Source organism: Kitasatospora sp. NPDC058063 (assembly GCF_042885395.1).
Taxonomy (GTDB): domain Bacteria; phylum Actinomycetota; class Actinomycetes; order Streptomycetales; family Streptomycetaceae; genus Kitasatospora; species Kitasatospora lactacystinica.
The window spans coordinates 222,620-280,290 of sequence record NZ_JBHVSD010000010.1 but is presented as its reverse complement, the minus strand read 5'-3'; the positions used below and the strand labels follow the sequence as shown (position 1 = coordinate 280,290).

The window sequence follows — 57,671 nt, the reverse complement described above, 5'->3', positions numbered from 1 at the left end:
AGGTCGGCGAGGCTGGAGATGACGGCGCCGGCCGCCCAGCCCCAGGACGGGTTCCAGTTGGTGGCGTCCTCGACCGCGCCGCTGGCCGTCTGGTTGGTGTAGCCGTGGGCGTGCGGGTCCGGGAAGGCCGCGTCGGTCGGCAGGCTGGTCCTGGGGAGCCCGGCCGGGGTGAACACCTGCTGGTTCAGGAAGTCCTGGAGCGGCTGCCCGCCGACCTTCTCGACCACCAGGCCGAGCAGGATCAGGTTGGTGTTGGAGTACTCGAACTGGGCGCCCGGGGCGAAGTTCGCCGGGTGCTTGAACGCGTACGCGAGCAACTGGTCCGGTGTGAAGGGCTGGTTGGGGTTGCCGAAGAACGCCTGCTGGAAGCCGGAGTCCAGGGTGTAGTTGAACAGGCCGCTGCGCATCTCGCCGAGCTGGCGCAGGGTGATGCCGTCGCCGCCGGGCACGGTCGGGACGTACTTGGAGATCGGGTCGTCCAGGCCCAGCTTGCCCTGGTCCACGAGGCGCAGGATGCCGGTGGCGGTGAAGGTCTTGGACACACTGCCGATGCGCATGTACATGTCGGCCGACATCGGCGCCCCGGAGTTCTTGTCCGCGACGCCGAAGGTGCGCTGGTAGCTGCCGTCGGGAGCGGTGTAACCGACGATCACCCCGGGGATGGAGACCTCGCTCATCACCTGCTTGATCGCGCTGTCCAGCTGGTTCATGACGTCCTGGGTGAGCGGCACCACCGCGCCGGTGGCGCTGCCGGTCGGCATGGCGGTCGGGCTCAGCGCGGCCGGTTCGGCGGTGGCAGCCGGCTCGGCCTGCCGCGCGGGCCCGGCGTCCCCGGAGCAGGCGGAGACGGCGAGCAGGCCGCTCAGCGCGAGGGCGGCGGAGGCCACCCGTACGGACCGGGGGACGGCCGGGCGCGGAGTGCGGGGGACCCGCACGGAGCGGGGAACGGCCGGTCGGGGCCATCGGGTGTCGGTCATCGGCGCAGGCGCCTCTCTGGGGCGGACGGCCCCTTGGCGAAGGGCCCCGGAGCGCTCCCGGGCAGGCCGGGGCGCTGCTCCACGGGGCCGCGGGGGAGCGTCGCCACCGTAAGCACCGCCGCCGTACGGCCGCGCGCGGGTCGGTGCGGGGCTGGACCGAACGGGAGCGCGGTCAGCCGAGTGCCCCGTCCGGCTGGCGGCCCGGTGCCAGCCGCCCCGGCCGGGCCGCGCACGTTGCGCCGAGCCGCCCCGGCCGGGCCGCGCACGTTGCGCCGGGCCGCCCACCCCGGCCGGCGTCCCGTCGGACGGCGGCACGGCGGCCGCCCCGCGCTCGGCCGGACGGGTGAGCACCGGCATGCCGCACCCGCCGTCGGCCGCCGCTCGGGCACGATCGTTCAGCCCAGCTGTGGCCGCCCTTAAGAATTCCTCGATGGACCGCACCCCCTCCGACCAGGCAGATTTCTGCCTGCCCGGAGCGCACCCGTCAGGGACGGCCGAACCGGGCTCCCTCGGCCTGCCCCCGCACCCGCAGGCCGTCCCACCCGCACGTCAGGAGCCGCCGTGAAGGCACTCGTCAAGCAGCAGGCCGAGCCCGGGCTCTGGCTGATGGACGTCCCCATGCCCGAGATCGGCCCCGGCGAGGTGCTGATCAAGGTGCTGCGGACCGGCATCTGCGGCACCGACCTGCACATCCGCAAGTGGGACGGCTGGGCCCAGCAGACCATCAGGACCCCGCTGGTGCTGGGCCACGAGTTCGTCGGCGAGGTCGCCGAGCTCGGCGCCGGCGTCGCGGACATCGCGGTCGGCGACCTGGTCAGCGGCGAGGGCCACCTGGTCTGCGGCAAGTGCCGCAACTGCCTGGCCGGCCGCCGCCACCTGTGCCGCAACACCGTCGGCCTGGGCGTCAACCGTGACGGTGCCTTCGCCGAGTACGTGGCCCTGCCCGCCTCCAACGTCTGGGTGCACCGGGTGCCGGTCGACCTGGACGTGGCCGCGATCTTCGACCCGTTCGGCAACGCCGTGCACACCGCGCTGTCCTTCCCGCTGGTCGGCGAGGACGTGCTGGTCACCGGCGCCGGCCCGATCGGCATCATGGCCGCCGCCGTCGCCAAGCACGCCGGCGCCCGCAGCGTGATGATCACCGACGTCTCCCCGTACCGCCTCGACCTGGCCCGCCAGGTCGGTGTGACGCTGGCGCTCGACGTCTCCGAGCACACCATCGAGGAGGGCCAGCAGAAGCTGGGCCTGCGCGAGGGCTTCGACGTCGGCCTGGAGATGTCCGGCCGTCCCGAGGCGATGCAGTCGATGATCGCCAACATGACCCACGGCGGGAAGATCGCCATGCTCGGCCTGCCCGCCGAGCAGTTCCCGGTGGACTGGGCCTCGATCGTCACCTCGATGATCACCATCAAGGGCATCTACGGCCGCGAGATGTTCGAGACCTGGTACGCGATGTCCGTGCTGCTGGAGGGCGGCCTGGACCTCAGCCCGGTGATCACCGGCCGCTACGCCGCCACCGACTTCGAGGCCGCCTTCGACGACGCCGCGGGCGGCAACTGCGGCAAGATCATCCTCGACTGGACCGCCTGAGCCCGCCCCAGCCCCGCCGAACTGCTCCCGCCGAACTGCTTAAGGAGACCGCAGTGTTCGACAACGTGCGTGCCGACGTCGCCGCCACCCTGGACGAGATCCGCGAGGCCGGCCTGTTCAAGCCCGAGCGGGTGATCGGAAGCCCGCAGAGTGCCGCCGTCACCGTGACCGGCGGCGGCCGCCCGGGCGAGGTGCTGAACTTCTGCGCCAACAACTACCTCGGCCTGGCCGACCACCCCGAGGTGCTCGCCGCGGCCAAGGACGCCCTGGACCGCTGGGGCTACGGCATGGCCTCGGTCCGCTTCATCTGCGGCACCCAGGACGTCCACAAGGAGCTGGAGGACCGCCTCTCGGCCTTCCTCGGCCAGGAGGACACGATCCTCTACTCCTCCTGCTTCGACGCCAACGGCGGTGTCTTCGAGACCCTGCTGGACGACCGCGACGCCGTCATCTCCGACGCACTGAACCACGCCAGCATCATCGACGGCATCCGGCTCAGCAAGGCCCGCCGCCACCGCTACGCCAACCGTGACCTGGCCGACCTGGAGAAGCAGCTCCAGGACACCCAGGACGCCCGCCGCCGCCTGATCGTCACCGACGGCGTGTTCTCGATGGACGGCTACGTCGCCCCGCTGCGCGAGATCTGCGACCTGGCCGACCGCTACGACGCCATGGTCATGGTGGACGACTCGCACGCCGTCGGCTTCGTCGGCGCGGGCGGCCGGGGCACCCCGGAGCTGCACGGCGTGATGGACCGCGTGGACATCATCACCGGCACCCTCGGCAAGGCGCTCGGCGGCGCCTCCGGCGGCTACGTCGCCGCCCGCCGGGAGATCGTCGCCCTGCTGCGCCAGCGCTCCCGCCCGTACCTGTTCTCCAACTCGCTGGCCCCGGTGATCGCGGCCGCCTCGCTCAAGGTGCTCGACCTGGTCGAGAAGTCCAACGAGCTGCGCGAGCGGCTCGCGGCCAACACCGCGCTGTTCCGGACGCGGATGACCGAGGCCGGGTTCGAGATCCTGCCCGGCGACCACCCGATCGCCCCGGTGATGATCGGCGACGCGGCCGAGGCCGGCCGGCTCGCCGAACTGCTGCTGGAGCGCGGCGTGTACGTGATCGGCTTCTCCTACCCGGTGGTGCCGCACGGCCAGGCCCGGATCCGGGTGCAGCTGTCCGCGGCGCACTCCACCGAGGACGTCGAGCGCGCCGTCGCGGCCTTCGTGGACGCGCGCGCCGCCCTGGAGGGCTGACCTCCACCCAGGCTGCCCGTGGGCCGGACCGCTCGGAACCGGACCGGCCCACGGGCTCACAACCGCCGCGCGGCGGAGGCGAATCGACGCGCCCCCGCCGCACGGCCCCAGGACCACCTGCCCCACCCTCCCGCAACGGGGGCGGGACGCCGGCCCCGCCGACGTCCCGCCCCCGTCGTGGTTACCGGAGGACGGCTGCCGGTCAGTCGTCCTCGTTCTCGCCCTGGTCGTCGCCGCCAACGCTGCGGTGGAACCCGGCGGGCTTGGCGAAGACCTGGCCGTTCTCGACCGCCGGGCCGGTGCCGCCGGTGACCAGGTTGCCGCTGGTCGAGTCGAACACCACGGTGTTGCCCGAGGCGGAGACGAACGGCTGCGTCGACGAGCCGTTGCCGAGCGAGCCGTCCGGCGCGGCGGCGACCCGCTCGGTGCGGCCGGTGCGCAGGTCCTGGCGGTAGACGTCCCAGCCCGGGTGCTGGGGGCCGGCCACCAGGTTGTCGGCGGCGGACTCGAAGTAGATCCAGCGGTTGTCGGCGCTGATCGAGCCGTGGTCGGAGGAGCCGACCGAGCTGGTGCCGGGCAGGCCGCCGCTGACCTTCGTCACGGTGCCGGTCCGCAGGTCCCGCACGTGGAGCACGGTGTGGTAGCGGTGGCCGCCGGTCGAGCCGCCGGGCTCGGACAGGGTGTAGATCGCGCGCCGCCCGTCGGGGCTGATCGTCGCCTCGAAGCTGGAGCTGCCGATCGTGCCGTCGAGGCCCGCGCTCACCGGTGTGAGCGTGCGGGAGCGGACGTCGTAGGTGTAGTAGGGGGCGGCGGTCGGGCGGGCCAGGCTCGGCTGCGCCGCGGACTGCGGGACGCTGCGGCGCGCGGCCTCGGCGGCGCTCGGGGTGAGCTCCACGTCGGCGGAGGCGTCGGAGGAGGCGGGGGCGGAGGCCGTGGCCGCCGCCGCGGCGGTCGCGGCGGCGAGGCCGGGGGCCTGCTCGTCCGGCAGCAGGCTGGAGATGGAGCCGAAGCCGATGGTGCGGCCGTCCGCGCTGATCGTCGGTCGGAACGACGTGCTCTCGCCCGGCTTGCCGTTCACGTCGTGGGAGACCAGCCGGGTGGTGTGGGTCCAGCGGTCGGTGAGGTAGACGTTGATCTTCCAGGTGTAGGGCCGGGCGAGCGAGGGCTCGGGGGTGGGCTCGGGCTCGGGGTCCACGACGGTCGGGTCCAGGTCGGTCCGGGAGGACACGTAGACCACGTACCGGCCGTTGCCGCTGACCTGCGCGTTGTACGAGGAGTGGTACTGGTCGGTGTCGGTGTTGGTGGGGCTGCTGCTGACCAGCTCGGTGCGGCCGGTCCTGCGGTCCCTGATGTACACCTCGGTGCGGTTCTTGACCTGCGCGCCGGGCGCCACGTTCTCGTCCTCGCTCTCGAAGACGACGTAGCGGCCGTCGGCGCTGATCCCGGCCTGGTCGGTCGAGCCGCTCAGCGCCCCGCCCGCGTCGGACAGGTTGACCTGTTCGAGGCGGCCGGTGCGCAGGTCCTTCACATAGGCGTTGCTCCAGCCCACCGAGGGTTGGGGCAGCAGGTTCGTGGCCCGGGAGGTGAACAGGGCGTAGCGGCCGTTCGCGCTGATGCCCTGGGCCGTCGACTGGTTGTCGGGCGCCGCGCCGTTCGGTCCGAGGCTGACCTGGGTGGTGCCGCGCGGCACCGGGCCGGCCTGGGCCGGGGCGGTGGCGACGGCGAGCAGCGCGGCCGCGACCAGGACGCTGCCACCGCCCGACAGCCAACGGTTGCGGGTCGTCCGGGTGGTTCGTGTCATGAAGGTGTTCCTCCCCAGCGATCGCCCGGCCGGGCTCCCTCCCGGCAACGGGCTTTCGGCAGAGCCAATCGTCGGGAGGGCCGGGGGGTCAACGCCCTCCGGTAATGTCGGCGTAAAATACGTCAACGGACGTATGCGGCAAGGGAATCAAGCCATTCGGACCGTCACGGGTGGCGTACGAAGACGTCCGCGGCGGCGTTGGTGTCGCCCGGCACCAGGTCGCCGTCGTCGGCGGTGAAAATCACCGTCCCGCCGGCGGCGTCCACGAACGGGTCCGAGGAGTCGGAGGTGCTCTGCCCGCCGTCCCGGGTGAGGCTGACCCGTTCGATCGCGCCGGTCCTCAGGTCGCGGCGGAAGACGTCGCTGACGCCGTTGGTGTCGCCGGGGACGAGGTTGTCGGCGGCGGAGTCGAAGTAGACCCAGTGGCCGTCGAAGGTCATGGCGGGGTTCTGGGCGCTCGCGGTGGTCGTGGTGCCGGGCAGGAAGGCGTTGAGCCGCGTCAGTCGGCCGGTGGCCAGTTCCCGGGCGTACAGGTCCATCCGGAAGTGGTTGGAGCCGGGCCCGCCGATGCGGAACGGCAGGCCGAACAGGGCGTAGCGGCCGTCGGGGCTGATCCGGGAGCCCCTGCTGACGCCGCGCAGGGTGCCCTCGTCGTCCACGCTGGCGCCGGAGACCTTCCCGGTGTCGGCCTTCCAGACGAAGTATGGGTAGAAGCGGGCCGGGGCCAGCCCGGGCGCACCGGCGTCGGTGCCGGGGCCGGTGCCGGGGTCGGTGTCGGCGGCGGGGTTGGCGGCCGGGGCCTGCGGGAGCAGGTTGGTCGCCCGGGAGGTGAAGCCGACGGTGGCGCCGTCCGCGCTGATCGTCACACCGTAGGAGGTGTTGTTGGCGGCCCCGCCGTCCGCGCCGGTGGTGACCACCCGGGTGGTGCCGGTCCAGCGGTCGGTGACCAGGACGTTGAAGTGGCGCGGGTCCGAGCCCGGGGCGAGGTCGGTGCGGTTGGAGGTGTAGGCGACGTAGCGGCCGTCCCGGCTCAGGGACGGACTGTCGGAGTAGCCCTCGTCGTCGCCGGACCCGCCCCCGGTGACCAGTTCGGTGCGGCCGGTCCAGCGGTCGCGGACGAAGACGTCGCTGAAGCGCCTCGGCTGGCCGGGCACCACGTTGGTGGCGCTGGTGCTGAAGGCCACGAACCGGCCGTCGGCGCTGATCGAGGCGTCCGCGGTGGGTGCGTCCAGCCGGGAGCCGTCGTCGGCGACGCTGACCCGTTCGACGTGTCCGTTGCGCAGGTCGCGGACGTAGACCTCCTCCGCGTTCGGGGTGCCGGGCCCGGGCAGCAGGTCGGGTGCGGTCGAGGTGAACAGCGCGGAGCGGCCGTCCTCGCTCAGCCCGATCGCGATCGAACGCCCGTTGATCTGCCCGCCCTTGGCGGTCTCGCTGACCCGGGCGGTGTCGCCCTTGGGCGGTTTGGCCTCGGCGGCGGGCAGCGCCGCTCCGGTGGCCACGGCGGTGGCGGCCAGCACGGCGGCGGCGCGGGCGAACCGGCGTCGAGTGGGTGCGTGCGTCATGGATCGTCCTCCCCTGATGGCGGTCCCGGGCCCACGGCCCCCGCGGCCCGGTCGGGGAGAGCCAAGCGTCGTGCGGACGGTTGGTCAACGACCGGTGGCGATTCCGTTCGGAAATACGCCACCGGTCGTATCCCGCAAGGGAGTCGGGGCATCGGACCGTCAGGGCCCCGGGGCCTCGGGGTGCGTCAGGCCGTCACAGGCGGCGCAGGAAGACGTCCAGCACCTGGTTGGTGTCGCCCGGCACCAGGTCGCCGTCGTCGGCGGTGAAGAGCACGGTGTCGCCGGTGGCGTCCACGAACGGACTGAAGGACGAGGAGGTGCTCTGCCCGCCGTCCCGGGTGAGGCTGACCCGTTCGATCCGGCCGGTCCACAGGTCGCGGCGGAAGATGTCGCCGGCGTCGTTGGTGTCGCCGGGGACCAGGGTCTCGGCGCCGGAGTCGAAGTAGACCCAGTGGCTGTCGGCCGTCATGACGCCGCCGGACGAGGACCACTTGGTGCTGGTGCCCGGCAGGTCGGTGTTGACCTTGGTGACCTTGCCGGTGGCCAGCTCGTGGACGTACAGGTCCAGCCGGATGCCGTGGGCCGGGCCGGGGAAGCCGCCGACGAACACCGGGACGCTGTAGATCGCGAAGCGGCCGTCCGGGCTGACCCTGGCGTCGTAGGAGACGCCGGTCAGCTCGCCGGTGCCGTCCAGGCTCGCACCGACGATCTTCCCGGTGCCGGCCTTCCAGACGTAGTACCGGTAGTAGTGGGGTCCGGCGAGCCGGGGCGAGTCGGTGGCGGCGTCGGTGGCGGGGTCGCCGGTGCCGGGGTCGGTGGCCGGGGGCTCCGGCAGCAGGTTCCCGGCGCGGGAGGTGAAGCCGACGGTGGCGCCGTCCGCGCTGATCGTCGGGGCGAAGGACGCGTTGTCGGCACCCGAGCCGTCCGCGCCGACGGTGACCAGCCGGCTGGTGCGGGTCCAGCGGTCGGTGACGTAGACGTTGTTCTTGCCGCGCCGCAGGGTGCCCGGGGCGAGGTCGCTGCGGTTGGAGACGTAGGCGACGTAGCGGCCGTCGCGGCTGATGCTGGGGCTGAGGGCCCCGAACCCGCTCTGGTCGTCGGTGCTCGGCACGGCGGCGGCGGTGACCAGCTCGGTGTGTCCGGTCCAGCGGTCGCGGACGAAGACGTCGCTGGGGTGGCTCGGCTGGCCGGGCACCACGTTGGTGGCGGTGGTGCTGAAGGCCACGAACCGGCCGTCGGCGCTGATCGAGGCGTCGGTGGTGGCGGCGTTCAGCGCGGAGCCGTCGTCGGCGACGCTGACCTTCTCGACGTGCCCGTTGCGCAGGTCGCGGACGTAGACCTCGTCCGTGTTCGGGGTGCCGGGCCCGGGCAGCAGATTGGTCGCGGCGGACGTGAAGAGCGCGGAGCGGCCGTCCTCGCTCAGCCCGAGCGGCGTCGAGTAGGCGTTGAGCTGCTCGCCCTTGGCGGTCTCGCTGACGCGGGCGGTGTCGCCCTTGGGCGGCCTGGCCTCGGCGGCGGGCATCGCGGCGCCGGCCACGGCGGTGGCGACCAGCACGGCGGCGGCGCGGCCCAGCCATCTGCGGGTGCGTGCGGTGGTCATGGAACGTCCTCCCCTGGGATCGGCCGGCCGCGCTCCCTCCCGGCGGCGGGCTCTCGCAGAGCCAACCGTCGGGAGGGCCGGTGGTCAACGGGCGGCGGTGATCTCGTCGGGAAATACGCCAACGGACGTATCCCGCAGGGGAGTCGGGTCCTTACAGTCGGCGGCGGAAGACGTCCGCGCAGCCGTTGGTGTCGCCCGGCACCAGGTTGCCGTCGTCGGCGGTGAACAGCAGCGTGGTGCCGAAGGCGTCGACGGCCGGGAAGGAGGACGCGGAGGTGCTCTGCGTGCCGTCCGCGGTGAGCGAGACCCGCTCGGTCCGGCCGGTCCACAGGTCGGTGCGGAAGATGTCGGTCTGTTCGTTGGTGTCGTCGGGCACCAGGTCGGCGGCCTCGGAGGCGAAGAAGACCCAGCGGTCGTCCAGGGTCATCTCGGCGTCGAAGGAGGAGTCGGTGCCGGTGGCGCCCGGAAGCGGGGTGCTGACCCTGGTGACCTTGCCGGTGGCGAGCTCGTGGACGAAGACGTCCTTGTGGACGCCGTGCGAGCCGGGCCGGCCGCCCGGCTGGAAGAGGGCGTAGACGGCGTAGCGGCCGGAGGGGCTGATCCGCCCGTCGGCGCCGCTGCCCTGGAGCTGCCCGGCCTCGTCGAGGCTGGCACCGGTGGTCCTCCCGGTGCGGGCGTCCCACACGTAGGACGGGTAGGGGCGGGTGCCGGAGGCGAGGGGCGACACGGCGGTCCCGGCGGCGGGCTGCGCCCCGTCGGGCGGGAGCAGGTTGCCGGCCCGTGAGCTGAAGCCGACGACGGTGCCGTCGGCGCTGATCGTGGGGCGGTAGGAGCTGTTGTCGGCGGGGGTGCCGTCCGCGCCGGTGCTGACCACCCGGGTGGTGCGGGTCCAGCGGTCGGTGACGAAGACGTTGAACTTGCCGCCGTGCACGCCCGGTGCGAGGTCGGTGCGGTCCGAGGAGTAGGCCACGTAGCGCCCGTCCCAGCTGACGGCCGGGTCGTGGGCGCTGCGGATGCTCTGGTCGTCGCCCGCGCCGGAGGTGCCGTCGCCGGCCGTGACCAGTTCGGTGCGGCCGGTCCACCGGTCCTGGACGAAGAGGTCGTTCTCGTGCTTCCGCTGTCCGGGCAGCACGTTGGTGGCGCGGGTGGTGAACGCCACGTACCGGCCGTCGCCGCTGATCGCCGCGTCGCCGGCGCCGTCGTTCAACGCGGAGCCGTCGGCGGCGACGCCGATCCGTTCGAGGTGGCCGTTGCGCAGGTCCCGGATGTAGACGTCCCCCGAGCTGCCGTGGCCGCCGGGCAGCAGGTTGGAGGCGGAGGACGAGAACAGGGCGTAGCGGCCGTCGCCGCTCAGCCCGCGCGCGAAGGACTCGCGGTCGGGCCCCTCGCCCGCCGGGCCCTCGCTGACGCGGGCGGTGTCGCCCTTGGGCGGCCTGGCCTCGGCGGCGGGCATCGCGGCGCCGGCCACGGCGGCGGCGGCCAGGACGGCGGCGGTACGGGCCGCCCAGCGGCGGGTGCGTGCGGTGGTCATCGATCGTCCTCCCCGGATGACGGTGCCGGGCCCACGGCCCCCGCGGCCCGGTTCGGCCACGAGCCAAACGCCGTCCGGGGCGGGCGGTCAACGGGCGGGGGCGATCTCGGCCGGAAATGTGCCACCGGCGGTGGGTCCGGCGGAAAACCCGCCGCGTCCGGGCAAGGCGCGCCGCGCTGGCAGAATTGGTCCGTGATCGACGCACGACGGCTGCGGACCCTTCGGGCCGTGGCGGACCACCGCACCGTGACCGCCGCGGCGGCCGCCCTCTACCTGACCCCCTCCGCGGTCTCCCAGCAGCTGGCCGCCCTGGAGCAGGAGACCGGCCACGACCTGCTCGCCCGGGAGGGCCGGGGCGTACGGCTGACCGCCGCCGGGGAGATCCTGCTCGGCCACGCCGACGTGGTGCTCGCCCAGCTGGAGCGCGCCGAGGCCGACCTCGCCGCGTACAGCGCGGGCGTCTCCGGGGAGGTCACCGTCGCCTCCTTCGCGACCGCCATCGCCTCGGTGCTCGCCCCCGCCGTCGGCCTGCTCGCCGAGCGCGCCCCCGGGGTGCGGCTCAAGGTGCTGGACGCCGAGGGCGACGCCAGCCTGCCGATGGTGCTGGACGGCCGGGCCGACCTCGCGGTGGCCGTCGAGTACCGGGGCGCCCCGCGCGCCGACGACGCCCGGCTGACCCGGGTGCCGCTGTACGCCGAGCCCTTCGAGGCCGTCCTGCCGCTCGGCCACCGGCTGGCCGACGAGTCCGGCCCGCTGGCCGTCGCCGCGCTGGCCGACGAGCCGTGGATCGGGCCGTACCCGGGCAACCCCTGCCACGACGTGGTGCTGCTGGCCTGCGAGCACGCCGGGTTCCAGCCCCGGCTGCTGCACTCCTCCGACGACTTCCGGGCCGTGGTGGCGCTCGCCGCGGCGGGCCTCGGGGTGGCGCTGGTGCCGCGCTCGGCACTGCGCGGCGTCGACCTCCGCGAGGTCGCGGTGCGGCCGGTGGACAGCGAGCTCGCCACCCGGCGGGTCTTCGCCGCCGTCCGGACCGGTGCCGACGGGCATCCGCTGGTCCGGCCGGTGCTGGACTCCCTCGCGCAGGCGGCCGCCGCGGGCGGGTGAGCCGACCGCGCGCGGGGCGGCTGCGGGTCGGGCGGCCCGCCGTGGTGCTTCCGGCGTGGCGTCCCGGCCCGGGCGGCCGTGCAGCCGCTGGTCCGTGCGGGCGGTCGAGGTTCGGCGCCCCCTCGGGACCGCCCCCGCTAAACGGTACCGACCGGTACCGACTGGAGGACGGTACCGACCGGTACCGTTTGGCGTCAAGAGTGGATAGGATCGGCCCCGTGGCAGTCAACGCACGGGCGCGCCTGCTGAGCACGGCCGAAACCCTCTTCTACGCGAACGGCATCCGCGCGGTCGGCGTGGAGCGCATCCTCTCCGAGTCCGGCGTGGGCCGGGCCTCCTTCTACCGGCACTTCACCGGCAAGGAGGAGCTGGTGACCGCGGTCCTGGAGGGCCGCGACGTCCGGTGGCGGGCATGGCTCTCCGAGCGGGTCGCGGCCCACGGCGGCCACCCGCTGCACGTCTTCGACGCGCTGGCCGAACGGTTCGCTACCCAGGACTTCCGCGGCTGCGTCGCGATCAACACGATGACCGAGATCGCCGACCCGGCCAGCCCGGCCCGCCGGATGGCGGCCCTGCACAAGACCCGCGTCATCGACCTGGTCGAGCGGCTGATGCGGGACGCCGGCGTCCCCGAGCCCGGGGAGCGCGCCCGGCAGTTCGCCCTCCTGATGGACGGCGCCATCGTCACCGCCCTGCGCGAGGGCACCCCGGAGGCCGCCTGGCGGGCCCGCGGCATCGCCGAGGCCCTGCTGGCCGTCTGACGCCTGACGCCTGACGCCCGAAGCCCGAAGCCCGACGCGGCGGCCCGGGCGCCCCGGGCGGTCCGGGCCGCCACGCCCCGGGCTCAGGCGTGGCGCGGCGCCGCCGGGGTGCCGTCGGGGCGGACTCCGGCGAACTCGTCCAGGACGGCGACCCGCAGCTCGTGGGCGCCGTCCGGCCGGCTCTGCTCGTAGTAGAGGTACCAGCGGCCGCGGGCCGGGACGAGGTCGGCGTACCGGATGTCCAGCCAGGGGCCGTCCGGGGTGAGCCGGTGCCAGTCGCGCAGGTCGGTGGAGGCGGCCAGGCCGCAGCGCTCCTCGTAGTTGCCGGCGGCGTCCGCCGAGCCGTCGTAGAGCGCGAGCCAGCCGCCCCGGCCGTCGGGCAGGACAGTGGTGATCCGGGACTCGTAGCCGTCCCAGGCGCCGGCCGGGCCGACGTCCAGCGCCTCGGCGGCGCGGCCCGGCGGGGCGGTGAAGAGCAGCCCGTCCGGGGACACCGCGAGCGCGGTGGGCTGGACGGTGAGGCCGGTGGTGTGGATGTCGGCGTCGGCGTGGGCGCGGTCCTGCTCCTCGGGGGTGAACGGCCGGGCGCGGGAGACGGTGGCGAACAGGTGGACGCCGGCGTCGGTTTCGAGCAGGTAGGGGTCCTTGACGCCCTCGGTGCCGGTGGTCGCGGCGGTGAGGACGGGGGTGCGGGTGGCGAGGTCGAAGGACTCGGGGGCGTCGGCGCGCAGGGCGTCGACGCGCCAGCGGTTGTCGGCCGGGTCGACGTGGCTGAGGTGGAGCAGGTAGCCGCCGTCGCGGGGCAGCAGGGCGAGGCGTTCCATCGAGGGGGAGTCCAGTTCGTCGCGCCGGACGGACCACAGGTCGCGGAAGGCGATGCCGTCGGTGCTCTCGGCGACGGCGCAGCGCCAGCCCCGGTCGGGCCCGTGCGTCGCGCCGCGCGGGCGGCGCTCGCGGTAGGTGAGCAGGAAGCGGTCGAGGTCCGGCTCGTACCGGACGCCCGGGCAGCCGGCCCAGTAGCCGGGTTCGGGGCGCTCGGGGGCGCGGACGAGGTGGGAGGCGCCGAGGTCGGGCGCGGCGGGCAGGGCGGGGTGCGGCATGGATCCGTCCTTCGGGGAGGGGTGTCGCGAAGTTTCTATCAGATCGATCAAAAGTCCGGGCCAGGCGCAGTGGGTCGTCGTCGACCGGCTGACCAGCGAGGTGGCCAGCTTCACCAGCAGGTCTTCTATGAAGACGATGTTTCGCCCGATGGCGATCGCACGACACCGAACGGCCGAGCCTTGACCGTCCCCCGGAGATCACGGCTACCTTCTTCTCAGAGTCGATCAAACATGGCCGACCAGGACCCGAGGAAGCCCAGCCCCGATGACCGCCCCCAGCACCGACGCACCCGGCTACGCCGGCCTGGGCCTGTACGTCGGCGACCTCCACAACCACTGCGGCATCAGCTACGGCCACGGGAGCATCGAGGACGCCTACGCCAACGCCCGGCTCCAACTCGACTTCGCCAGCGTCACCGGCCACGGCTGGTGGCCCGACCTGCCCGAGCGCACCCCCGAACTGGCGAGCCTGGTCGACTACCACACCGAGGGCTTCGCCCGGCTGGCCCGGCTCTGGGACCACGTCCAGGACGTCACCGCCGCCGCCCACGAGGACGGCCGCTTCGTCACCTTCCAGTCCTTCGAGTGGCACAGCCTCGCCCACGGCGACCACTGCGTGTACTTCGACGGCCCGCGCGGCGAGATCATCCGGGCGGCGGACCTGGACGAACTGCGCGCCCGGCTGCGGGTGCTCGCCGCCCAGGGCGTGCGCACCTGGGCGCTGCCGCACCACATCGGCTACGGGCCGGCCCGCCGCGGCATCGACTGGGCCTCCTACACCGAGGAGTTCGCCCCGGTGGTGGAGATGATGTCGATGCACGGCTGCGCCGAGTCCGACGAGGCGCCGCGCGGCTACCTGCACACCATGGGCCCGCGCGCCGGCGCCGCCACGGCCGTCCACGGCCTGCGCCTGGGCCACCGCTTCGGGCTGATCGGCTCCACCGACCACCACAGCGCCTTCCCCGGCAGCCACGGGCACGGCCGGGTGGCGGTCTGGGCCCCGGAACTGACCCGGGACGGCATCTGGAACGCCGTCCAGCAGCGCCGCACGTACGCGATCACCGGCGACCGCATCCTGCTCGCCACCTCCGTCAACGGCGCCCCGATGGGCGCCGAGGCCGCCTCCGCCGACCGACGCCGGATCCACGTCACCGTCCAGGGCCGGGACGCGCTCGACCACGTGGAACTGCTCCGCAACGGCATACCCGTCCACCGGGTCAGCCGGCCCGAACTCCTCGCTGGCGCCGGCGGATCGGACGCCTTCTCCGGCACCCTGGGCTTCGCCGTCGGCTGGGGCCGGCGCGGCGAACCCGTGCACTGGGACGTCGTGCTGCGGATCGAGGGCGGGCGGCTGCTGGACGTCCAGCCCCGGTTGCGCGGCCCGGAGACCGTCGCGCCGGCCGAGGCCGAGCCGGACACCTACCGGCCGTCCTGGTGGGAGCGCACCGGGCCGGGCGAGCTCCGGCTGCGGACGGTCACCGACGGCAACCCCAACACCGCCACCGACAGCACCCAGGGCTTCTCGCTGCGGATCGAGGGCGACACGCGCACCCGGCTGGTCGCCGTCGTCAACGGAGTGGAGAGCGCCCACGCCGTCGGCGAACTCCTCGCCGGCGCGCGGACCGGATTCACCGGCGGGTTCGTCTCCGGCGCCTACCGCTTCGACCGGGCCGTTCCCGACCGGGAGACGACCGCCGAATTCGAGCTGACCGACGAACGCCCCGGCGGCGACGGGGACTTCTACCACGTGCGGGTCCGGCAGCTGAACGACCAGTGGGCCTGGTCCAGCCCGACCTGGGTGGGACCGGCCGACTCCTGTCGGCGGGCCGGCTGACGCCATCCCCCGTCAGCCGGCCGCGCCCCCGGTCGATCAGCCCCGAACCTCCAGAAGGAGAAGAACCATGTCCCGCCTCCCCGGCCGCCTCGCCGGCGCCGTGCTCACCGCCGCCCTGGCCGTGACCGCCGCCGCCCCGGCCCACGCCGCCGTCCCCGCCCCTGCCGCTCCCGCTGCTCCCACCGCTCCCGCCCTGGTGTCCGGTACCGACGTCTTCGCCGACGACTTCGAATCCGGCACCGTCTCCGCCTGGACCCGCCAGCGCGTCGACGGCAACGGCAGCATCACCGTGGCCGGCGCCCCCGCCGGCGGCAGCGGCCGGGCCGCCCGCTTCGCCGTGCCGAACGACGGCGTCTCCTACCGCTCCGAGGTCGCCGTCAACTCCCTCGGCTGGGGCAGCTACCGCTTCGCCCTCGCCGACTACCTGCCCGCCGACTGGGTGCGGACCCCCACCGAGACGATCGTCGCCCAGTGGCACGGCTACCCGCTCGCGGACGGCAGCGACACCAAGCCGCCGATCGCCCTGACCGTCAAGGACGGCAGCTGGCGGCTCAAGGTGCACTGGCTGTCCGACCCCAGCACCGTCCAGGAGGCGGTGATCCCGCTCGGCGACGTGCAGTTCGGCCACTGGAACCAGTGGGCCTTCGACATCACCTGGTCCACCGACACCACCCCCGGCGCCGTCACCGTGTTCCGGGACGGCGCGCAGGTCGGCGCGTACAGCGGCCTCAACAACTACCACCAGAACCAGTCGCCGTACTTCAAGACCGGCATCTACCGGGCCAACTGGAACCCGGCCAAGAACATCCCCTACCCGACCGGCGGCCCCGACGTGGTGGCCTGGAGCGACAGCGTCGTCGTGACCAGGTACTGACCCGCGCGCACGGACCCCGGACCCCGAGAACCGAAGAGGTAGCACCACCATGAGCGACGCAGCCCGTCACCGCGGCCTGCCCCGAAGAGGCTTCCTCGGCCTGAGCGCCGGAGCGGCCCTGCTGGCGGCGGGCTGCCGCTCGGCCACCGAGGACGCCGCCGGCGGGGCCGCGGCCTCCGCCACCGCCTCCGCGCCGGACCTCCAGATCGTCTACGGCGCCGCCCCCGACCCCACCCAGCTGCTCCACCGCGGCCCGGACACCCCGGTGTTCGTCAACCTGGTGCTGGACCGGCTGGTCGACCTCGACCCGCAGACGCTGCAGCCCGTGCCCTGGCTCGCCACCTCCTGGGAGTGGAGCGCCGACCGCACCCGGCTGGTGCTCAAGCTGCGCGAGGACGTCACCTTCCACGACGGCCGCCCGCTCGACCCGGACGACGTCGTCTTCTCGCTCACCGGCGCCGCCAAGTCCTCCCAGGTCAAGCCGCTGCTGGAACGGCTCGCCGACATCAGGGCGAGCGCCCGCAACGAGGTCACGCTCACCCTCGCCAGGCCCACCAGCAACCTGTTCGACGCGCTCGCCTTCAACCCCGTGGTGGACGCCCGCAGTTACGTCGACGGCAAGGCCGCCGAGAAGGTCAACGGCACCGGGCCCTTCACCTGGCAGTCGTTCAAGGGCGGCAACCAGCTCGACCTGGCCCGCTACGACCACTACTGGCAGAGCGGGCGGCCCCGCTTCGAGCGGATCACCGTCCGGTCGGTGACCAGCAGCCAGGCCGCGCTGTCCGCCCTCCAGTCGGGGCAGTCCCACCTGATCGGCGCGGTGCCCGGACGCGACCTCAAGGTGCTGGGCGGGAACCCGGGCTTCGCCGTGCAGTCCGCCAAGTCCTCCTACCAGCAGGCGTTCCTCGGCGTGAACACCACCAGCAGGCCCTTCGACGACCGCCGGGTGCGCCAGGCCCTGCAGTACGCGGTGGACCGCGAGCGAATCGTCGCCCAGGTGTACGGCGGCCACGCCGAGGCGAGCAGCCTGCCCTGGCCGTCCAACACCCCCGGCGTCACCCCCGACCAGGTGACCCGCTACCCGCACGACCCGGAGAAGGCCCGCGGGCTGCTCCGGGAGGCCGGCGCCCAGGGCGCACGGGTGCCGCTCACCGCCGCCAACTCGCCGGTGTTCGCCTCCCTCGTGGAACTGGTCAAGTACGACCTGGAGCAGGCCGGCTTCGGCGTCGACGTCCAGCTGCTCGACAACGCCGCACTCCAGCCGAAGATCCAACAGGGCACGCTGGAGGGACTGTTCATCGCCAACCACGGCATGGTCAGCGTCTCCCCGCTGAGCGGGATCACCGTCTCCGGCCCGCTCCAGGTCGGCCGGAACACCTCGCACGTCACCGACCCCGCCTACGCCGAACTCCAGTCCCGCGCCTTCGCCGCCGCCGACGAGCGGGCCCGGGCCGACGTCAACCACGAACTGTCCGAGTACCTGCTCGCCGAGTCCTTCCACATCACCCTCGCGCATGCCTGGGAGACCTACGCCTTCGCCTCCTCGGTCCACGGCGTGGCCACCAGCGCGCTCGGCTACCTGCGGCTCGACGACACCCGCCGCACCGCCTGACGCGCCGCAACGCGACCGCCGTCCCAGGGCGACCCCCACCGTCCTGGGACGGCGGCCCCCGCCCGCCCGACCACCCGGAGTACCCCCGTGCCCTACTGGACCAGAAAGGCGGCCGGCGCGCTGGCCACGCTCTGGCTCGCCTCCGTCGCCGTCTTCCTGCTGCTCCGCCTCGCCCCCGGCGACCCGGTGTCCGCCGCGCTCGGCGCCGAGGCCGACCAGGAGCAGCGCGACCGGCTCGCCGACAGCCTCGGCGTGGACCGGCCGATGCCCGTCCAGTACCTGGGCTGGCTGCACGGGCTGCTCACCGGCGACCCCGGCAGCTCCTTCCACTACCGGGAACCGGTCACCCGCCTGATCGGCCAGAGCGTCGGCAGCACCGTCCAACTCGCCCTCGCCGCCGGCCTGCTGATGCTGGTCCTCGGCCTGCTGCTGGGCGTCGCCCTGGCCTCCGAGCGGCGCGGCCGGCTCGCCCGGGTGCTCGACCCGGTGGCCACCGCCCTGCTGGCACTGCCCGTGTACGTCACCGCCGTGCTGTTCGTCTTCGTCTTCGCGGTGCTGCTGCGCCTGCTGCCCGCCGGCGGCGAGCGGGACCTGTTCGCCGCGCCGGACCTCGCCGTCCAGTACCTCGCGCTGCCCGCGGTGGCGCTCGCGCTGCCGGGCTCGGCGGTGCTGGCCCGGCTGCTCGCCACCGAGCTGCGCCGCACCCGCCAGGAGGAGTTCGTGCTGACCGCCGTCGCCAAGGGGGCCTCGCCCCGGCGGGTCCTGGCCCGCCATGTGCTGCCCAACAGCCTGGCGCCGTTCTTCGTCGAGTTCGGCCTGCACCTGGGCGAGCTGCTCGGCGGCGCGGTGGTCGCCGAACAGCTCTTCGCCCGGCACGGCCTCGGCCAGCTGCTGCTGGACGCCATCAACCAGCGGGACTACCCGGTCGCCCAGACCCTGATCATGCTCGCCGTCGCCGTCGCCGTGCTCGTCCAGCTCGGCTCGGAGCTGCTGGTCGGCCGGCTCGACCCGCGGATCGCCCGCGCCGGCACCGGGGAGGACCGGTGACCGCCACGACCACCCCCGCAGTGCGCCGCCGGCGGCTCGCCCCGCCCGCGCTCCCGGCCGCGCTGCGCACCCGGCGCGGCCGCACCGGCGCGCTCCTCGTCCTCCTGGTGGTGCTGCTGGGGCTGCTCGGCCCGCTGCTGGCCGCGGACCCCTACCGGCAGGGCCCGGACGCCCTGGCCGGGCCGTCGGCGGCCCATCTGCTGGGCACCGACGAGGTCGGGCGCGACCTGCTCGCCCGCGCGCTGGCCGGGATCCGCACCGAGCTGCTGGTCTGCCTGCTGGCCGTCCCGGCGGCCGCCGTGCTCGGCACCGCGCTGGGACTGCTCGGCGGGCTGAACCGGCTGCTGGGCGAGGCCGTCCAGCGGCTGTTCGACCTGCTGCTGGGCCTGCACGGCGTCCTGCTCGGGCTCGCGCTCGCCCTGCTGGTGCGCCCCGGAACCGGCACGGTGGTGGCCACCATCGTGCTCAGCGCGCTGCCCTCCTTCGGCCGCCAGGCACGGGCCGCGCTGCTCGGCCAGCTGGCCCGCGACCACGTGGTGGCGGCCCGGGTGCTCGGCGTGCCGCGCGGCCGGATCCTGCGCCGCCACGTGCTGCCGAACGTCGTCGACGCCACCACCGCGCTGCTGGCCGTGGCGATGGCGCACGCCGTCAAGACCGAGGGCGGACTGAGCGTGCTGGGCCTCGGCATCCAGCCGCCCGCCCCCTCGCTCGGCACGATGATCAACACGGGCTCCAAGTACCTCTTCCTCCACCCGGGTTACGCCCTGGCGCCGGTCCTCCTGCTCGGCCTGCTGGTGTTCGGCCTGACCCTGCTCGCCGACTCGTTCAACCGGGAGAGACTGCGGTGACCACGACTGATCCGGTGACCACGACCGATGCGGTGGCCACGACCGGGACCGACCGGGCCCCGACCGCCGCCGCGGTGCCGGGCCCGCCGCTGCTGGAGGTGCGCGGCCTGCGCGTCACGGCGGGCGGCGGCGAGGCGGTGCGCGGGGTGGACTTCACCGTGCGGCCGGGCGAGATCCTCGGCCTGGTCGGCGAGTCCGGCTCGGGCAAGACCCTCACCGCGCTGGCCGTCAACCGGATGCTGCCGCCGGGCTGCCGCACCACCGGCGGCACCGTCCGGTTCGACCGCACCGACCTGCTCGCCCTGCCCGAACCCGCCGTACGCGCGGTGCGCGGCCGACGCATCGGCATGGTCTTCCAGGACCCGCTGGCCCACCTCAACCCCCGGATGCCGGTCGGCCGCCAGCTCGCCGAAGCGGCCCTGGTGCACGGCGCGAGCCGCCGGGCCGCCCGCGACCGGGCGCTCGAACTCCTCGACCTGGTCGGCATCGCCGAGCCCGCGCGCCGCTACCGCGACCGGCCGCACGAGTTCTCCGGCGGCATGCGCCAGCGCGTGCTGATCGCCATGGCGATGGCCAACCGCCCGGACCTGCTGATCGCCGACGAGCCGACCACGGCGCTCGACCCGAGCACCCGGGTGGAGATCCTGGACCTGCTGGTCCGGCTTCGTGACGAGACCGGCACGGCCGTCCTGCTGATCACCCACGACCTCGGCGTGGTGGCCCGCAGCTGCGACACCGTCCAGGTGATGTACGCCGGACGGATCGTCGAACGGGCTTCCACCGCGCACCTGTTGGCCGCACCCCGGCACCGGTACACCGCCGGGCTGCTGGCGGGCGTGCCCCGGCTGGACGGTCCGCCCGGTGCGCCGCTCGCCGTCATCGGCGGACGCCCGCCGGCGGCCGGCCGGGCTCCGGACGGCTGCGCCTTCGCCCCGCGCTGCGCGGCCGCCGACGACCGCTGCACGGCCTCGGTGCCGCAGTGGACCGGCGCGGCCGACTCCGGCTTCGCCTGCCATCTCCCGGTGTCCCAAACCGTGGTGACGGAACGTCGGAACAGTGGGCCGAGACGGTCGGAGCGGTCCGCCGAGCCCGTCCTGGTCGCCGACGGCCTCACCGTCCGCTACGGCCGCCGCCGACCGCCGGCCCTGGAGGGCGTGAGCCTGAGCGCCGCGCCCGGCCGGGCGGTCGGGGTGATCGGCGAGTCCGGCTCCGGGAAGTCCACCCTGGCCCGCGCGCTGCTCGGGCTGGTGCGCCCGCAGACCGGGACGGTGCGGGTGGACGGCCGGTCCTGGGTCGAGGCCGACCGCGCCGAGGAACGCGAGCTTCGCCGCCGGGTGCAGTTGGTCTTCCAGGACCCGTACGCCTCGCTCAGCCCCCGGATGACGGTGCGCGAGGCGCTGACCGAACCGCCGGCCGCCCACGGGCTGCGGGACCGCGACCCGCGCGGGCTGTGCGAGCTGGTCGGCCTGCCGGAGGCGGTGCTGGACGCCCGGCCGCACCGGCTCTCCGGAGGCCAGCGCCAGCGGGTCGCGATCGCGCGGGCCCTGTCCGTCGGCCCGCAGGTGCTGGTCGCCGACGAGCCGACCTCCGCGCTGGACGTCTCGGTCCAGGCGCAGATCCTCAACCTCTTCGCCGAACTGCGCGAACACCACGGCGTCGGGCTGGTGTTCATCTCGCACGACCTCGCGCTGGTCCGGCACCTGTGCGACGACGTGCTGGTGCTGCGGCACGGCCGGGTCGTCGAACGGGCTCCCGCCGCCGAGCTGTTCGCCGCCCCCGCCCACCCGTACACCCGGGAGCTGCTGGCCGCCGCCGGCGCCCCCGGCCTGCCCCGCCCATGACCGGACTCTGGAGCCCCATGCCTGCCGTGCCCCCTTCGCGTCGCCAACTCCTGCTCGGCACCAGTGCGGTGGCCGCGCTCTCGGTGCTCGGACCGGCCACCGGTGCCGCCGCCGCGCCGACGGGCCGGCCGTCGAACGGACCGGACGTGACCGAACTCGGCCCCGGGAACAGCGACTTCCCACTGATGAGCGCGACGCTGATCGGCGACACCCTGTGGATCGGATCGCGCAACCTCGCCCCGGCCCGGGTGATCGGCCACCACCTGCCGACCGGCCGGGTCACCGCCACCGTCGAGCTGCCCACCGGCAACTTCGTCCAGGGCTCGGCCGCCCGGGACGGCGTGCTCCACCTCGGAGTCACCGACGCCCCGGGCGCGGCCAACCTCTACCGCTACGACGGCACACTGACCGCGCTCGGCAACGTCCCCGGCGCCGACGTCCGCGACGTGGCCGTCGCACCGGACGGGACGGTCTACGCGACCGGACGGCAGAAGGGCCGGGCCGCCGGTCCCGGCCTCTATGCCTGGAGCCCGGCCACCGGCGCCGTCACCGAGGTCGCCTCCCCGGCGCCGGGTGCCACCCAGGGCCGCGCCGTGGCGGCCACCGCGACCCACGCCTACCTCGGCGTCGGCAGCAACCTCGCCGGCGGCGGCGGAGCGACCCGGGCGAGCCTGTACGCCGTCGAGCGGGCCACCGGCGCCGTCACCGACATCACCCCGCCCGACCTGCGCGGCGACACGATCATCCGCCGGATCACCGTCCTCGGCGACGACCTGCTGGCCGTCTCCACCGAGGGCGCGCCCGCCCACGTCGCGCTCCTCGACCCGGCCGGCCACCGGGTGCTGCGCTCCTTCGCCGTCCCCGGCACCAAGAGCGTCACCAACTTCCAGCGCCGCGGGGACACCCTCTGGTTCACCTCCACCGAGCACGGCGTGCTGTGGCGCCACGACCTCGCCACCGGCGCCCTCGACCAGCTCGCGGTGCCCGTACCGGACGGCAACTCCTGGGGCCTCGGCCGGCTCGGCGACACCCTGGCGGGCGTCACCGAGGGCAGCACCGTCTGGACCCTGGACCTCGGCACCGGGACCGTCACCACCCGGGACCTGGTCGAGGCCGGCGCGCCCGCGGCCCCCCAGCTCGGCATGTCGGTGGCGGCCCGCGCCGGGCGGGTGTACGTCGGCGGCAACGGCTCGATCGCCCTGCACGACCTGGCCGCCGGCACCGTCCGCAAGCTCCCGGTTCCGGGCGAGGCCAAGGACACCCTGGTCCTCGACGACGGCACCCTCTACCTCGGCGTCTACTCCTCGCAGGGCATCTGGCGCTACCGGCCGGGCGTCGACCGGGCACCGGTCGAGGAGGCGGCGCTGCCCCAGGAGCAGAACCGGCCCCAGGTGATCCGCCGGGACCCCGACAGCGGCCTGCTGCTGCTCGGCGTCCAGGCCGACACCACCGGCGGCGGCTCCTTCGTCACCTACCGCCCGGGCAGCGGCCGGCCCACCGTGCACACCGACCCGCTGGGCCCGGAGCAGATGGTGCGCGCCGTGGCCGCCGGGCGCGGACAGGCCTTCCTCGGGGGCGACAACGCCCGGCCCACCGGCCCGCGCGGCGACCTGGCCGGCTGGGACCCGGTGGCCGGCCGCGAACTGTGGCGCACCGCGACCGACCTGGGCGCGGGCGTCAGCAGCCTGGCCGTGCACGGGCACACCCTGTACGGGCTCACCGTGAACGGCCGGGCGTTCACCGTCGACCTGCGGGGCTCCGGGAGGCGCGGGTTCACCCCCGTGATCGGGCGGCGCGCCGACCTGGGGGCGGTGTCCGGCGCCAACCCGCGGCTGCTGGCCCTCGGCGGGGCCCTGTACGGGGTCAGCGAGCGCACCCTGTTCCGGCTGGACCGCGTCACCCTCGCCGCGACCGTGCTGGTCGAGCTGGACGCCGAGTGGTACAGCGGCGCCCGGCTGGCCGCGGACGAGGACGGGGTGCTCTACACGCTGCGCGGGCGCGAACTGATCGCCGTCCGGCCGTAGACGGCGGGGGAGCCGTAAACGGCGGGGGAGGGGCCGGCCCGGGTGGGCCGGCCCCTGCGCGTCAGTGCGCGGCGTGCGGCTCCCCGGTGGCCTGCGGCTTCCCGGCGGCCTGCGGCTCCTCGGCGGCCGACGGTTTCCCGGTGGCCCGCGGGACGAAGCGCGCGAACGGGTCGGCGACCTCCGCGCAGTGCTCGGACAGCAGGGCCCGGAAGCGGTCGAGCAGTGCCGCGTGCCGGGCGTCGACCGCGAGGTTGACCAGTTCGCCGGGGTCGGCCGCGAGGTCGAAGAGCTGCTCCCGGTGGTCGCCCCAGGCGTAGCACACGTACTTGTGCCGCCCGGCGCGGACCATCCGGCCCAGGGCGTTGTTGAAGCCGGGGATCTCCCAGCGGGTCTCGACCACCACACTGTCGTGCGGCCGCGAGGCGCGGACGCTGCGGCCGGGCAGCCCGTCGGGCCCCTCGATGCCGGCCAGGTCGCAGAGCGTCGGGATGAGGTCCAGCCCGGCCGCGACCAGCCGTTCGTCGACGGCGCCGGCGGCCACCCCGGGCGCGGAGACCACCAGGGGCACCCGCACGCACTCCTCGTACAGGGCCCACTTCTGGTTCCAGCGGTGGGCGCCCGCGCCGTCGCCGTGGTCGGAGCTGAACACCACCACGGTCCCGCGGTCCGTGCCGCGCTCCGCCAGGGCCTCCAGCAGCAGTCCGATGTGCCGGTCCACCCGCTCCACCAGGGCGTAGTAGGCGTGCCGGTAGCGGCGCCAGTCGTCCTCCCGCCACTCGGCGGTCGGGTGGGTGTGCGGCTGGGCCAGCCGGGCCAGCCGGGGCAGCGCCGGACCGTACGGCCCGACCGGGAAGTTGGCGGGCAGCGGCGGGAGTCGCGGGACGGGCGGCGCGGGCGGGAGCGGACCGGTGCGCGGGTCCTGGCCGCGGGCCCACTCGCAGATGCCGTGCGGCTCCAGGAAGGAGGCGACCAGCAGGAACGGCCGCTCGCGCGGGGCGCGGACGAACTCCGCGGCCGCGCGGGCGAGTCCGGCGTCGTCCCCGCCCGCCGGGTGGATCCGGCGAAAGCCCCGGTCCGCGGGCAGGTCGAGCTCGGGCAGGTGCCACTTGCCGCCGTAGCCGCAGTCGTACCCGGCCTCGGTGAACAGCCGTCCGAGCAGCGGGTCCTCGGGGCCGCCGGTGTTGCCGGTCACGCCGACCGTGCTGGGCAGGCGGCCGGTCATCAGACTGGCCCGGGAGGGGGTGCAGAGCGGCTGGGCGCAGTAGGCGTTGGGGTAGCGGGTGCCGGCGGCGGCCAGCGCGTCCATCGCGGGGGTGCGCAGGTACGGGTTCCCGGCGGCGCTCATCGCGTCGGCGGTCTGCTGGTCGGTCAGGATCAGCACCACGTCCGGGCTGCTCCGGTCCAGGGGGTCGGGCACGGGTCAGGCCATCCGTTCGTAGGTGTGCGGGTCCAGCGCCCGGCGCAGCGGCGCTCCGCGCAGCCAGCGCTCGAACTCCTCGACGACCAGATCGCCGAGGCGGCGGCGCTCCAGCCCGCGGCTGCCCGCCAGGTGCGGGGTGACGACGACGTTGGGCAGGGTGAACAGCGGGGAGCCGGGCAGCGGCGGCTCGGGGTCGGTGACGTCCAGCACGGCGAAGAGGTCCGGTCGTTCGGCGAGGACGGCCAGCAGCGCGGGCTCGTCCAGGACGGCTCCGCGCGAGGTGTTGACCAGGGTGGCGCCGGGCTTCATCGAGGTCAGCAGCCGTCGGCCGACCAGGCCGCGGGTCCCGGGCAGCAGCGGGGTGTGCACGCTCACCACGTCGGCGGTGGCGAAGAGTTCCTCCGGGCCGACGGCCCGGACCCCGGGCGGCGGCGCCGGGGTGTACGGATCGTGCGCGAGGACCTCGACGTCGTAGCCGCGCAGCATCTCGCAGACCAGCCGCCCGGTCGCGCCGAGCGACAGGACGCCGACGGTGGAGCCGTACCCGCCCGGGGTGCGGGCGGCCGGGACGGCGGCGCGGGCGGCCCGGGCGGCGAGGACGTGGCGCCAGCCGCCCTTGAGGGCGTAGACGATCTGGGCCACGGTGAACTCGGCGACCGGGACGGCGTTGGCGTGCGCGGCGGTGACGATCGGGATGCCCGCCGCCCAGAACGCCTCGCCGGCGATCCGGCGCACCGAGCCGGCGGCGTAGAGCACCAGTCGCAGGCGGGGGAGCCGGGCCAGGGCGGCGGCGTCCAGGACGGGGCCGCCCCAGCCGGTGAACAGCACCTCGACGTCGCGCAGCGCGTGCGGTGCGGCGGCCAGCCGTTCGGCGCTCCACACCCCGTCGGGCGAGGCCGGGTCGGCCAGCACCTCGGCCCGGGCGGCGACCCGGGCGCGCGCCCGGGGGCCGTACACGTCGGGGAAGCGCTCCGGGTCCATCGCGAAGGCGGCGGTGGGCATCCGGTTCTCCTCGGGTCGCTGACGCACAAGGAGTTTCTATCACAGTGAGAAATAGTGGGGGTTTCGTCGCGCCGGCGTCGTGCCGGGTCGTGCCCGTGCCGCGTGGCCCGCGGGCATCGTGCCCGTGCCGCGTGGCCCGCGGGCCTCAGCGGGTGATGAAGGTCGCCCCGTCCGCGAGCCGCACCGCCGCCGAGGCCGCGCCGACCAGCTCGGTGGTGGTGCTGTGCACGACCACCAGGCGCGGCAGCACCGGCACCCGCCCCTGCAGCCGGCTCTCGATCGCCGCCGGGAGCTCGCCCCCGCTCTCCCAGAACAGCCGCCCGCCCAGGGCGATCAGCTCCGGCGCCAGCACCGCGCTCAGGTTGGCCACCACCAGCGCCAGGTCGTCGGTGAGTTCGCCGATCAGCCGGACCGCCGCCGGATCGCCCTCGCGGCCCAGCCGGAACAGGCCCGCCACCCGCTCCGCCGGGGTGCCGGACACCGTCAGGCCGGCCTCGGTGATCCGCCGGTCCACCGCGTGGTCGCCGATCCTCGCCTGGGTGTCGCCGGTCCGTCCGAGCGGCCGGTCCAGCGCCGCATGGCCGGACATCAGATGGCCCAGCGCCCCGGCCGCGCCCAGCCGGCCGCGGTGCAGCCGGCCGTCCAGCACGATCCCGGCGCCGACCTCGATGCCCACCACAACGGCCGCCAGGTCGCCCACGCCGGACGCGGCCGGCGACTGCCGCACCGCCAGCGCGACCAGGTTGACGTTGCTCTCGACCGCCACCGGGACGCCGTAGCGCTCCTGGAGCAGCACACCCAGCCGCAGCCCGGGCCAGTCCAGGGCGGGCGCGAACTCCACCAGCCCGGTGCGGTCCCGGACCACCCCGGGCACGCCCACGACGAGGGCGCGCGGCGCCCCCGCGTGCCGCCCGGCCCAGTCCCGCAGGCCGTCCACCAGCGCGAGCAGGGGGCCGGTCAGGTCGCCGGCCGCGATCTCCCGCGGCCGGTCCGGGCCGGGGAACGCCCAGTGGTGCTCGGCCTCGTGCAGCACCGTGCCGTCCAGGGCGGCCACCACGCCGACGATCCGGCGCGGGCGCATCGCGATCGCCAGCACGGTCTGCGCGCGGGCGTTGTACCGGATCAGCTGCGGCGGCCGGCCCCCGCTGGACGGCGCCCGTTCCGTCTCCACCTCCACCAGCCCCTCGGCGCGCAGCACCTCGACCAGCCGGTGCACGGTCGCGGTGCTCAGCCCGCTCTCGGCGGCCAGTTGCTGCCGGGACAGCGTGCCGTGCCGCCGCAGCACCTCCAGCAGGACGGTCTGGTTCACCTGGGCGACGGTCTGCGTCGTGGCGGTGGCGGGGGTACGGCTCGGGGGCATCGCGGGCTCCTCGGCCCGGGTCGGGCCCGGGCGGTCAGGACTTTGTCTCAGCTTGAATATATCCTTGGCCCGGCCGTCCGGAGCCGCCCGACAAGCCATGGAGCCGCCATGCCGCTCGCCTACTCCACGCTCGGCGTCCCCGGGCTCCCGCTGGCCGAGGCCGTCCGGCTCGGCGCCGACCACGGCTGGGACGGGATCGAACTGCGCTGCGCCGAGGGCGAGTCCGTCCACCCGGCGATGACCCCCGGGGAGCGCCGCGCCGCCGCCCGCACCCTCCGCGCGCACGGCCTCACGCCCCTCGCGCTCGCCTCCTACGTCGGCGTCGCCGCCCCCGGACCGGACGCCCCGGTGACCGACGCGCTCCGCTCCCACCTGCGGCTCGCCGCCGACCTGGGCGCGGGCGCCGTGCGGGTCTTCCCGCGCGGCGGCGACGGTCCGCGGGCCGAAGCCGACGACCGGGGCGCCCGGCGGCTCGCGGCGGTCGCGCGGGAGGCCCGGGCGCTGGGCGTCCGGGTGCTCGTCGAGACCCACGACTCCCACCGGGGCGGACGGGCGGTGGCCGGGCTGCTGGCCCGCGTCGCCCACCCGTCCGTGGGCGCCCTGTGGGACCTGATGCACACCCACCTCGCGGGCGAGACGCCCGCCGAGACCCGGGCCGCGCTCGCCCCGTACCCCGGCCACGTGCAGGTCAAGGACATCGCCGGCCCGCACGACCTCACCCCGCTCCCGCTGGGCGCCGGCGTCCTGCCGATCACTGACTGCCTGCGCCTGCTGCCGCCCGGCGCCTGGGTCTGCTGGGAGTACGAGGCGCCCTGGCACCCGGCGGCCGCCCCGCTGCCCCCGCTGCTCGCGTCCGGCGCGGCCTTCCTCACGGCAGCGGTCGAAGGAGTGCCGGGGCAGGGAGCCGTACCTGACGGGGCGTGATCGGTACGAAGCGGTCCGGGCGTTGCCGTTCGGTGACACGGAATGCTCCATTCCGTCGACTGTTCGCACTAGTTTCGAATTGCACCCGGCGCCCGCCCTCCGGCCCACACAGGAGGGACGACCCGCACCGGATGCTCCTCACCCGTACTGCGCTCAGGAGAACCCGCATGCCCCTCTCGACGATCCGCCGCGCGACCGCCACCCGTACGCTCGCCGGAACCGTCCTGGCCGCGGCCCTGCTGGTTCCCGCCGCGACGGCCTGCTCTCCCACGGACACCCAGGGCTCGGCCGCACCGGCCACCGCCCCGCCCGCTGCCACCGCACCGGCCACCACCCCCGCCGCCACGGCACCGGCCACGACGCCCGCCGCGTCCGGCACGCCCGCCACGCACGCGGCCACCGCCCCGACCGCCGCCCCCACCGGGCGCGCCGCGACGACGCCGGGCACGCCGCCCAAGACGGCCCCGGGCGTCCGCACCGAGACACTGGTGGACGGCAGCACGGCCGAGATCAAGGACCTCGGCAACATGCACTACGTCGCCAGGATCCTCAACAAGGGTCAGGTCCTCGCCACCATGGAGACGAAGGAGCACGACGACGGACTCGACGCCAACGGCATGTTCGTCATGCTCTCGCTGGACGGCCGGATCCACTCCTGGATGGGCGGGAGCCACCAGGGACCGGGCACCTTCAAGCTGGCGGGCGGCTGGACGGCCAAGGTCACCAAGCTCGGCGAGCTCCGGTACCGCGCGGAGATCCTCGGCAACGACAATGCCGTGTACGGCACGCTGGAGACGGACCAGCACGACGTCGGCGTCGACGCCAACGGCATCTCCATCGTGCTCTCCGCCGGCGGTGAGATCAGCGCCCACGCGTGAGCGCGCGGGGCCCCGCCCCGCGAGGCGCGCACCCCGACTCCGCGCCCTGATCCGACGCCATCCGCCCCGGCCGTCCCGGGGGTGCCGGCGGCGGGTTGGTGGCGCGGGGGAGCCGGTGCATAGGGTGGGGCCGATGTGTCGCCGTACCCGTGGAGAATCCGATGAATTCGACCCCTGTTTCCGACGGCCTTCTCCCGGTCGGGGTGATCGGGCTCGGTGACATCGCGCAGAAGGCGTATCTGCCGGTGCTCACCGCGCTGCCCGGGCTGGACGTCCGGCTGATGACCCGGGACGCGGCGAAGCTGGACCGGATCGGCGAGGCCCACCGGATCGCCCCCGAGTACCGCTTCACCGACCTCGGCGCCCTGATCGGCAGCGGGATCCGGGCGGCGTTCGTGCATGCCGCGACCAGTCAGCACGTGCCGATCGTGGAGCAGTTGCTCACCGCCGGGGTGGACGTCTACGTCGACAAGCCGCTCGACCAGACCCTGGACGGCGCCCGCCGGCTGGTCGACCTCGCCGACCGCACCGGCCGCTCGCTGATGGTCGGGTTCAACCGCCGCCACGCGCCCGGCTACGTCCAGGCCAAGGAGCGCCCGCGCGATCTGATCGTGCTGCAGAAGAACCGCGAGGGCCTGGCCGAGGCGGCACGCCCGCTGGTGTTCGACGACTTCATCCACGTGGTGGACACCCTGCGCTTCCTGGTCCCCGGCGAGATCGAGCACGTGGACGTCCGCTCGCGGGTCCGCGACGGCCTGGTCGAGCACGTCGTCCTCACCCTGGCCGGCGACGGTTTCACCGCCCTGGGCATCATGAACCGGGTCTCCGGCTCCACCGAGGAGGTGCTGGAGGTCTCCGGCGGCGACTCCAAGCGCGAGGTGCGCAACCTGGCCGAGGTGGTCGACCACCGCGGCCAGCCGACCGTCCGCCGTCGCGGCGACTGGGTGCCGGTGGCCCGTCAGCGCGGCATCGAGCAGTGCGTGCTGGCCTTCCTGGCGGCCGTCCGCGCCGGGCACACTCTGGACGCCCATGACGCGCTGCGCACCCACGAGCTGTGCGAGCTGGTCGTGGAGCGGATCGGGGCTTCCTGGGAGTCGGCTGGGAGCGGGCTGTGAGGATCCTGGGCTGACCTGGTGTCAAGTCATCTCCGGGGAACCGACAGTTCACCGGCAGGGTCTTGTCGGGGCATTTTCTACGCGCGTATCTTGAGGGGCGCCGCGGGGGGTGGGTGTCCGTCCCCCGCTTCTTCTCTACGCGAGTAGCGCGCGCTCGAAGCGCGCCTCCGCCCGGACCGCCGTGCCACGCCAGTGCCGCACGACGGAGCTAGGAGTCCAGCCCCGGTGACCACCGCCCCCGCACCCCGCCCCCGCAGAGCCCTGCTGCGCGCCGCCCTGATCCCGGCCTCGCTGGCCGCCTCGCTGGTGCTCGTCCCGCTGCCGGTGGCCAACGCCGCCGCGCCCGCGACCCCCGCCCCGACCGAGGTCGGCCCGCTGCGGATCCACGACATCCAGGGCGGCACCCGGATATCCCCGCAGGCCGGCAAGCCCGTCACCGGCGTGCCCGGCATCGTCACCGGCGTGCGCGCGTACGGCAGTTCCAAGGGCTTCTGGCTCCAGGACCCGAACCCGGACGCCGACCCGGCCACCAGCGAGGGCGTCTTCGTCTTCACCGGCGGCAACCCGACCGTCAAGGTCGGCGACTCGGTCCTGGTCAGCGGCAAGGTCACCGAGTACTACCCGAACTTCAGCGGCGGCTCGCAGTCCCTCACCGAGATCTCCGCCCCGGGCGTCACCGTCCTGTCGGCCGGCAACCCGCTGCCCGCCCCGGTGGTCGTCGACACCCGCAACATCCCCGGCACCTACGCCCCGCCGGCCGGTGCGGACGGCTCCGTCGACGGCGTGGCGCTCAACCCGGAGAAGTACACCCTGGACTTCTACGAGTCCCTGGAGGGCATGCTCGTCCAGGTCAAGGACGTCCGGGTGATCCAGGCGACCGACAAGTACAACGAGCTGTGGGTCGCCGCCGACCGCCAGGACCAGCGCAGCAAGCGCGGCGGCGCCCTGTACGAGTCCTACCGCGAGCCCAACGTCGGCCGCCTGATGATCCAGCAGCAGGCCGCGGTCACCCAGCAGCCCTTCCCGGTCGCCAACGTCGGCGACGAGCTGACCGGCACCACCACCGGCCCGCTGGACTACAACAACTTCGGCGGCTACACCCTCGTCGCCGGCACCATGGGCACGCTGAAGGACAACCACCTCCAGCGCGAGGTCACCGCCCAGGCGACCGACCGCGAGCTCACCCTCGCCACCTACAACGTGGAGAACCTGGCCCCGGGCAACCCGGACGCCAAGTTCGCCGAGCTGGCCCAGGGCGTCGTCACCAACCTGCGCTCGCCCGACATCGTCGCCCTGGAGGAGATCCAGGACAACAACGGCGCCAAGAACGACGGCACGGTGGACGCGAGCCAGACCGTGGCCAAGTTCATCGCCGCGATCAAGGCGGCCGGCGGCCCGGCCTACGACTGGCGCTCGGTCGACCCGCAGGACGGCAAGGACGGCGGCGAGCCCGGCGGCAACATCCGCCAGGTGTTCCTGTTCAACCCGCAGCGGGTGTCCTTCACCGACATCCCCGGCGGCGCCGCCACCTCCGCCGTCGGCGTGACCGGCACCGGCGCGAGCACCGCGCTGACCGCCTCGCCCGGCCGGATCGAGCCGAACGACGAGGCCTGGACCAACAGCCGCAAGCCGCTGGTCGGCCAGTTCTCCTTCCGCGGCAAGAAGGTCTTCGTCATCGCCAACCACTTCAACAGCAAGGGCGGCGACCAGGGCATCGACAGCCGCTTCCAGCAGCCGGTCCGCAGCTCCGAGGTGCAGCGGATCAAGCAGGCCACCGTGGAGCAGGCCTTCGTCGCCCAGCTGCTGGCCGCCGACAAGGAGGCCAAGGTCGTCTCCCTCGGCGACTTCAACGACTATCAGTTCTCGCCCGCGCTCGGCGCGCTCACCAAGGACGGCGTGCTGCGCGACCTGGTGAACGAGCTGCCGGAGACCGAGCAGTACTCGTACGTCTACCAGGGCAACTCCCAGGTGCTGGACCACATCCTGGTCAGCCCCGAGGTCGGCTACGCCAAGTACGACGTGGTGCACATCAACGCCGAGTTCGCCCAGCAGGCCAGCGACCACGACCCGCAGGTGGTCCGCATCAAGCCGTAGGGCCGCACGGAGCCGTAGGGCCGCATCAAGCCGTAGGGCCGCACGGAGCCGTAGGGCCTCGGGAATCCGGGGGCCCCGGCACGGCTATCCTGCCTCCGCCGCCGGTGATCACCGGCGGCGGAGGCAGTGTCGTGCGACGAGGAGACCATGGACTACCGGATCGAGCGGATCGGGCGCGCGGACTGGCAGCGCCTGCGGAAGGTGCGGCTGGCCCAACTCCTCGACACGCCCCTGGCCTTCGGCGAGACCCACGAGGACGCGAGCCGCCACGGCGAGGGCGAGTGGATGGCCCGGTGCGGCTGGGTCAACGAGCCCGACCGCCTCGGCCTGGTCGCGGTGGACGCCGCGGGGGAGTGGGTCGCCACCATGCTGTCCGTCCCGAACCGGAGCCAACCCGGCGCGCTCGACCTGATCGGCGTCTGGGTGGACCCGGCGCACCGCGGCCGGGGCCGCGGCGTCGCCGACGCCCTGCTGGACGCGGTGCTCGCCTGGGCGCGGGTCCGGGGCGCCGGGCGGATGCTGCTCGGGGTGCACGAGGCGAACCCCCGCGCCGCCGCCTTCTACCTGCGGCGCGGGTTCGCCTACACGGGACAGGAGACGCCGTACGTGCTGGACGCCTCGGCGCGGATCCTGGAGATGGCGCTCCCGCTCGACCGGGCGGGAGCGGATCGGCCCCGGTAGGGACCGGCCCGGGCGCGGCTCGGCCCAGGTGCCCGGGTGCCCAGGTACGGCTCAGCCCAGGTACTGGGCCAGCGCCTCGCCGGTCAATGTGGAGCGGGCGGCGACCAGGTCCGCCGGGGTGCCCTCGAAGACCACCCGCCCGCCGTCGTGGCCGGCCCCCGGACCGAGGTCGATGATCCAGTCGGCGTGCGCCATCACCGCCGGGTGGTGCTCGATCACGATCACCGACTTGCCGGACTCGACCAGCCGGTCCAGCAGCCCGAGCAACTGCTCGACATCGGCCAGGTGCAGCCCGGTGGTCGGCTCGTCCAGCACGTAGACGCCGCCCTTGTCCGCCATGTGCGTGGCCAGCTTGAGCCGCTGCCGCTCGCCGCCGGACAGCGTGGTGAGCGGCTGGCCCAGGCTGACGTAGCCGAGCCCGACGTCGGCGAGCCGCTCCAGGACGCGGTGCGCGGCCGGGAGCTTCGCCTCGCCCGAGCCGAAGAACTCCTCCGCCTCCGTCACCGACATCGCCAGCACCTCGGCGATGTCCCGCCCGCCCAGGCGGTACTCCAGCACCGCCGGCTGGTACCGCTTGCCCTCGCAGTCCTCGCAGGTGGTGGCCACCCCGGCCATCATCGCCAGGTCGGTGAAGACCACCCCGGCGCCGTTGCAGGTCGGGCAGGCGCCCTCGGAGTTGGCGCTGAACAGGGCCGGCTTCACGCCGTTGGCCTTGGCGAAGGCCTTTCGGACCGGTTCGAGCAGCCCGGTGTACGTGGCCGGGTTGCTGCGCCGGGAGCCCTTGATCGCCCCCTGGTCGACGGAGACCACGCCCTCCTCGCGCGGGATCGAGCCGTGGATCAGCGAGCTCTTGCCGGAGCCCGCCACCCCGGTCACCACCGTGAGCACCCCGAGCGGGACGTCCACGTCCACGTCCCGCAGGTTGTGGGTGCCCGCGCCGCGGATCTCCAGCTTCCCGGTGGGCTTGCGGACGTCCTCCCGCAGCGCCGTCCGGTCGGACAGGTGACGGCCGGTCACCGTGCCGCTGGTGCGCAGCCCCGGCACGTCGCCCTCGTAGCAGACCGTGCCGCCGGCCGTGCCCGCCCCGGGGCCGAGGTCGACCACGTGGTCGGCGATCGCGATGGTCTGCGGCTTGTGCTCCACCACCAGCACCGTGTTGCCCTTGTCCCGCAGGCGCAGCAGCAGCCGGTTCATCCGGTCGATGTCGTGCGGGTGCAGGCCGGTGGTGGGCTCGTCGAAGACGTAGGTGGTGTCGGTGAGCGAGGAGCCGAGGTGGCGGATCATCTTGACCCGTTGGGCCTCGCCGCCGGAGAGGGTGCCGGAGGGGCGGTCGAGCGAGAGGTAGCCGAGGCCGATCTCCACGAAGGAGTCCAGGGCCTGCCGGAGCGTGCCGAGCAGCGGCGCCACCGAGGGCTCGTCGAGGTCGCGGACCCAGGCGGCGAGGTCGCTGATCTGCATCGCGCAGGCGTCGGCGATGCTGATCCCGGCGATCCGGGAGGAGCGGGCGGCCGCGCTGAGCCGGGTGCCTTCGCAGTCGGGGCAGGAGGTGAAGGTGACGGCCCGCTCCACGAAGGCCCGGATGTGCGGCTGCAGCGCGTCCTTGTCCTTGGACAGCATCGACTTCTGGATCTTGGGGATCAGGCCCTCGTAGGTGAGGTTGACGCCGTTGACCTTGACCTTGGTCGGCTCCCGGTACAGGAAGTCCCGCATCTCCTGCTCGGTGAACTCGCGGATCGGCTTGTCCGGGTCGAGGAAGCCCGAGTTGGCGTAGACGCCGACCGTCCACCAGCTGTCGGTCTTCCAGCCGGGGATGGTGAACGCGCCCTCGGAGATCGACTTGCCGTCGTCGTACAGCTGGGTGAGGTCGATGTCCGAGACGGTGCCGCGGCCCTCGCAGCGCGGGCACATGCCGCCGGTGATGCTGAAACTGCGCTGCTCCTTGACCGTCCTGCCGGCGCGCTCGACGGTGACGGCGCCGGCGCCGCTGATCGAGGGCACGTTGAAGGAGAAGGCCTTGGGGGAGCCGATGTGCGGGGTGCCGAGACGGCTGAAGAGGATGCGCAGCATCGCGTTGGCGTCGGTGGCGGTGCCGACGGTGGAGCGCGGGTCGGCGCCCATCCGCTGCTGGTCGACGATGATCGCGGTGGTCAGGCCTTCGAGGACGTCCACCTCGGGGCGGGCCAGGGTGGGCATGAAGCCCTGGACGAAGGCGCTGTACGTCTCGTTGATCAGCCGCTGGGACTCGGCGGCGACGGTGTCGAAGACCAGCGAGCTCTTGCCGGAGCCGGACACCCCGGTGAACACCGTCAGCCGGCGCTTGGGGATGTCGACGCTGACGTCCTTGAGGTTGTTCTCCCGTGCGCCGTGCACGCGGATCAGGTCATGGCTGTCGGCGAGGTGCGGCTGCGCGTCCGTCCGCTCGGTCATCGTTCTCTTCGCTCCCTGGCTCTCGGCGGTCTGTGGAGGGGCCTGCTGGGCGGGCCCGCCCCGCGGCCGCCGTCGGTGTGCTCGAACCGTTCGATCCAACCATCGATCCGGCCGGGATCGAACGGGTTTCGGGTGCGGCCGACGAGGGGCGGGGCGGGCCCGGTGCCCGCGGGTCCGGCTCAGCCCAGTTCGTTGAAGCGGACCATGTTGCCCGCCGGGTCGCGGAACGCGCAGTCGCGGACGCCGTACGGCTGCTTGGTCGGCTCCTGGACCAGCTCGGCGCCGCCGGACTTCAGCCGGTCGTAGACGCCGTCCAGGTCGCGGGTGCCCAGGACGACCCGGGCGAAGGTGCCCTTGGCCATCATCTCGGTGATGGTCCGCTGCTCCTCCTCGGTGCGGCCCGGGTCGGCGGACGCCGGCTCCAGCACCAGGGAGACGTCGGGCTGGCCGGCGGGGCCGACGGTGATCCAGCGCATCGGGCCGCCGCCGACGTCGCTGCGCACCTCGAAGCCCAGCAGATCGCGGTAGAAGGCGAGGGAGGCCTCGGGGTCGGTGTGGGGGAGGAAGGTCCAGTGAATGGTGATGTCGCTCATGACTGCAACGCTAGGCGCGCACCCCGGCCGGACGCTTCTCGAATCCTGATCGGTCCGGGCGGCCGCGAAATCTCCTCGGGGGAAAGCGGCCGTGCCGGCCGCGGCCCCAGGGGAGGGGCTGCGACCGGCACGGCCGGAACGGGTCCTGAAACGGGTTCTGAACAGGCCCTAGCAGTCGGGGATGGTGGTGCCGTTGTTGTCCTTGGCCACGTCGCTGCCCCACCGGGACAGGTAGTAGGCGGACACCCACTGGCCGGCGGGGCCGCCGTCCGAGTCGGTCTTCAGCCACCAGTGGTTGTAGCCGGCGCCGCCGGAGACCTCGCGGCCCCAGGCCTTGCAGTAGACGTAGTTGGTCCCCTGGTACAGCGTCCCGGTGGCGTTGGTGGAGGTCGGCGAGGCGTAGACGTTCGCGGTGGCGTTGGTGTCCACCCAGTACTTGCCGGTGGCGGGCGGGGTGCCGCCGCCCGGGCAGTCGGGGATGGTGGTGCCGTTGTTGTCCTTGGCCACGTCGCTGCCCCACCGGGACAGGTAGAACGCGGACACCCACTGGCCGCCGGGGCCGCTGTCCGGGTCGGTCTTCAGCCACCAGTGGTTGTAGCCGGCGCCGCCGGAGACCTCGCGGCCCCAGGCCTTGCAGTAGACGTAGTTCGTGCCCCGGTACAGCGTTCCCGTGCTCGTGGTGGAGGTCGGGGAGCCGTACACCGGCGCGTTGGCGTTGGTGTCCACCCAGTACTGGCCGCTGTTCGACGGAGGCGGGGTGGTGGGCGGCGTCGTCGGGGAGGTGCTGCCGGGGCCGTACAGCCGGATCGCGCCGTAGTAGTCGCCGTGCGAGGAGAGCGGCGCCACCTGGACGTAGCCGCCGGAGTAGGGGGCCTCGACGATCCAGCCCTGCCCGAGGTACATCGCGACGTGGTGGATGGTGGAGGCGATGTTGCCGAAGTACACCAGGTCGCCGGGGAGCAGCGGCGCGGTCCCGTCCGCCCGGTAGTAGCGGGCGACCGCCCGGGAGGTCGGCCACTGGGTCCGGGTGGTGCCGTTGATGACGTCCGCGCCGACCGCCAGGTCGTAGGCGTAGCGGACCATGCCGGAGCAGTCCAGGCCCCGGACGTTGCAGTCGTTGGGGGCGCCGTTGGCGGGGTCGCAGAGGCCGTACGTCGGACCGGGCTGCGAGCCGTGGCCGCCGCCCCACGAGTACGGGGTGCCTATCAGCCCGCACGCGGAGCGGACGGCGGCGGTCGCCTGCGGCGCCGCGCCGGTGGAGAGCACCCCGCAGGCGGGTGCCGCCTGAGCGGCTCCGGCCCCGGCGAAGAACACGCCGACCGACACCAGCACCGACAGCAGAGCCGCCCACCGCAGGGGGGCGACCAGCCACCGCGACAGAAGGTTTACGCGCGTAGTCATGGTCGCGAATCTTTCCGGAGGCGCTGACTCCGGGTCAATGGTTCGGCGGCACACGGATCCTGGGGTTCCGGTAGTTGCCGGTTCGCTGGTCACGGGCGCGGAAACCGGCAACTGCGCGGCAGGCGGCGAGGGCGTTGCCGGGTGATCCGCCAAGGGCCGGGGCCCGTCGCGCCCGCGGAAGTCGCGGGGGAAATACGACAGAGGATGTCGGGTTCTGCGGAGACAGTGGGGTCACCGGCCGGCGCCGTGACGTCGCCGGCCGGGACGACCCACGGAAAGACGCACGGAACTCGCACGGAAGAAGGACCCCCATGCGCGAAACACCCGACGAGCTGCGCCGGCTCCAGGCCCTCCTCGACACCTCGCTCTCCCGCTCCACGGCGCACCTGCGGTCGATCATCAACAGCGAGCGCACCCTCACCGCCGGGCAGCTCACCGGCGTGCTCACCGGCATGTGCACGCTCGCGCTGTCCACCGTGACGGCCAAGGGCGAGCCCCGGATCAGCGGCGTGGACGGGCACTTCCTGCACGGCATGTGGCACTTCGGCACCGCCCGGGGCGCCGCCAAGGCGCGGCACCTCGCCGCCCGGCCCGCCGCCAGCGCCGCGCACCTGCGCGGGGAGGACCTGGGCGTGTTCACCCACGGCACCGTGGAGGTCCTCAACCCCCACGACGGCGAGCCGGCCGCGGACTGGCCGGACCTGCTCGCGTACTTCCGGGACTTCTACGGCGCCGACGCCTTCGACTGGGACAACGACGTGGTCTACTACCGGCTGCGCCCGCACTGGATGGCCGCGTTCGCCCCCGACCTCGCCAAGCTCGGCGAGGTCGGCGAGGTCGCCGAGGCTGGCGAGCTCGCCGGGAAGGCGGACGAGGCGTGACCCCGCGCGCGGAGGGCGCGTCCGTCCCGGCCCCGCCCGTCCCGGCCCCGCCCGTCCCGGCCCCGTCCGTGGACGGCCCGGTGCGTCGGGACACCATCGACGTCGTGGGCGCCCGTACCAACAACCTGCGCGACGTCTCCGTCAGCATCCCCAAGGGCCGGCTCGTCGCCTTCACCGGCGTCAGCGGCAGCGGCAAGACCTCGCTCGCCGTCGACACCCTGCACAGCGAGGCCCAACTGCGGTACCTGGAAGGCCTTTCGCCGTTCGTCCGCCAGTACATCACCCAGCGCAACCGCCCCAAGGTCGACCGGATCCTCGGTCTCGGCGCCACGCTCGCGGTCGACCAGCGCCGCCTCAACCGCAACCCCCGCTCCACCGTCGCCACCATCACCGGGATCGACGGACACCTCGGCCTGCTCTTCTCACGCCTCCCGGGGCTCGGCCCGGCACCGCACACGGACACGGACTCGGACACCGGCCCGGCTCCGGCCACCGCCGTCGAGCTGCCGACCACCGCCCACTTCGACCGCCACACCCCCGAAGGCGGCTGCCCGGACTGCCACGGCGCCGGCGGACGGCGCCGGGCCCACGAGGACCTCGTCATCACCCGCCCCGACCTCCCCCTCCTCGAAGGCGCCTCGCCCTGGTTCGCCAAGTGGCGCTCCGGCGAGCACGTCTTCGTCCCCGCCCTCGCCGCCCGGCGCGGCGTGGACCTGGCACGGCCCTGGCAGTCGCTGCCCGAGACGTTCCGGCACGCGGTCCTGTACGGCACCGGGGACGAGGCCGTCGAGGCCACCGTCGACATCCCGAACCGCCACGAGACCGCGCGGATGACGTACACCTCCAGCCAACCGCTGCGCGGCGCGCTCGCCGAGGTGGAACGGGTCTTCGGCAACGCGCGGACGGCCGAGGCCAAACAGCGCTACCTGCCGTACCTGCGCGAGGACCCCTGCGGCACCTGCCACGGCAGTGGATTCGCCCCGCTCGCCCGGTCCGTCCGCCTCGGCGGCCTGACGTACCCCGAGCTGCTGGAGGTGGACGTCCGCGAGGTCCGCCGCTGGGCCGGGCACCTCGCCGAGACCCTCGACCCCCGGCAGCGCACCGTCGGCGAGCCCTTGGTGCAGGACCTCGAACGCCGCCTGCGCCTCCTGGACCGGCTCGGCCTGGCCCACCTGCGGCTCTCCCGAGGCGCCGCCACCCTGTCCGGCGGTGAGCTGCAGCGCACCCGGCTCGTCGCCCAGCTCGGAACCGAACTGAGCGACGTCGTCTTCGTCCTGGACGAACCCGGCGCCGGACTGCACCCGGCGGACAAGAAACACCTCCTCGACATCGCCCTGGAGCTGCGTGCCGCCGGCAACACCGTCCTGCTCGTCGAGCACGACCCCGAACTGATCGCCCGCGCCGACTGGATCGTCGACCTCGGCCCCGGCGCGGGCCGCCTCGGCGGCGAGGTCCTGGTCTCCGGCCCGCCCGCCCTGGCGGCCGCCGACCCCGCCTCCGCCACCGGGCGGTACCTGGCCGGCCGGGGGCCGCGGCTGCGCCGCACCCCGCGCCCGGTCGACGACGGCACCGCCCGGGTGGAACTGCACGGCCTGCGCGCCCACACCGCCGCCGCGGAGCTGCTGCGCATCCCCGTCGGGCGGCTCACCTGCCTGACCGGGGTCAGCGGCAGCGGCAAGAGCAGCGTCCTCGGCGCGCTCGCCGGGAGCGTGGCGGCCGCCCTCAGAGGCACCGCCGCCGACACCGTGCGCGCGGTGACCGGACACGACGGCTTCGGCTGGGTCGCCGTGGTCGACCAGGAACCCCTCGGGCGCACACCGCGGTCCAACCCGGCCACCTACAGCAAGGCCTTCGACATCATCCGCAGGCTCTTCGCCGCCACCGACACGGCCCGCGCGCGCGGCGTCGACGCCTCCTGGTTCAGCTTCAACACCGCCGGCGGGCGCTGCGAGATCTGCGCCGGGCACGGCCGCAGGCTCGTCGACATGCACTTCCTCCCGGACATGTGGGTGGTCTGCGACACCTGCGACGGCCGGCGCTACGGGCCCGGGGTCCTGGACATCACCTACCGGGGGCTCTCCGTCGACCAGGTGCTGGAGCTGACCGTCGCCGAGGCCGGGGAGGTCTTCACCGAGCCCCGGCAGCTCGCGGAGATCCTCTCCGCGCTCGACCGGGTCGGGCTCGGGTACCTCCGGCTCGGCCAGAGCGCCACCGAACTGTCCGGCGGCGAGGCCCAGCGCCTCAAACTCGCCGCCGCGATCCAGCGCGGGGCGGCGAGCCGCCGGGCCGGCCTGGTCGTCCTCGACGAACCCGTCTCGGGCCTGCACCCGTCCGACGTCCAGCGGGTCGTGGACGCGCTCGACCTGCTGCTCGACTCCGGCAACACCGTCGTCGTGGCCGAACACGACATCCCCGTCGCCGCCTCCGCGGACTGGGTGATCGACCTCGGGCCGGGAGCCGGCCCGGACGGCGGCGCGGTGGTCGCCCAGGGCACCCCCGACACCGTCGCCGGTGCGGACACGGCCACCGCCGGATACCTCCGCCGGTACGCGGCGGGCCTGCCCCTGCTGGACGCCGCGGACGGCGCCGAGCGCTGACGGGCGGCACCCGCGCTCGGCCCGCCCGGGGCCGGGGCGGCTCGCGGCGCCGTCCGCGGAACCGGGGCGGGTCCACGGCTCTCCCCCCAGGGGGCGGGCGGGCTCGCGGTGTCGCGCCGGGACCGGGGCGGGTCAACGGCGCCGGGCCCGGCGAGAATGGTGCCGGCGCCGCCGTGGGACCACCGGGCGCCCGACGACGGCGGACGAGCGGAGGGGGTGACGTGCGGGCGAGCCGGGCCATCGCGCTGCTGCTGCTCCTCCAGTCCCGGCGGGAGATGACCGCCGCGGAACTCGCGGTCGAGCTGGAGGTCTCCGAGCGCACCGTGCAGCGGGACGTCGCTGCCCTCGTCGAGGCCGGGGTGCCGGTGTACGCCGAACGCGGCCGGGGCGGCGGCTACCGCCTGGTCGACGGCTACCGCACCCGCCTCACCGGCCTCGAACGCGCGGAGGCGGAAGTCCTGCACCTGGCCGGCCTCCCGGGCCCGCTGCGCGACATGGGCCTGGCCGGGCGGGCCCTGGCCGCCCGGCTGAAGGTCGCCGCCGCGCTCGGCGACGCCCCCGCGGCCGCCGTCCAGCGGTTCCACCTCGACGCACCGGCCTGGTTCCGCGAGGCCGGGACGCCCGCGCTGCTCGCCGAGGTGTCGCGCGCGGTGTGGGAGGACCGCGTGCTCCACGCCCGCTACGCGGCGCGCGGCGGCACCCGGGACCGGCGGCTGGAGCCGTACGGTCTGGTCCTGAAGGCCGGGCAGTGGTACGCCGTGGCGCGCGGGCCCTCCGGCCGGTTCGGCTCGTACCGCGTGGACCGCTTCGAGACCGCCGAGGCCGGCGAGGAACGGTTCGAACGCGACCCGGAGTTCGACCTCGCCGAGCACTGGGCCGCGGCGGCACGGGAGTTCACCCGCGCCATGCTGCGCGAACGGGCCCTGGTGCGCCTGAGCCCGTTCGCCGTGGAGAACCTCGCCGCCCTGCTGGAACCGACCGCCGCCGCCGACGCCCTCGCCACCGCGGGCCCGCCGGACGCCGACGGCTGGGTCACCGTGACCCTGCCGGTCGAGAGCTGGGACATCGGCTGCTTGGAACTCCTCCGCCTCGGCCCGGAGGCCGAGGTCCTCCAGCCACCCGAATTCCGCGCCCGCCTCGCCGAGGCCACCCGCCGCGCCGCCGCCCTCTACACCTGACCGGCCGCCCCCCGGGGAAGCGCCCGGCCGGCCGTGGCCGACCGTGACCGCGGCCGACGGGCGTCCGTTCAGCCGTCGTTCTTGATGATCTTCATGGTCAGGTGCGAGTCGACCCGGGCGACGGCCGGCAGCCCCATGAGCCGGGCCGTGAGGAAGCCCTCGTAGGTGGCGTGGTCGGCGACCGCGACGCGAATGAAGTAGTCGGGGCGGCCGAAGAGCCGACGGAACTCGACCACCTCCTCGTAGGAGGCCACCGTCGACTCGAACTCCTCCACCGTCTGCAGGTCGTTGACGCCGATCTCGACCGCGACCACCACCTCGAACCCCCGGCCGGCGGCCGCCGGGTCGATCCGGGCGCGGTATCCGGCGATGACCCCGGCCTCTTCCAACCGCTTGACCCGGCGAAGGCAGGGCGGCGGCGTGAGGCCGACCCGTCTGGCCAGTTCGACGTTGGTCAGCCGACCGTCCTGGCGCAGGTGGAACAAAATTTCACGATCGATGGAATCCAGCATTTCTTTATTACTCACAGTGCGACTCCAGGGCAATAATTGGAAACCATATTACCGGGAATCCGGCCTAGAATTGCCCCATGAATTCCGCCCCCGGCGGGACGCTCGCCCGTCCCGTTCCGCCCCCCGCGCTTGCCGCCGAAACGAACCCCGCCGAAACGAACGCCGCCGAAACGAACCCCGCCGCGCCGACCGCCCGGAACGACCTGGCAGCCGCGCTCCGGGACTCCGGCTCCGTCGGCCTGGGCCTGTTCCCGCTCGGCATCGCGTTCGGCGTGCTCGTCGTCCACGCGGGACTGAGCTGGTGGTGGGCCACCGCCTTCACCGCGCTGGTCTACGCCGGGTCGCTGGAGTTCCTGCTGATCGGGCTCGTCGTCGCGGTCGCCCCGCTCGCGCAGATCGCCCTGACGGCGTTCCTGGTGAATTTCCGGCACGTCTTCTACGCCCTGTCCTTCCCGCTGCACCGGGTCCGCGGCCGGTTCGGCCGGGCGTACAGCACCTTCGCCATGACGGACGAGGCCTACGCCCTGACCACCGGGCGGCAGGCGCGCTCCTGGAGCGGGCGGCGCATCATCTGGCTCCAGGTGCTCTGCCAGCTCTACTGGGTCGGCGGCGCCACCGCCGGCGCGCTGTTCGGGGCGCTGGTGCCCGCCCGGCTGGTCGGCCTGGACTTCGCGCTCACCGCGCTGTTCGTCGTGCTCGCCGTGGATGCCTACCGGGCCCGGCGCGACGTCCCCACCCCCGCGCTGGCCCTGGTCTGCGCACTCGCCGCGCGCTTCCTGTTCCCCGGCCAGATGCTGCTCGCCGCCACCGCGCTGTTCACCGCCGGGCTGCTGGCCCGGCGCGCCCTCACCCGGCCCCGCACCCCCGCCCCGAAGGAGCCGACCGGTGCCTGACGCGCCCTACCTGCTCGCCGCCATCGGCGTGTCGGCCGCCGTCACCTGGGGCCTGCGCGCGCTGCCCTTCGCCGCCCTCGCCCCGCTGCGGGCCAGCGCCGTGCTGCGCGACCTGAGCGAGCGGATGCCGGTCGGCGTGATGGTGATCCTCACCGTCTACGCCCTGCGCGACCTCCCCCTCGCCAGCCCGCTGCGGGCCGCCCCCACCGTCCTCGCCCTGGCCGCCACTCTCGGTCTGCACCTGTGGCGGCGCAACGCCGTCCTGAGCATCCTGGGCGGCACCGCCGTCCACGTCGCCCTCGCCAGCACGGTCTTCGCCCACCCCTGAGCACGGCCGCACCGCGGCCGCACCCGCCGTAGGCGCAGGTGTGACTGGCAGTCGTAGTTGGCGGGTGGGATTGCGGTTCGTGCAGATGGTTGCGCGAGCTGGAAGCGGTAGTTGGCGGTTTCTGGAACCGATAGTTGGCGGCCTTCGCAGCCAGCGACTACGGAGGGTGAGGCGATCATTCAGGCGGTTGCTGCGTCGATCCTCTGGGCCAGTTGCCGGCTGTAGTCGTCGAGGATCTTCCGTAGGGTCTTCCAGAAGTGGTTCCCCGCGGGGTTGTGGATGTGATCCAGGACCGCGTGTTGGGACCGTCCTGGGATGATCATCGGCGGATTCTTGGTCAACGGGGGTTCGAAGCAGGGGGCGAGGTCCCATTCGCTGCCTGTGGTGGCGGTCCAGATGTGGGCGGATGCCCCGAGATGGACCTCGCCGCCAGGTTCAGTCGAGTGGTCCTCGTCGATGGGTGGCAACCGGTCCAGAATGGTCTGCCATTCGTCGGGCTGGAGGTGCCAGAGCGTGAGGCTGAGCCTGCGGTGGTGGTAGTCGACAGGCTCGGGAGCGTCGACGATGTGCCGGGCGAGGACTTCGAATGCCTCGGCGAGAGCCCGCTGGTGGTCTTGCCGCCGCGGGTAGTGCCGAGAGGTGGTGGACAGCCTGGTGTCGGGCGTGTAGACCCAGGAAGCGGGGATGCCCAGGAACCTGGCGGCCTCGGGCAGTGAATCGTCGGTCGCGGCCCGGACGAGCTGAACGGCTGCCGTGCGGCGGAATCTTTCATTGACCGAGTCCTGCCATGACTCCGGGGCGCCGTGGTCGAACAGGATACGCATCCAACTTCCGGGCAGGCGTTGAGGGATGTGTTCGGGCAGGTAGCCGCGTTGACCGCCCGGGAACGGAGAGTCGGCGAAGGGTCTGAGCAGCCGCTTCCTGGCAGGCTTGGGGATGTGGTCGGCGGCAGCGTGCTCGATGTCGAGTCGGGTCTTGGGCGTGCACTGCTCTCTCAGACGGGTCCAGGTCTGTCCCCAGCGGCTGTCACCCTGCGGCATGGCGACTGGGAGGAGGTGATCCAGGGCCTGCCGGAAGATGGCGCGTGGTTGATCCAGAAGGGCGTCGGCCATGGCGAGCATGGCCGCAGTGGACTCAGCATCGGGTGGCGGAGCGTCCCAGCGTGCCATGGGCATGAATTCGCAGCGCTCCAGCTGGACGTTCAGGCCCGGTGGCACGTCGATGGGGGCCTGGAAGGAGTGTGGCCAGCTTCCCGCGATGATCGCGGCCATGACCTGCAGATCGCTGATCACGGCGGCAGCTGGCTCGGCTTCCTGTGCCATGACGTTGAGGATTTTTGTTTGGAGCGAGGCGGCTTCGCAGGTGAGAGGGCGGGCAGTGACGGTGTCCAGGCGCTCACCGCAAGGCTGGGTGTTCTTCTCAGCGAGGACACCACTGCGGCACTGGGCCGGGTGCAGGCCCGACTTCCCGGCTGCTGGCAGTAGCAGGCGCCTGTTGGTCCACCCGTGTGTGCTGAAAGGCGGGTTGTCACAAGCAGGGCAGAAGTGCTCGAGCAGGACATCGTGTTCCAGACAGGCGAAGACCGTCGCGAGGCGCCAGTGGAGCTTCCATGCCCCGCCGTGGCGGTTGTGGATGTCGCTGCCGTCGCCGGCCAGACACTTCGGGCAATAGCGGCTTGAGGCCAGTAACAGCCAGGGTTGGATGACCGTCCTGGAATGTTGGTTGCCGCCGGGCCGCGTGAGCGAGTCGGTGACGGCAGGATCACGGCCGACGAACTGCCGAAGCGTCAGTGCCTGGGCTTCCTCGGGAGCCAGCCGTGTCAGGTGGGTGAAGGTCTCCAGCGGCTCCGGTTGCAGCATCAGCAGGTGCCTCACCGGCGCTGTGCTCGACGGGTTCGCGCCATCAGTCAGGCCGGCCAGACGCATGAGTCGGCCCGGGGCCTGGTCGAGGCGGTGAGACAGTCGCAGGATGAAGCCGGGCAAGCTCTCATCGGGCAGCGGAACAAGACTGCGTGGAAGCGCCTGCGGCCTGTCTGACATCAGGTCGTCGCTCCGGCGGCGCGGGGACCGCCGTCGTCGAAGACGGTGTTGCGCGCCCGCTTGCGGGCTGCGGGTCGGCGGTTCGTCGCTGGGGCGGCCGTGACGGTGTCGATCACGGGGATCTCGCCAGCGTCCGGATCCCGGCCAGGGTCGTCGAGGCTGAGGACGATCTCGTCCAGCAGCTCCTCGTCCAGGACTTCGCGTTTGCTGTTCGATGGCTTCGTGGGCGCCGTCCTCGATGAGGCGGGCCAGCAGGCCGACGACGCCGCCGGTGCGGCGCATCAGGTATTCGGGCATGGTGCCCTCCGTGAGCATCCCGGGCTTCGCGTCGAACAGCCGCAGACCGTCTTCGATGCCGGCGAGGTGGTCCTGGAAGGCCTGGATCTGCTTGGGCGTGGTGTAGCGGAAGCGGTCGAGGTCGACCAGGTCGAAGCGCCGCTCGGTCTGGGTGGGCTCCAGGCCGAAGGTGCGGGCTCGTTCGGAGGGTGGCATCACCCACTGCCGGTGGCGGGCGTCCCATGTCGCCTCCCGCAGCAGACCAGAGCCAGGAATGTCGACGCCGACCAGAACCAGGGTGACGTTGATGCTCATGAACGCCCGGATGAGGTCGAGGACGTCCTGGTCGTCCGCGCGGTGCATCCGCAGACGGGTGATGTCGTCCAGGATCAGCGCCTGCACTCCGTGGTCCTTCACCGACTGGGCGACCTGCCGGACCAGCTCGGGCAGTGTCAGACCCTTCGTGGGGGCGCCGAAGAAGTCCAGGACCGCCTGGCAGGTGCTCTTCGGCTTCGCCGTCACCGGGGTCTGGACGTATGCGACGGGGGCATGTAGGTCCCGGGTCCCGGAGAGGGAACGCGGGTTGACGTGGGCGTGCAGGTCGAGCCACTGATCCTCGAAAGCGGCGGCGACCTCGCACGTGGTCTCGGTCTTGCCGTGGTAGCCCAGGCCGTTGACCATCACCCCAGAAAGCGTGGAGGAGTTCCGCTTCCACGCGTTGTTGCTGATCCTGCGATTCACCAGGCGCGACACCTTGAGTGACATCGGTGTCTCCTGCAGGGGCAGGTTCACGTGGGTCGCGGTGCGGTGCATGTTGTGAAGCGCCCGGTCCCGCGGGCTCATCGTCCGCCACTGGTCGATCGTGATCACTGGTGCCGGCACGAACCTGTCCCGCGTGGTGCGGAATTGCTGCCAGCCCTCGAAGGTATCCCTGCGGAGCGGCTTGTTCTCCAGCAGCTCGGCCAGAACCTCGGCCGAGCTGGGACCATCCCTCATGCGTTCTCCCTGGTCGCATCGGTGTCGCTGTCGTCGTCCGGCAGCAGGAACAGGTTCCGTCGCCGCAGGGCATCGCCGAGGCGGGGCGGCGGTGTCGGCCGACTCGTGACCGCGGCCTCGCGCCGGCGGCGCCTATCGGCGTCCACTGCCGCTTGGACGCCTGCAGCCTGGCGCGGCCAGGGGACCACCTTGGCGTCCGAGGCCTCGCTTGTGGCGGGCGTCGGCGGGCGGGGCCGGTCGGCGGTGGCCTGTGCGGCTTGGGTGGCCCGGCGCGAGCGCGCGGTCTTCTCCCGCTTGGTCATCTGCGAGGGCCAATCAGCCACCGGGATCACCGAGCCGAGGATCTCCAGCAGCACCGGCAGCAGCTCGGCGTCCGTGAGCGGCTTCAGCCCGCGGCGGCGGACCTCGCCGAGCAGGGCCTGGGCGTTGACGTCGGAGAACGCCGGGACCTCGCCCTCGCGCGGCAGCCCGGTCCAGCGCAGGTGGTGCCAGACCTCGGGGTCGTCGGGGTCCTGGAGGAACACCGTCCTTCGGTCCCTTCGGTCACTGCGGACCACCCATCGGCCCTGGTGCCGGCCGCCCCGGACCGACAGCCCGCGGAAGCGGTCCTCCTCCAGCGCCGGGTGGTGGTAGTAGAGGCCGAGGATCTTCACTCCCCGGCCCGGGTGGATCTTGACGTGGTGGGTCCGCAGCAGCTTGTAATAGAGCTGCTGCGCGGGGATCTCCAGGTCCAGGCCGCCCTGCGCGGTGGCGGTGGCGAACAGGGAGTTCGGGCTGTGTTTCTCGCCCGGGGCCCAGGCCGGCGCGTACTCGCCCAGCTCACGTCTCTGCCAGACCCGCACGACCCAGGTCGCGATCAGGTGCTCCATCTGTTCGATCGTCAGTACCGCGTCCGCTTCCGGGTCGGCGCCGCGGTCGGCGACGTCGGTGCCGGTGAAGCCGAGCAGGTGCTCCAGCAGCAGCGTCTTGACGGAGGAGAACGCCCTCTCGACGGCGAACTTGTCGTGCGCCCGCAGTGTGCGGGCGGGCAGGATCGTGCAGCCGATCGCCCGCTCGGCGGCGACGATCTCGTGGTTCTTGTAGGGACCGCCGTGGTCGGTGGTGACCGTCTCCGGCGCGAAGAACGGCAGGGCCGCGACCTTGTGGCCGGCGAACTCGGCGACCAGGGTGGCCGGGGCACCGGGGTAGGGCCACTCCATGTCCTCGCCCCAGCCATCGCGCATCGGCAACGGCATCGTCACGTCCCGCAGCAGCATCGCGATGTCCACCGCCGTGTCCGACACCAGCGTGAGGCGGAACGCTACGATCGAGTGCGTGTATAGGTCCAGCGCCAGCGACAGCACTACCGACACCGGCTCGCCGAAGACGTGCTCGCGCACCTTCACCGGCAACGGCGTCGAGTCCAACGCGACGACCTGGCCCGGCCGGTGGACCACTACCCGCTGCCCGGCCTCGGCGATCTCGGCGGTGCGGACGTAGCGCTGGCGGGAGCCGTCCGGTCCGAACCACTCACGCCAGACCACTGCCAGCGTCTTGCGCCCAGGAACATCTTCGGCTGGGAAGTCGGGGAACGTCTCGTTGATGTACTGACACATCAGGCGATGCCGGGACATCATGCTCATCCGCGACCGGCGCAGGAACTCCTCCCTCACCGCGAAAACCGCCTCCCGGACCTCCGTCGTCACCGTCGGATGCCCCGTACGCCGACGCGTCCACCGTCCGTCGGCGCAGGCCAGGAGTAGATCCGCCTCCAGAACGTGCGGGCCCAGGCGTTCCAGCGACCGGCGGCTCATGTGCTCCAGCCCCAGCCGCCTTGCCTCCCCAGGCGGCATCGCCTTGATCTCCCGGACCTTGGCCTCTCGCCGCTCGCGCAGTGTGGTTGACGCCGGGTCGAACCCGGGCCGCGGCTCGTGCGCCAGGGCCCGGTGAGGGCTGCCGCCACGGTAGCCGGTCTGGGTCTCCAGCACGTGCTCCGCCCGGATCCGGGCCCGCTCCAATTGGTCCGCAGACAGGTCGGACAGCACCGTCGGCTGCCGCGAGACGCCCGGCGCCCCAGCACCCGTAGCCGCGCGCAGGTCGGGATGGTTGATTAGCCAGCGCAGTGACCGCCGCTCGCGGGTGCCATCCGGTCCAGTCAGAACGACCCGCCCCAGGTGCGGCTCGACCTCCTCGACCGTCCAGTCGACTCCGCTGAGCCGAAGTCCCACCCCGGGCGTGACTACGACGGCGCTCCGGCTCACGACTGCCCCTGCGCGGCCGGCTGCCCGAACCACACGGGCGAGTTATCCTGTAACGGCTTGCCGAGGTCCACTCCCAGACGCCGCTGCCAGAGCAGGTGGACTGCCTCGACCCGGGCCAGAGCTGGCCACTTGGTCGAGCCCACCAACTCGCCGAAGGGCCGCGGTCTTTCTGCGGCTACGGCCATCAGCTGCGACTGCAGGCCGAGCGGGTCCGTGCGCGGGCGCCGCCGGGCCGACAGCGCGTCCAGCACCCCCCGGACGTGCGGGCGCCAGCCGCCGACCACGGTGTAGTGCCATCCCGCGGCCGCCGCGACCTCCCGTGTCGCGGCGAACTTCACCGCGTCGTCGTCGCGGACCAGGCCGGCCGGGCGCACATCCAGCAGCCAGCCGCCATCGGGCATCAGCGCCAGAAAGTCCGGGACGTGGGCCGAGCGGCCGCCGACATGTTCGAAGTCCAGGCGGAACGGCTGCGGCAGCACCTCCTGGACCCGCAGGAAGTCCAGCGCTCGCAGCAGGTCCCGCTCCTCCAGTGACTCGAAACCGTGCTGGCGGCCGGTGGAGACCATGAACTCCAGCCCTGGCCGGTGCTGTTGTTGAGCCCGCCAGGTGAAACGACGAACAGGCTGCGACTCCAGAACCGGTACCGACTCCAGGTCCCGCACCGGCCAGACGACGTGGCCGCCGTCGAACAGCCAAATCGTCGACCACCGCCGTGGCCAGGACTCGTCGAGCACCAGGTCACGACGGAAGACGTCGTCACCCGTGAACGGTGTGATCAGCTCCGCCAGGTCGCACACATCTGAACGGATTCCAGTCCCAGTCCTCGTACTCACGACAGAACGACAGCCTCCGCGCGTGCCGCGCGGAGGCGGAATCTCCGAACGGGATCACCCCTGGAGGCGACAATCACCCGCCGGAGTGGCGGTTCGTTCAGGCCTCGTTGACCATGACCGTGATCCGGCCGCCGTTCAGCGTGATCTGCTTGATCGCGGGCCTGCTGTCCGAAGCGTCGAGCTCGGAGTCGTGATCCAGGGAGGAAGGTACTAGCGAGAGTGGCTACTCGTGAGGCGGTAGGTACCTTCCCGCTCTTCTTCATGCAAAGCCATGTACTGGACGTTGCCAGCGTGGAATGATCGCTGGGTTGGTCTGGGCAAGAGGGTGAGCGATGGTGGACACCGGTGAGCAGTACGAGGCGTCGGCGTCGGCGCTCGGGTACCTCTTTCAGTTCGCGAAAGCTCTGCACATCTGCATCGAGCAGTGGATGAGCGCAGACATGGACTGGAGTGTTGCGGTCGAAGCGGCTGATGACATCGAGATCCATCAGGGCTCCGATAGGCGCCTCATTCAGCTGAAGCAGCGCGCCGAAGGCGTTCGAATGACCGACCTGTCCGAGGACCTCTGGAAGACGTTGAGGATCTGGGCGGAGGCTGCCAAGGCTGGCCGGATTACGCTCGCCGAGACGAAGCTTTTCCTGTTGACGACGGCTGAGCTCCCCGAAGGTAGCGCAGCCTTCTTCCTTCAGCCTCGAAGCAGTCAGCACCGCGATGAAGACCGAGCTTTGCTACTGCTTCGCGAGGCCAGAAAGGCTTCGAAAGCAACGAAGGGTTCTCTTCCGAAGTGCTTCGAGGCCTTCGACAGCCTGGAGCCCGGAGATAGACCACTTCAGCGGCGTCTGATTTCCCGTATCGAGGTTCTCGGTGGTACGCAGGACATCGCCGAAGTTCGGACGGCATTGAAGGGGCTTGCGGCCTTTTCTGTCGGCCACGATGCGGCGAATTCCTTCCTTGCCAGGCTAGAAGGCTGGTTTTACGATCGCGTGATCGAGCAAATGCAGACGCCAGGGGGTAACCCCGTCACCGGCATTCAGTTCGATGAAGTACTCTCCGACCTGCAGCGTCAGTTCCGCTATGACAACCTGCCGATCGACCATGACATCTACGACATGATTTCCGACACTTCCCAGGCGGCCGACAAGAGCTTTGTCCGTCAGCTCGGACTAATCGGGGTCGGATCTGAGCGAGTCGGTCTCGCGGTGCGGGATTACGTTCGTGCCTTCACTCAGCGCTCCCGCTGGTCCACTGAGAATCTGCTGCGTGCCGGCGAGCTCGGAAAATATGAGCGAAAGCTTGTTGAGGAGTGGCAGTCCCGCTTCGCCGAGATGGCGGAAGAACTCGGCCCTGAGGCTACCGAGGAAGAGAAGAAGAAAGAGGCCAGACTGATTTACCGCTGGGTCGACCGGGAGGCTCGCTTCCCGATCCGCACAGGTTGTGACGAAGTCTTCGTAACCAAAGGTTCGTACCAAATGCTCGCCGACGAGCTTAGAGTCGGGTGGCATCCGGACTTCTCTGCACGCCTTATCGCGCTCCTTGAGCCGGCCCAGGCCCGCTGATGGAGCTGAGCCGCGAGGAACGTGCCTTGTACAACCCTGCCTTCACCGCGGTCCTGTGCACTCGCGCTGTCCATGGCTACGACAAGGAGTACGCCGCCGCATGCCCGCTTCCCGTAGCTGTCACCGCCACCGTCATGGCTCTGCAGCCCGCCATACGGGCAGCACTGCCAGCAACGACAGGAACCGGGCTAATGGGGTGGCTCGAAGCAAACGAACACGTGCGCATCGAAATGTCCCGTAATGCCACGGTCCTCGCCACCGTGGTCAGGCCGGGACTTCTGTTCGCGCTGCAGTCCCGCGTTATGCGCTGCACCGACGCTGGCCTCATCCCTGTGCCCCGCGCATTGGCCAAGACCATCAGTGGGGGCACGCCGCAGACCAGAGCCATCCAACAGACCGCCTTCATGCTCGGACGCTGGCTCCCAAGTACTGGCAGTCTCGGTACCGTCCTAACCCTCCTGGGAGTTCAGCCGTGACCTTTCAGATCCAAGCGGTCACCATCTATGGCAAGCAGCCCGGCCAGGTGCATATAGTGCCCTTCAAGCCTGGCGGACTCAACATCGTCACCGGCGACTCCCGTCGTGGGAAGAGTGCTTTGTTGACGATCATCGACTACTGCCTCGCCAGCTCTGACTATCCAGTGAAGTCTGGGAAGGTCCGCGAATACGTCAGCACTTTCGCGATCACTCTTGTCAAGCCCGGTGAGCAGATCTTTGTCGCCCGGAGTGCCCCGGAAGCCAAGAAGAGTGTTAGCACCGTCCTCTGTATCCTGTCGCAGGCGCCCGGATCCCCACCACCACCCCTGGAAGATCTTCGCTTTGTCACGCCGAGAGAATCTGCCAAGGACCTGCTGAGCGACTTCTGCGGCATCGACCGCAACATCCGAGTCCCTGCCGTTGGTCGCGCAACACTAATCGCGCCTTCCGTCCGACACTCCTTGTTCTTCTGCTTTCAGGCTCAAAACGAGATTGCCAACGAAGACGTACTCTTCCACTCGCAGGGCGAAGAATGGAGGCCGAACACTATCCGGGGCGTCATTCCCTACTTCCTTGGCGCAACAGACCGTGAGCAGGCGCTCCTCCGCAGCCGACTACGCCTCGCTCGCCGGGACCTTTCCGACCACGAAGCCAAGTTGGCTGCCGCGAGCAACTTTGCCCCTGCTGCCGGCCAGGCCCAGGCCCTGCTTGCAGAGGCCATCGAAGCTCATCTCCTGCCCCTTGCTTCCGGGCGCGAGACGACCGCTGAAGGCGTCCTTCACCTCCTGCGTGAGGCGCTCGTCCAGGGAGGTCCGCAGCCAGGTCCGGACAGGACCGACGACCCACTCACAGAGCTACGCACCCATCGTGTTGAGCTGCGCGGTCGGGCAAGCAGAGCTCGGGCCCGGATCGCCGATCTTAAGGCCGCCTTGGCGGAGAACGGCGACTTCACTGACCAAGCCAACGAGCAGCACGCTCGACTGGCCACCCTGGGCCTGCTGAAGCACGATCCAGAGGCTTCCAATGTTGCGCAGTGCCCGGTCTGTGACAGCCCGGTCGGATCCGCCCATGCCACCGCCATGGCCTTGACCGCTGACCTGCTTCACCTCCAGAGCGACCTACATGCCATCGGCAGAGACACGCCGGCCATCGAGCGGATGATCAGCCAAGAAGAGGGTCGGCTGCAGGAACTCCACTCGGCACTCGCTCGCAATCAGGAACAGATCAACGAGGTCATCGCAGGGGCACGGGCCCTAGACCAAGAGCCAGACGACATTCGGCGCGCTGCCATCGTTCAGGGCCGGATCAGCCTCTACCTAGACACGGTAGCCCAACTTGTCGTCGGCCCTAGGATGGAGGATCGAACTGAAGAGCTCCGCATGCGGATTGCCGAGTTGGAGATGCTTCTCAGTGAAGATGTCCAAGGCGACCGCCTAACCAGCTTCCTGTCACTGATCAACCAGGAGATTAGGAAGAAGGCGCAGGAACTCTCCCTGGAACATTCCAGTTCGCTCATTCGCCTCGATGTGAATCGCCTCACGGTGGTGGCTGACACCGTAGAGGGCCCGGTGCCGCTGAAAGAGATGGGCAGCGGAGACAACCATCTCGGGTACCATGTTGCCACCCTTCTAAGTCTGCATGAGTGGTTCGCCGAGAACAACAATCCTGTGCCTGGCGTGCTTATTCTCGATCAACCATCGCAGGTCTACTTCCCGCCCGATCACGTGGGCGAAGAGGTGCTGGAGAGCGACGATCGGGTCCTTCTCCTGAACATTTTTAAGGCCATTCACCGAACGCTCCGCAGGCTTGATGGGAAGCTACAAGTCATCGTCATGGAGCACGCAGACCTTGAAGACCCAGCCTTCAGTGACCACGTCGTACATCGGTGGCGCCGGAGCGATGGACAGGCACTTGTACCCGCCGCGTGGATCCCACCCGAGGCTGATTGACGGCTTGTGTAGTAGGCAGTCAGCCCTCATCCACGTGATCTTGCGGAACGTCCCTGAAGCAGCACCGTCGGATGGCGAGAGGCGGGGGCTGGTCCAGGGCCGCTTCGAAGGCCCGGTGATCAGGTCCGCAGGCCAGAGCGGTCTGGAGGGCCGGGGTCAGCCCGTCGCGTACGCATCGAGGCTCCAGTTGACCGAGTTCTTGCCAAGCCAGGTTGAGCCGCTGGAGGTCCGATGTGCTGGCAATCTGTCACTGTCTGCCGCGTCAAGTCACCCGCTCTGAAGAATGTCGCGGGCCTCTCGCTGGGGGAGTGGCTGCGGGCGCTACCCGATCTGTGTCGGCGGCGCGGTGTGCGTCACCCGTTCGTGACGGTGCTGCCGGTTGCCGCTTGGCGGTAGTTGCCGGCGCGCTCGTATGCGGCGGTCGGCCAGTGGCATGCGAATGCTCCGCAGCCCGCCTTGGCCCGGGCCGGGCGCTCGCGTGGCAGGCACGCTGGGCGGCGCGGCGCGCCGATCGCCGCCACGATCACACGGATCGTCAGCCTGATGCAGGGGCGCGCCTACCGTGCCAGCAGCCGCGAGGGCCAACCCTCACGGGCGATTCCCCTCGGCTGCCCCGGGATCCTGTGGGTAGACTAGTTGCGGGCCGCGCACGTTGGGTGTGGCGATTCGCAATCGCGGCGGCTCACGAGGGGGAGGTCAGGGTTCAAGACCCTGGAAGTGCCATGCACTGACTCGTCTAACTGGTAGGACACCCCCAACCTCGTCCACTTCCTACGAGCGGTCCCACCCGTTGGATGTGGGACTCGTCAGGTGAGCGGCGTTCAATTGCATGGCCGACGCCGCCTTCAGCTCCGTGATTATGTCGCCTTGCCGAACGCTAAGGTCCCTGATGATCTCGGGGGCCGACCAATCCACCCGGTCCGAGTTCTCGGCTACTGCCGCCTGGTACCAGTTGCCCAGAAACTCGAGGGTCATGTCGACGAGCGCGCGAGCCCCGTGCACGTCCAGCGCATCTGCTGCCGTCTCGAACACGCCGTTATGCAAGGCGAGATTGCGGGTGACGTACAGCCAGTCGAGCATCCACTCGAACCTCGCTGCGGTCTGCTGAAGCCATCGCGCGCACGCGCCGGGGTCTGACAACAGGCCCTTCCACCTGTTGACCTCGGGCGCCACCGCGCTGCCAAGTCCTGTGCACAGGGCTTGTGTGGCCAGACGAGCCTTTGCTAGCTGTTCCGAGGTGGTTGGTGCGGAGGCGAGAACGTCGACCCAGCGGTTCAGGTCCGCCAGCCATCCTCGGCCGTCCACTACAGCCCAGGCGTCGAGCGCGTCCAGAGGCTCCTGGTAAGTGGTCCGGGCGGCCTCCACGTCTCGTTGACGCAGCAACAGCTCCTGGCGGGCGTCGTCCATGTGGTCCAGTACTGCCGTAGGCAGCGCAACCGCCTTGGCGTCGGCCTGGCGGGCCCTTCTTTGCAGAGCTGCGAGCCTGCGAGAAGCATCGGAATGGCTACGCCGGGAGGCAGTGACCGCACCTGCCGCGCAGGTCCGCAGTAGCTGGTGAACGGCGACCACCTGTTGTCGCAGCGCCTGCAGACTCAGAGCGCGGGCCAGGTCAGCGTGACTTCCCGGCGCGGTGGGCGAGTGCTTGACCCCCAAGGCTTCGATTGCGGCCCAGCACAAGCCAGTGCTAGTGACGGGAGAGCTCGTCGAGCGGGCGATGTGTGCCGTGCGCAGGGACTCCCGGATGGCCCCGGGCCAGTGCCCTGTGAGAGGGCGCACCACATGGTGGTCGGCTCCCCAGGCGGAACGCATCTCAGATCGGTTCGTCGTCTCTGAGTACACGAACGTCTCCGGAGCCAGTCGAAGGTCGGCCAACCGCTGACCCGCGACGTACTGGTCTAGGAGTTCCGTGATGCCGCGTCGGGCTTGGCCTGCGGCGACGCCCCGGTCCGGCGCCGATGCCCGGACCGTCAGCAGCACGCCCGCACCAGAGCGGGACCGTGCCGCCGTGTCGGCGAACTCGCGAAGCCGCTCGGTCCCCAGACCCCAGCCGCTCGGCGATGCCCCCAGACGGAACTGTCGGACCTCCTCGGCGGAACTTGTCAGTTCCGCCAGCTGGGCCAGTTCGTAGGTGCCTTCCACCACCAATGCGGCGCGGAAGTTCTGCGGGTCGGGCAGGAGCGCTGACAGGGCGTCCACGCCTGTGACGGGAGGTTTCCGCAACACCGCCGACAGGTCGATCATCAGGCTGTCGTAGTCACGTCCCCGCCACAGGGACAGCCCTGCCGTCTCCAGGGCAATCCGGTCCAGGACATCCGGGGCGGAGCCCTTGTCCCACACTCGCCGGAACAAGTCCCTGATCGCGTCCCGAATGGTGGGCTGCAGGAGGTCAAGCTTGGCCGCGTGGTCTCTGCACGGCTGCTGCGAGGTCAGCCCGGGTTCGCCGAGTGCCGTGGCGCTGGCGAGTAGGTCACTTGCCGCCTGCAGGCTGGCGTCCGACGGGCTGAGCTTCAGGACCGTGCCAACGGTGTCCTGAGCAGCCATCAACATCTTGAGTGTGAGCTTCGGAGATGGCTGCGGGCCCATCCCCCTCCGTGGGTTCCCTCGCGAGTAGAGCACTGCGTGGGCCTTGGCCACCGCCACCGCGGCACAGTTCGCTGACGAGGCGTGCTGGCTCAAAAATCCGTTGGGCTGGATCGCACGCAAGAACGCTCGCACCAGACGCTGTTGGCCTTCGCTCAGTCCTGCCTCAGCGAAGGATCTGACGAGGTCTGCCTCAACCCCCACCATCGACATGCCGACACCCTAGCCGAACGCACGAATGGCGTGGCTGGGTGCCAGCGCGTCAGGAATTGCGACTACTGTCCGTAGTCGGATCGCAGACTCGCCAACTATGGCTTCCAATCGCCAACTACGGCTTCCAGTCACAGCAGGTGTGCCCCGTCGTGGCGAGCACATTCCCAGAAAACAAGCAAGCATGATTGCTTTTTTCTGTCGACGGTGCCACGCTGCTGCCCGGTGGCGCCCGACCGAGGGCGCGCCCAACTCACCGGCAGGGGAGGCGCCTTGGTGCGCGACGGCACGGTACTGCGGATCGGCAACGCCTCGGGGTTCTACGGGGACCGCTTCGCCGCGATGCGGGAGATGCTCACCGGCGGGCCGCTGGACGTGCTCACCGGGGACTACCTGGCCGAGCTGACGATGCTGATCCTCGCCCGGGACCGGCTGAAGGACCCGTCGCTCGGCTACGCCCGGACCTTCCTGCGCCAGATGGAGGAGTGCCTCGGCCTGGCCCGCGAGCGCGGCGTGAAGATCGTGGTCAACGCGGGCGGCCTCAACCCGGCCCGGCTCGCCGAGGAGCTGCGGGCGCTGGCGGGGCGGCTCGGGGTCGAGACGGCCGTCGGCCATGTCGAGGGCGACGACCTGCTTCCGCGCCGGGCCGAACTCGGCCTGCCGGACGGTCTGCTGGCCGCCAACGCCTACCTCGGCGGGTTCGGCATCGCCGCCTGCCTGGCCGCCGGCGCCGACGTGGTGGTGACCGGCCGGGTGACGGATGCGGCACTGGTCGCCGGCCCCGGGATCGCCCACTTCGGCTGGACCCCGGAGGACCTGGACGCCCTGGCCGGCGCCGTGGTGGCCGGGCACGTCCTGGAGTGCGGGGCCCAGGCGACC

At 72.4% G+C, this 57,671-nt stretch carries 42 protein-coding genes (2 of these 42 running past the window's edge); 25 read left to right on the top strand and 17 right to left on the bottom strand.

Annotated features, from left to right (window positions below; all coding sequences use genetic code 11):
- Positions 1-977: the 5' portion of a serine hydrolase domain-containing protein gene (locus ACFVUY_RS19970; protein WP_387731534.1), read on the bottom strand. Its footprint begins 481 nt before the window's first position; 977 of the gene's 1,458 nt are visible here — the first part of the coding sequence; it begins with the start codon at positions 975-977; its stop codon lies off the left edge, out of view.
- Positions 978-1,538: 561 nt separating this feature from the next.
- Between ACFVUY_RS19970 and tdh the strand changes: the two genes are divergently transcribed.
- Together tdh and ACFVUY_RS19960 are read left to right on the top strand one after the other, a co-directional pair.
- Complete coding sequence (tdh, locus tag ACFVUY_RS19965) at positions 1,539-2,567, top strand: L-threonine 3-dehydrogenase (RefSeq protein WP_387687004.1); 1,029 nt, start codon at positions 1,539-1,541, stop codon at positions 2,565-2,567.
- Between the two features lie 53 nt (positions 2,568-2,620).
- Positions 2,621-3,814, top strand: a complete 1,194-nt coding sequence (locus ACFVUY_RS19960) for a glycine C-acetyltransferase (protein ID WP_359911169.1) — start codon at positions 2,621-2,623, stop codon at positions 3,812-3,814.
- Between the two features lie 202 nt (positions 3,815-4,016).
- Here the strand turns inward: ACFVUY_RS19960 and ACFVUY_RS19955 are convergent, their stop codons facing one another.
- The 4 genes from ACFVUY_RS19955 to ACFVUY_RS19940 all read right to left on the bottom strand — a co-directional run bounded on the left by ACFVUY_RS19955 (position 4,017) and on the right by ACFVUY_RS19940 (position 10,308).
- Positions 4,017-5,615, bottom strand: coding sequence for a TolB family protein (locus ACFVUY_RS19955; RefSeq protein WP_387731531.1), 1,599 nt, complete (start codon positions 5,613-5,615; stop codon positions 4,017-4,019).
- A 164-nt stretch (positions 5,616-5,779) separates the two neighbouring features.
- The gene (locus tag ACFVUY_RS19950) at positions 5,780-7,177 is read right to left on the bottom strand and encodes a hypothetical protein (RefSeq protein WP_387731528.1); all 1,398 of its coding nucleotides are present in this window, start codon (positions 7,175-7,177) and stop codon (positions 5,780-5,782) included.
- Positions 7,178-7,370: 193 nt separating this feature from the next.
- On the bottom strand, positions 7,371-8,777 hold the full coding sequence (locus ACFVUY_RS19945; RefSeq protein WP_387731525.1) for a hypothetical protein: 1,407 nt from the start codon (positions 8,775-8,777) through the stop codon (positions 7,371-7,373).
- A gap of 151 nt (positions 8,778-8,928) precedes the next feature.
- On the bottom strand, positions 8,929-10,308 hold the full coding sequence (locus ACFVUY_RS19940) for a hypothetical protein (protein WP_387731522.1): 1,380 nt from the start codon (positions 10,306-10,308) through the stop codon (positions 8,929-8,931).
- 192 nt (positions 10,309-10,500) lie between these two features.
- Between ACFVUY_RS19940 and ACFVUY_RS19935 the strand changes: the two genes are divergently transcribed.
- Together ACFVUY_RS19935 and ACFVUY_RS19930 are read left to right on the top strand one after the other, a co-directional pair.
- Positions 10,501-11,412 (top strand): LysR substrate-binding domain-containing protein, encoded by a 912-nt coding sequence (locus ACFVUY_RS19935; protein ID WP_387687017.1) that lies wholly within the window; start codon positions 10,501-10,503, stop codon positions 11,410-11,412.
- A gap of 218 nt (positions 11,413-11,630) precedes the next feature.
- Positions 11,631-12,173 (top strand): TetR/AcrR family transcriptional regulator, encoded by a 543-nt coding sequence (locus ACFVUY_RS19930; RefSeq protein ID WP_387687019.1) that lies wholly within the window; start codon positions 11,631-11,633, stop codon positions 12,171-12,173.
- 83 nt (positions 12,174-12,256) lie between these two features.
- On the opposite strand, the gene ACFVUY_RS19925 is transcribed toward ACFVUY_RS19930, so the two are convergent.
- Positions 12,257-13,273, bottom strand: coding sequence for a hypothetical protein (locus tag ACFVUY_RS19925; protein ID WP_387731519.1), 1,017 nt, complete (start codon positions 13,271-13,273; stop codon positions 12,257-12,259).
- 265 nt (positions 13,274-13,538) lie between these two features.
- On the opposite strand from ACFVUY_RS19925, the gene ACFVUY_RS19920 reads away from it, so the two are divergent.
- The 7 genes from ACFVUY_RS19920 (at position 13,539) to ACFVUY_RS19890 (ending at position 23,353) form a co-directional block, all read left to right on the top strand.
- The gene (locus ACFVUY_RS19920) at positions 13,539-15,107 is read left to right on the top strand and encodes a DUF3604 domain-containing protein (RefSeq protein WP_387731516.1); all 1,569 of its coding nucleotides are present in this window, start codon (positions 13,539-13,541) and stop codon (positions 15,105-15,107) included.
- A gap of 67 nt (positions 15,108-15,174) precedes the next feature.
- A complete protein-coding gene (locus tag ACFVUY_RS19915; protein WP_387731513.1) occupies positions 15,175-15,981 on the top strand; it encodes a heparin lyase I family protein in 807 nt (268 codons plus the stop codon).
- A 49-nt stretch (positions 15,982-16,030) separates the two neighbouring features.
- Positions 16,031-17,593 (top strand): ABC transporter substrate-binding protein, encoded by a 1,563-nt coding sequence (locus ACFVUY_RS19910; protein ID WP_387731510.1) that lies wholly within the window; start codon positions 16,031-16,033, stop codon positions 17,591-17,593.
- A gap of 87 nt (positions 17,594-17,680) precedes the next feature.
- Complete coding sequence (locus ACFVUY_RS19905) at positions 17,681-18,640, top strand: ABC transporter permease (protein ID WP_387687030.1); 960 nt, start codon at positions 17,681-17,683, stop codon at positions 18,638-18,640.
- Positions 18,637-19,488, top strand: coding sequence for an ABC transporter permease (locus ACFVUY_RS19900; protein WP_387731506.1), 852 nt, complete (start codon positions 18,637-18,639; stop codon positions 19,486-19,488). Before ACFVUY_RS19905 ends, ACFVUY_RS19900 begins: the two co-directional genes overlap by 4 nt.
- Positions 19,485-21,329 carry a dipeptide ABC transporter ATP-binding protein gene (locus ACFVUY_RS19895; RefSeq protein WP_387731503.1) on the top strand — a complete coding sequence of 615 codons (1,845 nt, stop codon included), beginning with the start codon at positions 19,485-19,487 and terminating at the stop codon, positions 21,327-21,329. Before ACFVUY_RS19900 ends, ACFVUY_RS19895 begins: the two co-directional genes overlap by 4 nt.
- A gap of 26 nt (positions 21,330-21,355) precedes the next feature.
- Positions 21,356-23,353: a hypothetical protein gene (locus tag ACFVUY_RS19890; RefSeq protein ID WP_387731500.1), complete on the top strand. Its 1,998-nt coding sequence runs from the start codon at positions 21,356-21,358 to the stop codon at positions 23,351-23,353.
- 61 nt (positions 23,354-23,414) lie between these two features.
- Here the strand turns inward: ACFVUY_RS19890 and ACFVUY_RS19885 are convergent, their stop codons facing one another.
- From ACFVUY_RS19885 to ACFVUY_RS19875, 3 genes are all read right to left on the bottom strand, one after another.
- Positions 23,415-24,770: a sulfatase gene (locus tag ACFVUY_RS19885; RefSeq protein WP_387731497.1), complete on the bottom strand. Its 1,356-nt coding sequence runs from the start codon at positions 24,768-24,770 to the stop codon at positions 23,415-23,417.
- A 3-nt stretch (positions 24,771-24,773) separates the two neighbouring features.
- Positions 24,774-25,775 (bottom strand): hydroxyacid dehydrogenase, encoded by a 1,002-nt coding sequence (locus ACFVUY_RS19880; RefSeq protein WP_387731494.1) that lies wholly within the window; start codon positions 25,773-25,775, stop codon positions 24,774-24,776.
- 145 nt (positions 25,776-25,920) lie between these two features.
- Positions 25,921-27,135, bottom strand: a complete 1,215-nt coding sequence (locus tag ACFVUY_RS19875) for an ROK family protein (RefSeq protein ID WP_359911216.1) — start codon at positions 27,133-27,135, stop codon at positions 25,921-25,923.
- Positions 27,136-27,243: 108 nt separating this feature from the next.
- Between ACFVUY_RS19875 and ACFVUY_RS19870 the strand changes: the two genes are divergently transcribed.
- The 5 genes from ACFVUY_RS19870 to ACFVUY_RS19850 all read left to right on the top strand — a co-directional run bounded on the left by ACFVUY_RS19870 (position 27,244) and on the right by ACFVUY_RS19850 (position 32,827).
- The gene (locus ACFVUY_RS19870) at positions 27,244-28,059 is read left to right on the top strand and encodes a sugar phosphate isomerase/epimerase family protein (protein WP_387731491.1); all 816 of its coding nucleotides are present in this window, start codon (positions 27,244-27,246) and stop codon (positions 28,057-28,059) included.
- 167 nt (positions 28,060-28,226) lie between these two features.
- Complete coding sequence (locus ACFVUY_RS19865; RefSeq protein WP_387731488.1) at positions 28,227-28,937, top strand: hypothetical protein; 711 nt, start codon at positions 28,227-28,229, stop codon at positions 28,935-28,937.
- A 161-nt stretch (positions 28,938-29,098) separates the two neighbouring features.
- On the top strand, positions 29,099-30,052 hold the full coding sequence (locus tag ACFVUY_RS19860; protein WP_387731485.1) for a Gfo/Idh/MocA family protein: 954 nt from the start codon (positions 29,099-29,101) through the stop codon (positions 30,050-30,052).
- A gap of 225 nt (positions 30,053-30,277) precedes the next feature.
- Positions 30,278-32,146 carry an endonuclease/exonuclease/phosphatase family protein gene (locus tag ACFVUY_RS19855; protein ID WP_387731483.1) on the top strand — a complete coding sequence of 623 codons (1,869 nt, stop codon included), beginning with the start codon at positions 30,278-30,280 and terminating at the stop codon, positions 32,144-32,146.
- Between the two features lie 147 nt (positions 32,147-32,293).
- Positions 32,294-32,827 (top strand): GNAT family N-acetyltransferase, encoded by a 534-nt coding sequence (locus tag ACFVUY_RS19850; RefSeq protein ID WP_359915054.1) that lies wholly within the window; start codon positions 32,294-32,296, stop codon positions 32,825-32,827.
- Positions 32,828-32,878: 51 nt separating this feature from the next.
- On the opposite strand, the gene ACFVUY_RS19845 is transcribed toward ACFVUY_RS19850, so the two are convergent.
- The 3 genes from ACFVUY_RS19845 to ACFVUY_RS19835 form a co-directional block, all read right to left on the bottom strand.
- On the bottom strand, positions 32,879-35,254 hold the full coding sequence (locus tag ACFVUY_RS19845; RefSeq protein ID WP_387687053.1) for an ATP-binding cassette domain-containing protein: 2,376 nt from the start codon (positions 35,252-35,254) through the stop codon (positions 32,879-32,881).
- Positions 35,255-35,433: 179 nt separating this feature from the next.
- Positions 35,434-35,847, bottom strand: a complete 414-nt coding sequence (locus ACFVUY_RS19840) for a VOC family protein (RefSeq protein ID WP_387731480.1) — start codon at positions 35,845-35,847, stop codon at positions 35,434-35,436.
- Positions 35,848-36,015: 168 nt separating this feature from the next.
- Positions 36,016-37,248: a C40 family peptidase gene (locus ACFVUY_RS19835; RefSeq protein WP_387731478.1), complete on the bottom strand. Its 1,233-nt coding sequence runs from the start codon at positions 37,246-37,248 to the stop codon at positions 36,016-36,018.
- Between the two features lie 311 nt (positions 37,249-37,559).
- Between ACFVUY_RS19835 and ACFVUY_RS19830 the strand changes: the two genes are divergently transcribed.
- From ACFVUY_RS19830 to ACFVUY_RS19820, 3 genes are all read left to right on the top strand, one after another.
- Positions 37,560-38,129, top strand: a complete 570-nt coding sequence (locus ACFVUY_RS19830; RefSeq protein WP_387731475.1) for a pyridoxamine 5'-phosphate oxidase family protein — start codon at positions 37,560-37,562, stop codon at positions 38,127-38,129.
- Positions 38,126-40,726 carry an excinuclease ABC subunit UvrA gene (locus ACFVUY_RS19825; RefSeq protein ID WP_387731472.1) on the top strand — a complete coding sequence of 867 codons (2,601 nt, stop codon included), beginning with the start codon at positions 38,126-38,128 and terminating at the stop codon, positions 40,724-40,726. The genes ACFVUY_RS19830 and ACFVUY_RS19825 overlap by 4 nt, the downstream gene beginning before the upstream one ends.
- Before the next feature lie 221 nt (positions 40,727-40,947).
- Positions 40,948-41,904: a helix-turn-helix transcriptional regulator gene (locus tag ACFVUY_RS19820; RefSeq protein WP_387687064.1), complete on the top strand. Its 957-nt coding sequence runs from the start codon at positions 40,948-40,950 to the stop codon at positions 41,902-41,904.
- 68 nt (positions 41,905-41,972) lie between these two features.
- Here the strand turns inward: ACFVUY_RS19820 and ACFVUY_RS19815 are convergent, their stop codons facing one another.
- The gene (locus ACFVUY_RS19815; protein WP_387687066.1) at positions 41,973-42,416 is read right to left on the bottom strand and encodes an Lrp/AsnC family transcriptional regulator; all 444 of its coding nucleotides are present in this window, start codon (positions 42,414-42,416) and stop codon (positions 41,973-41,975) included.
- Between the two features lie 77 nt (positions 42,417-42,493).
- Here ACFVUY_RS19815 and ACFVUY_RS19810 point away from each other — a divergent pair, with 77 nt between their 5' ends.
- Both ACFVUY_RS19810 and ACFVUY_RS19805 read left to right on the top strand, forming a co-directional pair.
- Positions 42,494-43,309 carry an AzlC family ABC transporter permease gene (locus ACFVUY_RS19810; protein ID WP_387731469.1) on the top strand — a complete coding sequence of 272 codons (816 nt, stop codon included), beginning with the start codon at positions 42,494-42,496 and terminating at the stop codon, positions 43,307-43,309.
- Positions 43,302-43,637, top strand: a complete 336-nt coding sequence (locus ACFVUY_RS19805; protein ID WP_387731466.1) for a branched-chain amino acid transporter permease — start codon at positions 43,302-43,304, stop codon at positions 43,635-43,637. Before ACFVUY_RS19810 ends, ACFVUY_RS19805 begins: the two co-directional genes overlap by 8 nt.
- A gap of 179 nt (positions 43,638-43,816) precedes the next feature.
- Here ACFVUY_RS19805 and ACFVUY_RS19800 read toward each other — a convergent pair whose 3' ends face one another.
- From ACFVUY_RS19800 to ACFVUY_RS19790, 3 genes are all read right to left on the bottom strand, one after another.
- A complete protein-coding gene (locus tag ACFVUY_RS19800; RefSeq protein WP_387731462.1) occupies positions 43,817-46,948 on the bottom strand; it encodes a TniQ family protein in 3,132 nt (1,043 codons plus the stop codon).
- Entirely contained in the window at positions 46,945-48,915 is a 1,971-nt protein-coding gene (locus tag ACFVUY_RS19795; protein WP_387731460.1) for a transposase, read from the bottom strand. Before ACFVUY_RS19795 ends, ACFVUY_RS19800 begins: the two co-directional genes overlap by 4 nt.
- Before the next feature lie 269 nt (positions 48,916-49,184).
- On the bottom strand, positions 49,185-49,985 hold the full coding sequence (locus tag ACFVUY_RS19790; protein WP_387731457.1) for a TnsA-like heteromeric transposase endonuclease subunit: 801 nt from the start codon (positions 49,983-49,985) through the stop codon (positions 49,185-49,187).
- 368 nt (positions 49,986-50,353) lie between these two features.
- Here ACFVUY_RS19790 and ACFVUY_RS19785 point away from each other — a divergent pair, with 368 nt between their 5' ends.
- Genes ACFVUY_RS19785 through ACFVUY_RS19775 form a run of 3 tightly spaced genes read left to right on the top strand, consistent with a single transcriptional unit; the run spans position 50,354 to position 54,002 of the window.
- Complete coding sequence (locus ACFVUY_RS19785) at positions 50,354-51,577, top strand: ABC-three component system protein (RefSeq protein WP_387731455.1); 1,224 nt, start codon at positions 50,354-50,356, stop codon at positions 51,575-51,577.
- Entirely contained in the window at positions 51,577-52,053 is a 477-nt protein-coding gene (locus ACFVUY_RS19780) for a three component ABC system middle component (RefSeq protein WP_387731452.1), read from the top strand. Before ACFVUY_RS19785 ends, ACFVUY_RS19780 begins: the two co-directional genes overlap by 1 nt.
- Positions 52,050-54,002, top strand: coding sequence for a DUF3732 domain-containing protein (locus ACFVUY_RS19775; RefSeq protein WP_387731449.1), 1,953 nt, complete (start codon positions 52,050-52,052; stop codon positions 54,000-54,002). The genes ACFVUY_RS19780 and ACFVUY_RS19775 overlap by 4 nt, the downstream gene beginning before the upstream one ends.
- A 771-nt stretch (positions 54,003-54,773) precedes the next feature.
- Here the strand turns inward: ACFVUY_RS19775 and ACFVUY_RS19770 are convergent.
- Positions 54,774-56,795, bottom strand: a complete 2,022-nt coding sequence (locus ACFVUY_RS19770; RefSeq protein ID WP_387731446.1) for a hypothetical protein — start codon at positions 56,793-56,795, stop codon at positions 54,774-54,776.
- A gap of 339 nt (positions 56,796-57,134) precedes the next feature.
- On the opposite strand from ACFVUY_RS19770, the gene ACFVUY_RS19765 reads away from it, so the two are divergent.
- Positions 57,135-57,671 carry the 5' portion of an acyclic terpene utilization AtuA family protein gene (locus tag ACFVUY_RS19765; protein ID WP_387731645.1) on the top strand. It continues 1,140 nt past the right edge of the window, so the window shows 537 of its 1,677 coding nt (coding positions 1-537); its start codon is at positions 57,135-57,137; the stop codon falls past the right edge of the window.

Coding starts and splice junctions, on each gene's coding strand:
- ACFVUY_RS19815 (WP_387687066.1), bottom strand. CDS start 42,416: ATGCTGGATTCCATCGATCGTGAAATTTTGTTCCACCTGCGCCAGGAC.
- ACFVUY_RS19920 (WP_387731516.1), top strand. CDS start 13,539: ATGACCGCCCCCAGCACCGACGCACCCGGCTACGCCGGCCTGGGCCTG.
- ACFVUY_RS19835 (WP_387731478.1), bottom strand. CDS start 37,248: ATGACTACGCGCGTAAACCTTCTGTCGCGGTGGCTGGTCGCCCCCCTG.
- ACFVUY_RS19955 (WP_387731531.1), bottom strand. CDS start 5,615: ATGACACGAACCACCCGGACGACCCGCAACCGTTGGCTGTCGGGCGGT.
- ACFVUY_RS19950 (WP_387731528.1), bottom strand. CDS start 7,177: ATGACGCACGCACCCACTCGACGCCGGTTCGCCCGCGCCGCCGCCGTG.
- ACFVUY_RS19940 (WP_387731522.1), bottom strand. CDS start 10,308: ATGACCACCGCACGCACCCGCCGCTGGGCGGCCCGTACCGCCGCCGTC.
- ACFVUY_RS19915 (WP_387731513.1), top strand. CDS start 15,175: ATGTCCCGCCTCCCCGGCCGCCTCGCCGGCGCCGTGCTCACCGCCGCC.
- ACFVUY_RS19850 (WP_359915054.1), top strand. CDS start 32,294: ATGGACTACCGGATCGAGCGGATCGGGCGCGCGGACTGGCAGCGCCTG.
- ACFVUY_RS19865 (WP_387731488.1), top strand. CDS start 28,227: ATGCCCCTCTCGACGATCCGCCGCGCGACCGCCACCCGTACGCTCGCC.
- ACFVUY_RS19880 (WP_387731494.1), bottom strand. CDS start 25,775: ATGCCCACCGCCGCCTTCGCGATGGACCCGGAGCGCTTCCCCGACGTG.
- ACFVUY_RS19770 (WP_387731446.1), bottom strand. CDS start 56,795: ATGTCGATGGTGGGGGTTGAGGCAGACCTCGTCAGATCCTTCGCTGAG.
- ACFVUY_RS19785 (WP_387731455.1), top strand. CDS start 50,354: ATGGTGGACACCGGTGAGCAGTACGAGGCGTCGGCGTCGGCGCTCGGG.
- ACFVUY_RS19810 (WP_387731469.1), top strand. CDS start 42,494: ATGAATTCCGCCCCCGGCGGGACGCTCGCCCGTCCCGTTCCGCCCCCC.
- ACFVUY_RS19870 (WP_387731491.1), top strand. CDS start 27,244: ATGCCGCTCGCCTACTCCACGCTCGGCGTCCCCGGGCTCCCGCTGGCC.
- ACFVUY_RS19910 (WP_387731510.1), top strand. CDS start 16,031: ATGAGCGACGCAGCCCGTCACCGCGGCCTGCCCCGAAGAGGCTTCCTC.
- ACFVUY_RS19925 (WP_387731519.1), bottom strand. CDS start 13,273: ATGCCGCACCCCGCCCTGCCCGCCGCGCCCGACCTCGGCGCCTCCCAC.
- ACFVUY_RS19780 (WP_387731452.1), top strand. CDS start 51,577: ATGGAGCTGAGCCGCGAGGAACGTGCCTTGTACAACCCTGCCTTCACC.
- ACFVUY_RS19800 (WP_387731462.1), bottom strand. CDS start 46,948: ATGAGGGATGGTCCCAGCTCGGCCGAGGTTCTGGCCGAGCTGCTGGAG.
- ACFVUY_RS19945 (WP_387731525.1), bottom strand. CDS start 8,777: ATGACCACCGCACGCACCCGCAGATGGCTGGGCCGCGCCGCCGCCGTG.
- ACFVUY_RS19875 (WP_359911216.1), bottom strand. CDS start 27,135: ATGCCCCCGAGCCGTACCCCCGCCACCGCCACGACGCAGACCGTCGCC.
- ACFVUY_RS19830 (WP_387731475.1), top strand. CDS start 37,560: ATGCGCGAAACACCCGACGAGCTGCGCCGGCTCCAGGCCCTCCTCGAC.
- ACFVUY_RS19840 (WP_387731480.1), bottom strand. CDS start 35,847: ATGAGCGACATCACCATTCACTGGACCTTCCTCCCCCACACCGACCCC.
- ACFVUY_RS19860 (WP_387731485.1), top strand. CDS start 29,099: ATGAATTCGACCCCTGTTTCCGACGGCCTTCTCCCGGTCGGGGTGATC.
- ACFVUY_RS19845 (WP_387687053.1), bottom strand. CDS start 35,254: ATGACCGAGCGGACGGACGCGCAGCCGCACCTCGCCGACAGCCATGAC.